48 protein-coding genes (2 of these 48 only partly in view) are annotated in these 57,142 nt (G+C 67.7%); 24 read left to right on the top strand and 24 right to left on the bottom strand.

Translation table 11 applies throughout. The features are described 5' to 3' along the window. Positions 1 to 483 carry the 3' portion of a LysR family transcriptional regulator gene (locus tag KPB06_RS02070; protein ID WP_099318166.1) on the top strand. The gene continues 465 nt to the left of window position 1, outside the view, so the window shows 483 of its 948 coding nt (coding positions 466-948); its start codon lies off the left edge, out of view; the stop codon is at positions 481 to 483. 306 nt (positions 484 to 789) lie between these two features. On the opposite strand, the gene KPB06_RS02075 is transcribed toward KPB06_RS02070, so the two are convergent. The 4 genes from KPB06_RS02075 to hchA all read right to left on the bottom strand — a co-directional run bounded on the left by KPB06_RS02075 (position 790) and on the right by hchA (position 5,267). After that, positions 790 to 2,061, bottom strand: a complete 1,272-nt coding sequence (locus KPB06_RS02075; RefSeq protein WP_104013216.1) for an MFS transporter — start codon at positions 2,059 to 2,061, stop codon at positions 790 to 792. 382 nt (positions 2,062 to 2,443) lie between these two features. After that, on the bottom strand, positions 2,444 to 3,529 hold the full coding sequence (locus KPB06_RS02080; protein WP_104013215.1) for an ATP-binding protein: 1,086 nt from the start codon (positions 3,527 to 3,529) through the stop codon (positions 2,444 to 2,446). Then, positions 3,526 to 4,263, bottom strand: coding sequence for a response regulator (locus tag KPB06_RS02085; protein WP_099318167.1), 738 nt, complete (start codon positions 4,261 to 4,263; stop codon positions 3,526 to 3,528). Before KPB06_RS02085 ends, KPB06_RS02080 begins: the two co-directional genes overlap by 4 nt. Positions 4,264 to 4,385: 122 nt before the next feature. Next, positions 4,386 to 5,267: a glyoxalase III HchA gene (gene hchA, locus KPB06_RS02090; RefSeq protein ID WP_275905287.1), complete on the bottom strand. Its 882-nt coding sequence runs from the start codon at positions 5,265 to 5,267 to the stop codon at positions 4,386 to 4,388. A gap of 358 nt (positions 5,268 to 5,625) precedes the next feature. Here hchA and KPB06_RS02095 point away from each other — a divergent pair, with 358 nt between their 5' ends. Further along, complete coding sequence (locus KPB06_RS02095) at positions 5,626 to 7,293, top strand: fatty acid--CoA ligase (protein WP_275905288.1); 1,668 nt, start codon at positions 5,626 to 5,628, stop codon at positions 7,291 to 7,293. A 295-nt stretch (positions 7,294 to 7,588) separates the two neighbouring features. Next, positions 7,589 to 10,354: a winged helix-turn-helix domain-containing protein gene (locus KPB06_RS02100; protein ID WP_275905289.1), complete on the top strand. Its 2,766-nt coding sequence runs from the start codon at positions 7,589 to 7,591 to the stop codon at positions 10,352 to 10,354. Positions 10,355 to 10,378: 24 nt separating this feature from the next. Here KPB06_RS02100 and KPB06_RS02105 read toward each other — a convergent pair whose 3' ends face one another. Beyond that, positions 10,379 to 11,251 (bottom strand): LysR family transcriptional regulator, encoded by an 873-nt coding sequence (locus KPB06_RS02105; protein WP_275905290.1) that lies wholly within the window; start codon positions 11,249 to 11,251, stop codon positions 10,379 to 10,381. A 92-nt stretch (positions 11,252 to 11,343) separates the two neighbouring features. On the opposite strand from KPB06_RS02105, the gene KPB06_RS02110 reads away from it, so the two are divergent. The 3 genes from KPB06_RS02110 to KPB06_RS02120 all read left to right on the top strand — a co-directional run bounded on the left by KPB06_RS02110 (position 11,344) and on the right by KPB06_RS02120 (position 14,031). Then, positions 11,344 to 12,483 carry an NAD(P)H-quinone oxidoreductase gene (locus tag KPB06_RS02110; protein WP_185716540.1) on the top strand — a complete coding sequence of 380 codons (1,140 nt, stop codon included), beginning with the start codon at positions 11,344 to 11,346 and terminating at the stop codon, positions 12,481 to 12,483. Between the two features lie 138 nt (positions 12,484 to 12,621). Further along, on the top strand, positions 12,622 to 13,605 hold the full coding sequence (locus tag KPB06_RS02115; protein WP_275905291.1) for a LysR family transcriptional regulator: 984 nt from the start codon (positions 12,622 to 12,624) through the stop codon (positions 13,603 to 13,605). Between the two features lie 48 nt (positions 13,606 to 13,653). Further along, the gene (locus KPB06_RS02120) at positions 13,654 to 14,031 is read left to right on the top strand and encodes a BON domain-containing protein (RefSeq protein WP_099318171.1); all 378 of its coding nucleotides are present in this window, start codon (positions 13,654 to 13,656) and stop codon (positions 14,029 to 14,031) included. Positions 14,032 to 14,158: 127 nt separating this feature from the next. On the opposite strand, the gene KPB06_RS02125 is transcribed toward KPB06_RS02120, so the two are convergent. After that, complete coding sequence (locus KPB06_RS02125; RefSeq protein ID WP_006483086.1) at positions 14,159 to 14,314, bottom strand: DUF3309 family protein; 156 nt, start codon at positions 14,312 to 14,314, stop codon at positions 14,159 to 14,161. Positions 14,315 to 14,517: 203 nt separating this feature from the next. Between KPB06_RS02125 and KPB06_RS02130 the strand changes: the two genes are divergently transcribed. From KPB06_RS02130 to KPB06_RS02155, 6 genes are all read left to right on the top strand, one after another. Next, positions 14,518 to 15,192, top strand: coding sequence for a histidine phosphatase family protein (locus tag KPB06_RS02130; protein WP_059645178.1), 675 nt, complete (start codon positions 14,518 to 14,520; stop codon positions 15,190 to 15,192). Between the two features lie 19 nt (positions 15,193 to 15,211). Continuing rightward, a complete protein-coding gene (locus tag KPB06_RS02135; protein WP_089465896.1) occupies positions 15,212 to 16,243 on the top strand; it encodes a phosphotransferase in 1,032 nt (343 codons plus the stop codon). Positions 16,244 to 16,321: 78 nt separating this feature from the next. Then, the gene (locus KPB06_RS02140; protein ID WP_275905292.1) at positions 16,322 to 17,086 is read left to right on the top strand and encodes an SDR family oxidoreductase; all 765 of its coding nucleotides are present in this window, start codon (positions 16,322 to 16,324) and stop codon (positions 17,084 to 17,086) included. A 7-nt stretch (positions 17,087 to 17,093) separates the two neighbouring features. Next, on the top strand, positions 17,094 to 17,852 hold the full coding sequence (locus KPB06_RS02145) for an SDR family NAD(P)-dependent oxidoreductase (protein WP_275905293.1): 759 nt from the start codon (positions 17,094 to 17,096) through the stop codon (positions 17,850 to 17,852). 39 nt (positions 17,853 to 17,891) lie between these two features. Further along, the gene (locus KPB06_RS02150; protein ID WP_275905294.1) at positions 17,892 to 19,136 is read left to right on the top strand and encodes an acyl-CoA dehydrogenase family protein; all 1,245 of its coding nucleotides are present in this window, start codon (positions 17,892 to 17,894) and stop codon (positions 19,134 to 19,136) included. A gap of 61 nt (positions 19,137 to 19,197) precedes the next feature. Continuing rightward, entirely contained in the window at positions 19,198 to 20,103 is a 906-nt protein-coding gene (locus KPB06_RS02155; protein ID WP_275905295.1) for a LysR family transcriptional regulator, read from the top strand. 35 nt (positions 20,104 to 20,138) lie between these two features. Here the strand turns inward: KPB06_RS02155 and KPB06_RS02160 are convergent, their stop codons facing one another. Together KPB06_RS02160 and KPB06_RS02165 are read right to left on the bottom strand one after the other, a co-directional pair. Further along, positions 20,139 to 21,266, bottom strand: a complete 1,128-nt coding sequence (locus KPB06_RS02160) for a J domain-containing protein (protein ID WP_275905296.1) — start codon at positions 21,264 to 21,266, stop codon at positions 20,139 to 20,141. Between the two features lie 134 nt (positions 21,267 to 21,400). Then, positions 21,401 to 23,785, bottom strand: coding sequence for a DNA polymerase II (locus tag KPB06_RS02165; protein ID WP_104013207.1), 2,385 nt, complete (start codon positions 23,783 to 23,785; stop codon positions 21,401 to 21,403). Between the two features lie 140 nt (positions 23,786 to 23,925). Between KPB06_RS02165 and KPB06_RS02170 the strand changes: the two genes are divergently transcribed. Further along, positions 23,926 to 24,510: a TetR/AcrR family transcriptional regulator gene (locus KPB06_RS02170; RefSeq protein WP_104013206.1), complete on the top strand. Its 585-nt coding sequence runs from the start codon at positions 23,926 to 23,928 to the stop codon at positions 24,508 to 24,510. Positions 24,511 to 24,600: 90 nt separating this feature from the next. After that, entirely contained in the window at positions 24,601 to 25,341 is a 741-nt protein-coding gene (locus tag KPB06_RS02175; RefSeq protein ID WP_180278277.1) for a 3-oxoacyl-ACP reductase family protein, read from the top strand. An 83-nt stretch (positions 25,342 to 25,424) separates the two neighbouring features. Here the strand turns inward: KPB06_RS02175 and kdgT are convergent, their stop codons facing one another. Further along, complete coding sequence (gene kdgT / locus KPB06_RS02180) at positions 25,425 to 26,444, bottom strand: 2-keto-3-deoxygluconate transporter (RefSeq protein WP_059574750.1); 1,020 nt, start codon at positions 26,442 to 26,444, stop codon at positions 25,425 to 25,427. A 209-nt stretch (positions 26,445 to 26,653) separates the two neighbouring features. On the opposite strand from kdgT, the gene KPB06_RS02185 reads away from it, so the two are divergent. Then, positions 26,654 to 27,025, top strand: a complete 372-nt coding sequence (locus tag KPB06_RS02185; protein ID WP_060968589.1) for an SH3 domain-containing protein — start codon at positions 26,654 to 26,656, stop codon at positions 27,023 to 27,025. A gap of 18 nt (positions 27,026 to 27,043) precedes the next feature. Here the strand turns inward: KPB06_RS02185 and KPB06_RS02190 are convergent, their stop codons facing one another. Further along, the gene (locus KPB06_RS02190; RefSeq protein WP_275905297.1) at positions 27,044 to 28,648 is read right to left on the bottom strand and encodes an EAL domain-containing protein; all 1,605 of its coding nucleotides are present in this window, start codon (positions 28,646 to 28,648) and stop codon (positions 27,044 to 27,046) included. 426 nt (positions 28,649 to 29,074) lie between these two features. Here KPB06_RS02190 and KPB06_RS02195 point away from each other — a divergent pair, with 426 nt between their 5' ends. After that, a complete protein-coding gene (locus KPB06_RS02195) occupies positions 29,075 to 29,371 on the top strand; it encodes a hypothetical protein (protein WP_059574748.1) in 297 nt (98 codons plus the stop codon). 22 nt (positions 29,372 to 29,393) lie between these two features. Here KPB06_RS02195 and KPB06_RS02200 read toward each other — a convergent pair whose 3' ends face one another. Further along, positions 29,394 to 29,699 carry a hypothetical protein gene (locus tag KPB06_RS02200; protein WP_124862280.1) on the bottom strand — a complete coding sequence of 102 codons (306 nt, stop codon included), beginning with the start codon at positions 29,697 to 29,699 and terminating at the stop codon, positions 29,394 to 29,396. Positions 29,700 to 29,971: 272 nt separating this feature from the next. On the opposite strand from KPB06_RS02200, the gene KPB06_RS02205 reads away from it, so the two are divergent. Next, the gene (locus KPB06_RS02205; protein WP_275905298.1) at positions 29,972 to 30,508 is read left to right on the top strand and encodes a YcxB family protein; all 537 of its coding nucleotides are present in this window, start codon (positions 29,972 to 29,974) and stop codon (positions 30,506 to 30,508) included. Positions 30,509 to 30,597: 89 nt separating this feature from the next. On the opposite strand, the gene KPB06_RS02210 is transcribed toward KPB06_RS02205, so the two are convergent. From KPB06_RS02210 to KPB06_RS02220, 3 genes are all read right to left on the bottom strand, one after another. After that, complete coding sequence (locus tag KPB06_RS02210) at positions 30,598 to 32,223, bottom strand: histidine-type phosphatase (RefSeq protein WP_275905299.1); 1,626 nt, start codon at positions 32,221 to 32,223, stop codon at positions 30,598 to 30,600. A 179-nt stretch (positions 32,224 to 32,402) separates the two neighbouring features. Further along, positions 32,403 to 32,837, bottom strand: coding sequence for an HAD family hydrolase (locus KPB06_RS02215; RefSeq protein WP_275905300.1), 435 nt, complete (start codon positions 32,835 to 32,837; stop codon positions 32,403 to 32,405). Positions 32,838 to 33,161: 324 nt separating this feature from the next. Next, entirely contained in the window at positions 33,162 to 34,520 is a 1,359-nt protein-coding gene (locus tag KPB06_RS02220; protein ID WP_275905301.1) for an NAD(P)/FAD-dependent oxidoreductase, read from the bottom strand. A 100-nt stretch (positions 34,521 to 34,620) separates the two neighbouring features. Between KPB06_RS02220 and KPB06_RS02225 the strand changes: the two genes are divergently transcribed. Next, positions 34,621 to 35,574 carry a LysR family transcriptional regulator gene (locus KPB06_RS02225; protein ID WP_059574736.1) on the top strand — a complete coding sequence of 318 codons (954 nt, stop codon included), beginning with the start codon at positions 34,621 to 34,623 and terminating at the stop codon, positions 35,572 to 35,574. Between the two features lie 20 nt (positions 35,575 to 35,594). Here the strand turns inward: KPB06_RS02225 and KPB06_RS02230 are convergent, their stop codons facing one another. Continuing rightward, positions 35,595 to 35,789, bottom strand: a complete 195-nt coding sequence (locus KPB06_RS02230; RefSeq protein WP_275905302.1) for a hypothetical protein — start codon at positions 35,787 to 35,789, stop codon at positions 35,595 to 35,597. Between the two features lie 194 nt (positions 35,790 to 35,983). Here KPB06_RS02230 and KPB06_RS02235 point away from each other — a divergent pair, with 194 nt between their 5' ends. Both KPB06_RS02235 and KPB06_RS02240 read left to right on the top strand, forming a co-directional pair. Continuing rightward, positions 35,984 to 36,910, top strand: a complete 927-nt coding sequence (locus KPB06_RS02235) for an AraC family transcriptional regulator (RefSeq protein WP_275905524.1) — start codon at positions 35,984 to 35,986, stop codon at positions 36,908 to 36,910. Between the two features lie 252 nt (positions 36,911 to 37,162). Next, a complete protein-coding gene (locus KPB06_RS02240) occupies positions 37,163 to 38,050 on the top strand; it encodes an NAD(P)H-binding protein (RefSeq protein WP_275905303.1) in 888 nt (295 codons plus the stop codon). Positions 38,051 to 38,075: 25 nt separating this feature from the next. Here the strand turns inward: KPB06_RS02240 and KPB06_RS02245 are convergent, their stop codons facing one another. Beyond that, on the bottom strand, positions 38,076 to 39,278 hold the full coding sequence (locus tag KPB06_RS02245) for a benzoate/H(+) symporter BenE family transporter (protein WP_275905304.1): 1,203 nt from the start codon (positions 39,276 to 39,278) through the stop codon (positions 38,076 to 38,078). Between the two features lie 173 nt (positions 39,279 to 39,451). Beyond that, the gene (locus KPB06_RS02250; protein ID WP_275905305.1) at positions 39,452 to 40,477 is read right to left on the bottom strand and encodes a fatty acid desaturase; all 1,026 of its coding nucleotides are present in this window, start codon (positions 40,475 to 40,477) and stop codon (positions 39,452 to 39,454) included. A 241-nt stretch (positions 40,478 to 40,718) separates the two neighbouring features. Between KPB06_RS02250 and KPB06_RS02255 the strand changes: the two genes are divergently transcribed. Beyond that, on the top strand, positions 40,719 to 41,543 hold the full coding sequence (locus KPB06_RS02255; protein ID WP_275905306.1) for a phosphate/phosphite/phosphonate ABC transporter substrate-binding protein: 825 nt from the start codon (positions 40,719 to 40,721) through the stop codon (positions 41,541 to 41,543). Positions 41,544 to 41,593: 50 nt separating this feature from the next. On the opposite strand, the gene dbpA is transcribed toward KPB06_RS02255, so the two are convergent. From dbpA to KPB06_RS02275, 4 genes are all read right to left on the bottom strand, one after another. Next, positions 41,594 to 42,991, bottom strand: coding sequence for an ATP-dependent RNA helicase DbpA (gene dbpA / locus KPB06_RS02260; RefSeq protein WP_059574722.1), 1,398 nt, complete (start codon positions 42,989 to 42,991; stop codon positions 41,594 to 41,596). Beyond that, positions 42,988 to 43,185, bottom strand: coding sequence for a hypothetical protein (locus tag KPB06_RS02265; RefSeq protein WP_006483193.1), 198 nt, complete (start codon positions 43,183 to 43,185; stop codon positions 42,988 to 42,990). Before KPB06_RS02265 ends, dbpA begins: the two co-directional genes overlap by 4 nt. Before the next feature lie 299 nt (positions 43,186 to 43,484). Further along, positions 43,485 to 45,170, bottom strand: coding sequence for a malate dehydrogenase (quinone) (mqo, locus tag KPB06_RS02270; RefSeq protein WP_226093842.1), 1,686 nt, complete (start codon positions 45,168 to 45,170; stop codon positions 43,485 to 43,487). Positions 45,171 to 45,939: 769 nt separating this feature from the next. Further along, on the bottom strand, positions 45,940 to 46,809 hold the full coding sequence (locus KPB06_RS02275) for a mechanosensitive ion channel family protein (protein WP_059645234.1): 870 nt from the start codon (positions 46,807 to 46,809) through the stop codon (positions 45,940 to 45,942). Between the two features lie 297 nt (positions 46,810 to 47,106). Between KPB06_RS02275 and KPB06_RS02280 the strand changes: the two genes are divergently transcribed. Together KPB06_RS02280 and KPB06_RS02285 are read left to right on the top strand one after the other, a co-directional pair. Further along, the gene (locus KPB06_RS02280; protein ID WP_275905307.1) at positions 47,107 to 48,480 is read left to right on the top strand and encodes a M23 family metallopeptidase; all 1,374 of its coding nucleotides are present in this window, start codon (positions 47,107 to 47,109) and stop codon (positions 48,478 to 48,480) included. Between the two features lie 496 nt (positions 48,481 to 48,976). After that, a complete protein-coding gene (locus KPB06_RS02285) occupies positions 48,977 to 52,276 on the top strand; it encodes an autotransporter outer membrane beta-barrel domain-containing protein (RefSeq protein WP_059574715.1) in 3,300 nt (1,099 codons plus the stop codon). A 163-nt stretch (positions 52,277 to 52,439) separates the two neighbouring features. Here KPB06_RS02285 and KPB06_RS02290 read toward each other — a convergent pair whose 3' ends face one another. The 3 genes from KPB06_RS02290 to KPB06_RS02300 form a co-directional block, all read right to left on the bottom strand. Then, complete coding sequence (locus tag KPB06_RS02290; RefSeq protein ID WP_059574713.1) at positions 52,440 to 53,174, bottom strand: fucose-binding lectin II; 735 nt, start codon at positions 53,172 to 53,174, stop codon at positions 52,440 to 52,442. 162 nt (positions 53,175 to 53,336) lie between these two features. Beyond that, positions 53,337 to 54,158: a fucose-binding lectin II gene (locus KPB06_RS02295; protein ID WP_059574711.1), complete on the bottom strand. Its 822-nt coding sequence runs from the start codon at positions 54,156 to 54,158 to the stop codon at positions 53,337 to 53,339. 113 nt (positions 54,159 to 54,271) lie between these two features. Continuing rightward, complete coding sequence (locus tag KPB06_RS02300) at positions 54,272 to 54,661, bottom strand: fucose-binding lectin II (RefSeq protein WP_059574709.1); 390 nt, start codon at positions 54,659 to 54,661, stop codon at positions 54,272 to 54,274. Between the two features lie 918 nt (positions 54,662 to 55,579). Between KPB06_RS02300 and leuA the strand changes: the two genes are divergently transcribed. Next, positions 55,580 to 57,142, top strand: the 5' portion of a protein-coding gene (gene leuA, locus KPB06_RS02305) for a 2-isopropylmalate synthase (RefSeq protein WP_059574803.1). 147 nt of this gene lie beyond the right edge of the window; 1,563 of the gene's 1,710 nt are visible here — the first part of the coding sequence; the start codon lies at positions 55,580 to 55,582; its stop codon lies beyond the right edge, outside the window.

Here is a 57,142-nt window from a genome sequence, read left to right on the forward strand (position 1 = left end):
GTGCTCGAAGTGGTGATCGGGCGCCACGTCGGGACCGATTGCGACTTCCGCGTGGTCGACGACGAGGCGCTCGCGATCATCGCGGGCCGCGACCATCCGCTCGCGGGCGCGGGGCCCGTGGAATTCGACGCGCTGCTCGATTACGCGTGGATACTGCAGCCGGCCGGCAGCCCGGCGCGCGAGGTCGTCGAGCGCGAATTCCGCGCGCGTCACCAGCCGATGCCGCGCGGGCTCGTCGAAACGGGGTCGATCCTGACCACGATGAACCTCGTCGATCGTTCGTCGATGCTCGGCGTGATTCCGCTGACGGTCGCGCAGCGCAACGCGGCGCACGGGCTCGTCGCGATCATCGATTACACGCTCGAACAGAAGCTGCCGTCGTACGGCAGCCTCGTGCGGCGCGACCGGCCGCTGAGCATTCCCGCGCAGCAGTTTCTCGCGCTGTTTCACCGGGACGGGGCAGAGGATGACGGCGCCGCGTAATGGCGCGGCTTGCCAGCCGAGGCGACCGAGTCAGCCGCGCCAGCCGCGTCGGCCGAGCAAGCCGCGCAGACCGAATCAGCCGAATCAGCCGAATCAGCCGAATCAGCCGAGCAGGCCGATCAAGCCGATCAAGCCGATCAAGCCGATCAAGCCGATCAAGCCGAGCAGGCCGATCAAGCCGCGCTGGCCGACCCAGCCGACCCAGCCGACCCAGCCGACCCAGCCGACCCACCATCGCGGAACGCAGTGAAGCGTGACGGCGACGCCAGCAAGACGACCGCGGCAGGCGAACCAGGGCGAACGGATTCAGTGCGCCGACGGCGCCGCCGGCGCGTCCGCGAGCGCCGGTATCGATTCGGACAGCGCGCGGTCCGGGCGAATCCGCAGCGCGGCGACGATGCCGATCAGCAGCATCGCGACCGAGCCGATGAACGGCACCATCCAGCTGCCCGTGCGATCGACGAGATAGCCGAACAGGATCGGCGACAGGATTCCCGAGATCGCGGAGCCGGCGTTCATCATCCCGCTCGCGATGCCGGCGTGCGTCGGCGCGATGTCGCTCGGCACGGCCCAGATCGGTCCGATCGTCAGTTCGAGGCACAGGAACGACCCTGACAGGCACAGCGCGACACCGGCCGTCGAGTGCACGAACGCGAGCGGCAGCAGGCAGACGAGCGCGCCGACGAAGCTCGTGACGATCACGCTTTGCCGCGACATCGCGAGATTGCCGGTCTTCCGATAGATCCGGTCGCACATCCAGCCGCCGAGCGTGTCGCCGACGACGCCCGCGAAGAACACGCCGGACGCGAACAACGCGGTCGATTTCAGGTTCAAGCCCTGGCCGTTCAGGAAGAGGGTCGGCAACCACGTGAAGAACAGCCAAGCGGTCCAGCCGTAGCAGAAGTAGACGAAGATGGTTGGCGCCATGCGCCGGAACAGCGGCCCCCACGGCGTCGGGCCGGACGGTGCGGCACGGCGCGCTGCGCGCCTGCGGCCGTCGTCGTCGCCCACCGGATGCTCGCGGAAGCCGACGATCCACCACGCGAGCCAGACGAGCGTGACCGCACCGATCACGAAGAACGCGGCGCGCCACGACAGCCATGTCATCAGCGCGGCGACGATCGGCGGCGTGACCGCGTTGCCGAGCCGCGAGAAGGAGTGCGTGAAGCCCTGCACGACGCCGCGCCGCTCGCGCGGGAACCAGTGCGTGATCGCGCGGGCCTGGGCCGGCAGCGTCGCGCCTTCGCCGACGCCGAGCAGCAGGCGCGCGGCGAACAGCAGCGTGAGGCTGTGCACGAGCCCGGTCGTGAACGTGGAGACCACCCAGATCAGCCCGCAGCCGATCAGCGTGATGCGGGCGCCGAACCGGTCGGCGATCCAGCCGCCGCCGATCTGGCAGATCGCATACGAATACGCGAATGCGGAGAACGCGATGCCGAGCTCGGTATTCGACAGCCCGAGTTCGGCCTTGATCGCGCCGGCGGCGGTCGCGAGATTGACGCGATCGACGTACAGGATGAATGAAAGCGCGCACAGCAGCCACAGTGTGTGGCGCCGTTGACGGTGGTCGTTGGGCATCTGTCTCACTCCATGTTCGTGCGCGGCGTTGCAATGACGCTGCGTTCACGGGCCGGCCCAGCATCGCGCGGCGGCGGAGACACTGTCCAATGAATCTTTGGGATCAATCGATAACCCCAGGTGTTCATTTCCGTTTCAGCCGCGCGGCTTCGGCGCGGTACGGACGCCGGCGATCGCGCGAGGGAGGAACGGAGGGATTGCGCTACGTGGCCGTCGGCACGCGGCTGACATTCGACCGTGCCGGCGCCGCGCGCGCGGGGGCGCGCGGCGCGCGGCCGGGAAGCGGGGCGGTGCCCGTGATGGCGTACACGGCGCCGGGTTCAGCCCGCCGCTCGAACAGATCGGGCGCGAACCGCGTGCGTGAGCGGGGAACGGCGTCGTGCTACGCCGGGAAGCGCGCGCTGTCGGGCGCCGGCACGAGATCGTCGGGCCACTGCACCTCGAACCGCGTGCCGCCCGCGCCGGTCGGCACGCACAGCGCTTCGCCGCGGTGCGCGCGCGCGATCGCCGCGACGACGGCGAGCCCGAGGCCCGTGCCGCCGGGTTGCGTCTCGTCGACGCGCCGGAATGCCTGGAACACGTGCGGCGCGAACTCGGCCGGGATGCCCGGGCCGTCGTCCTCGACGCGCAGCCGGCACATCCCGTTCTCGATACGCGTCTGGATCCGGATCGCGCCGGGCACCGCGTGGCGGCGTGCGTTTTCCAGCAACGCGAGCAGCGCCTGGCGGATGCGGACCGGATCGCAGCACATGCGCCGCGGGTCGAGATCGAATTCCGGATGCTGGCCGGCGGCCTGCAGCGCGTGCGCGAACGCGTCGACCACGGCGCGCACCTCGGCGGCGAGGTCGGTGTCGCGGATCTCGATGCTCAGGTGGCCGCTGTCGGCGAGGCTGACCACGCGCAGATCCTCGATCAGCCGCGTCAGCCCTTCGACCTGCGCGAGCAGGCTGCGGTACAGCGCGTCGCTCGGCGTGAACACGCCTTCGGCGAGGCCCTGCAGCCGCCCGCGCAGCACGGTCACGGGCGTGCGCAGTTCGTGCGCGATCGCCGCGTTCCAGAAGGTTTGCTCGGCGGTCACGCGCTGCAGCTCGCTCGCGAGCGCGTTGAAGTTGTCGGCGAGCAGCGCCGCTTCCTTCAGCGAACGGTCGCCGGCGACGGCGCGCGCCCCGAGATCGCCGCGCGCGACGCGGCGGATGCTGTCCGTCACCGAATTCAGCGGCACGAGGATGCGGCGCGACAGGTTGATCGCGACGACGACCGCGATCAACAGGCCGACCAGCGTGGTCGAGATGATCCACACCCACTCCGGCCCGCTCGGCAGCCAGCTCACCGTCTGGAACGACTGGGGCGAGTACTGGTACAGCAGGTAGTAGAACGCGTAGGCCGTCACGACGATCAGCACCGTGACGCCGAAGGCGATCGCGCCCATCGTCAGCGCGATCTGGCGGCTCAGGCCGTCGAGTCTCACTCGCCGCTCCACAGTTTGTAGCCGACGCCGCGCACGCTTGCCGGCACGCCCGCGACGCCGAGATCGTCGAGTTTCTTGCGCAGCTTGCTCACGTGGCTGTCGACCGTGCGCTCCAGCGCATCGCCTTCCGGCAGGCAGGTGGCCATCAGCTCGGCGCGGCTGAACACGCGGCGCGGCGCGCGCGCGAGCTGCGCGAGCAGCTTGAATTCGGTGAGCGTCAGCACGAGCGTGCGGCGCGTGCCGTCGATTTCGACCGTCGCTTCGTGGTGCGCGAGATCGATCTCGAACGGCGCCGCGCGCAGCACGCGCTGTTCGTCCTGGCGCGCGCCGCCCATCGACCGGCGCAGCACGGCCTGCGCGCGCGCGACGACTTCGGCGGGGTTGAACGGCTTGACCACGTAGTCGTCGGCGCCGATGCGCAGCCCGGTCAGCTTGTCGATGTCCTGGTCGAGCGCGGTCAGCATGATGACCGGCGTGTCGCCGCGATGGCGAATCTCGGCGAGCACCTTCCAGCCGTCGACGTGCGGCATCTGCACGTCGAGCAGCACGAGGTCGGGCTTCAGCGACAGGTGGAGTTCGAGTGCGCGGCGGCCGTCGGCGGCGTGCACGGTGCGCAGGCCGTTGCGCGCGAAATAGGCGATCAGGATCTCGGCGATCTCGGGTTCGTCCTCGGCGATGAGGACGAGCGCTTGCGCGCCTTGGCCGGCGCCGGCAGATGAAGAAAATTCGGGCATGGCCACTCGTTCGGATCCATCGGGGTTCCATTGGATCGCCATACTACCGTACGGCCAGGTCGATCGATTGGAGACGGGCGGCCACGCCCCGGCGAGACGCCGCCCCAGGCGGCGGCAAACCGTCAGTGCCCGACTTCCTTCAGCAGCGCGGCGGCCGCGAGCTTGCCGACGCCGTTCGACGCGAGCGGGCTGTCGCCCGTGATCAGTTTGCGGTCCTGATGGCAGCGTCCGGTCATGTCCTTGTTCAGCACGCGCGCGCCGAGCTTTTCGAGGCTTTGCGCGACGAGCCACGGCAGCGGGCCCGGCATGTAGCCGATGTCGAGGTTCGGCCCGGTGTCGAGCGCATCCGGAAACACGCACATCTCGTAGTCCTTGAACGGGTAGTCGCGCGGATCTTCGTCGACGGCGGCCGACAGCAGGCATGCGGGCCCGTGACACAGCGTGACGATGTGCCGGTCGTGGTCGAGCGCCCAGCGCAGCGTACGCTTGACGTCCTTGCTGTGCGGAATGCCGGCGAGCACGCCATGGCCGCCGGGAATGAACACCGCGATGTACGGCGAATCGGCGCCGGGATGCTGTTCGAGCACGTCGGACAGCTTGAGCGGCGTCTTCAGCTTCGGCAGGTACTTGCGGTAGGTGCTCTGCGCGGCTTCGTCGTCCCGCGGCATCGCCCAGAGTTCGAGCTTGGCCGGATTGCCGGACAGCGTCGCGATGTCGATCTCGAAGCCGGCCTTGTCCATGTGGTGCATCGGCAGCAGCATCTCGACCGGATGATTGCCGGTCGAGAACATCTTGCCGTTCGTCATCAGGACGTAGCGCTCGTCGGTCGCGATCATCAGAACTTTCCACTTGCCGCCGGTGTACGGATTCGGATAATCCGCGCCGTCGAAGTCCGTCTTCGACGACGTGTACTGCGACAGCGAATACGGCGACGGGAAATACGCATTGTTCTCCGCCGGGTCGGGTGCGGGCGTGCGGCTCATCTGCGTCGTGTCGGAAGTCATGGCTGCTCCTTGCTGGGGAGATGGGGTAGGTGGCGGGCGCGAGCCGGTGGCCGCATGCGCGAGCCGCAGAGGGCGATCCCGCATCGGCGGCGCGGCGTTCCGGTCATGTCCGGTCGGGTGAACGGGTACCCCACGGGAAGGATACGCGCTGCGATGCATCCTACAGCGGCGTGTTGCGGCGAGCGCCTCCCCGAACGGGTGGGTATCGCGTGCCAATCGCCGTGTTACGTGCACGGGCGGCCGGCGGCCGGTTTCGACAAGGGCTGGCTCCCCCCGGACAGGGGGGACGCGAAAGCCGGGCGGTCCGGTATCGTGGCCGCACGCTCGACGACCCGACCGGTCGCCCATGGAGACACTCATGAATTCGTCGTACCCGTACCCGCAAGCCGAACCGGCGCCGTCCGCCCACGCATATCCGCTGCTGATCAAGCAGTTGCTTCACGCGCCGCTGGCGACGCGGCCCGAGCAGGAGATCGTGTACGGCGACCGCGTCCGGCACGACTACTGGGCGTTCCGGCATCGCATCGGGCAGCTCGCGAGCGGGCTGTCGTCGATCGGCGTCGGCGCGGGCGACGTCGTCGCCGTGCTGGATTGGGACAGCCATCGCTACCTCGAGTGCTACCACGCGATTCCGATGATGGGCGCGGTGCTGATGACGGCCAATGTCCGGCTGTCGCCCGACCAGTTGCTGTATACGCTCGACCATTCGGGCGCACGCGTGGTGCTGGTTCACCGCGATTTCCTGCCGTTGCTGGCGGGCATGCGCGACCGGCTCGACTCGGTGCGGCACGTCGTGCTGATCGCCGACGGCGACGACATCGACCTGCCTGACGGCTTCGCCGACGAATACGAGCGGCTCGTCGCGGCCGGTTCGCCCGATTTCGCGTTCCCCGATTTCGACGAGCACACCCGCGCGACGACGTTCTACACGACGGGCACCACCGGCCTGCCGAAGGCCGTCGCGTTCACGCATCGCCAGCTCGTGCTGCATACGCTCGCGGGCATGGCGGCGTTGTCGAGCGCGCGCGATCGCGGCCGCGTGCATCGCGACGACGTCTACATGCCGATCACGCCGATGTTCCACGTGCACGCATGGGGGATGCCTTACATCGCGACCGCGCTCGGGCTCAAGCAGGTCTATCCGGGCCGTTATTCGCCGGACGGACTGGTCGCGCTGATCGCGCGCGAAGCGGTAACGTTCTCGCATTGCGTGCCGACGCTGCTCGCGATGATTCTCGACAGCCCGGCGTCGGCGGCGGCCGACCTGTCGGCGTGGAAGGTGATCGTCGGCGGCTCGCCGCTGTCCGACGGGCTCGCGCGGGCAGCGCTCGCGCGCGGGATCGAGGTCTACACCGGATACGGGATGTCGGAAACCTGCCCGCTGATGACGATCGCGCAGATCGACCCGCCGCGGGCGGGCGGCGGCGCGTCGGCCGACGACGACATCGCGCGCCGGACGAAGGCGGGCTTGCCGTTGCCGCTCGTCGACCTGCGCATCGTCGACGCGCAGTGTCGCGACGTGCCGCACGACGGCCGGTCGGCGGGCGAGGTCGTCGTGCGGATGCCGTGGGCGACGCCCGGCTATCTCGGCGACGCGCAGGCGTCGGCCGCGCTGTGGGCGGGCGGCTACCTGCATACGAACGACATCGGCGTGATCGATCCCGACGGCCGGCTGCAGATCACCGACCGGATCAAGGACGTGATCAAGACGGGCGGCGAATGGGTGTCGTCGCTCGAACTCGAGGACATCCTGTCGCGCCACCCGGCCGTGCGGGAGGCAGCGGTGATCGGCGTGAAGGATGCGCGCTGGGGCGAGCGTCCGCTCGCGCTGGTCGTCCTGACCGACGAGCAGGTCGGCCGCGTCGGGCCGGACGAGCTGAAAGCGCATGTGAAGCAGGTGGCCGACCGCGGGCTGATCTCGCGCTATGCGGTGCCGGAACGGCTGCTGATCGTCGACGCGATCGAGAAGACGAGCGTCGGGAAGATCGACAAGCGCGCGCTGCGCGAGCGCTACCAGCCCGATTGAGCGGCGCGTCCGGCCGCCGCCGGCGCCGGCCGCTCGGGACGAGGCGACTTCCTCGCCTCCAGATACCCCCCGAATGGGGGGCTGAACAGCGCGCGCCGGTTCGAGAACAATGCGGGTCCCATGTCGCGGCCGATATGCGCTGCGTGCGCACACGCCGGTACGGACATCACCTACTTTTGACGGCCGGCGCCGAATCGTTATGCTGTTTGCGGCGCACGGCGAGACTGGGCCCGGTCGACGGCTTCGCTCGCGGTGCCGGCGGACACGCGATCAGCGCGAGGAGAACAGGAGCAGCATGGCGCCGACGGACAGCAGACAACCGGCCCGCCCGCCGGACACCGATGCGATCGAAGTGCTGGTGCGCACGAAGCTGGCGCCGGCGTCGGCCCGCGGGATCGTGGCGCGCATCGCGCGGCTCGGGCGGCTCGGGCGTGGCCTCGACCGTCGGCTGACGCTCGTGAGCGCGCCGGCCGGTTACGGCAAGACCACGCTGCTGGCGGAGTGGCGCCAGGCACTGGTGGCGTCGGGCGTGAAAGTCGCGTGGGTGAGTCTCGACCAGGACGACGACAACGCGTCGATCTTCGCGTCATACGTGGTCGCCGCGATCGTCGACGCGACCGGCGGCGTCGGCGCCCGCGCGCGGCAGTTGTTGCGCGATCGCGCGCTGATTCCGCTGAAGACCGTATTCGACGAACTGCTCAACGAACTGGACAGCGCGGGCGTCGACCTGTTCCTGATGCTCGACGACTTCGATCGCCTCGCGTCGCCGGTCATCCACGACGCGATGTTCGATCTGCTGCGCTACGCGCCGTCGAACCTGCATGTCGTGCTGTCGTGCCGCTCGGTGCCCGCGTTGCCGCTCAGCTATTTCGAGTCGCGCGACGAGCTGGTGCGGGTGGACGAGAACGACCTGCGCTTCGACGACGCGGAGACGCGCGCATTCTTCGAGCGGGTGGCCGGCAAGCCGCTCAATGCGGAAAACGTCGGGCGCCTTCGCGCGGCGACCGAAGGCTGGGTGTCGGGCCTGCAGCTGGCGGCCCTGGCGCTGCACGACGACAGCGACGCGGCGCGCGTGGCCGAACAGGTCGGCCGCGCGCGTGCCGGCATCGCCGCGTACATGAACGAGAACGTGATGAAGCAGGTGCCGGACGCGATCCGCCACTTCCTGCTGCATACGGCGGTGCTCGACCGGATGACGCCGGCGCTGTGCGATGCGCTGACCGGTCGCGACGATGCGCTCGACTGCCTCGAATGGCTGAGCGCGCACAACCTCTTCATCCGGTCGATCGACGGCGACCGCCAGCGCTACCGTTATCACGCGCTGTTCCTGCACTACCTGCGGGAGGAACTGGCGCTGCGGGAGCCCGGCGCGGTGGCCGCGCTGCATCGCCGCGCGAGCGCGTGGTACGCGGCCGAGCGGCAATGGCCGGACGCGGTCAGGCACGCGCTCGCGGCCGGCGACTTCGACGCGGCCGCCGGCTGGGTCGAGGCGTGCGCGATGAAGCTCATCGCGTCGAGCGACGTGCGTACCGTGCTCGACTGGGTGTCGCGCCTGCCCGCGCAGGCGCTGACGGGCCGCCTGCGGCTGCGGATCGCGCATACGTGGGCGCTCGCGCTGTCGATGCAGATCGTCGATGCGCGGCGCGCGCTGGAAGCGCTGGAAGCCGACATCGAGATCGGGCGGCTCGATACCGATGCCGTCACGGCGACCGAACTGCTGGCCGTGCGCGCGCTGATCGCCGGGCTGTCGGATCGCAGCATCGAATCGCTGCAGCTCGGCGAGCGCGTGCTGGCGGCCGCACCGCCGGCCGGTTCCTGGGTCGAGCAGATCGGGCAGACGACGCTGATCTTCGGGCTGGGCTACGCGGGCCGCCTCGGCGACGTGCTGGATCTCGGCGCGCGCGCGGAGCACGCGGCGTCGGGGCACGAGCCGCTTTACGCGAACGTGTACCGCCAGAACATGGCGGGCCTGGCCGAGTTCGTCGCCGGGCGGCTGCACGACGCGTCGAAGACGTTCGAGACGGCACTGCGGGCCGCCGAACGCTCGGCGGGGCGCCTGTCGGCGGCGACGGCGCTGTCGGCCGGCTACCTGTCGGCGATCTATTACGAATGGAACGACTGGGCGAAGGTGCGCGACGCCCAGGCCGACCGCTTCGACATCGCGATGCAGGCTTGTTCGCTCGGGCCGTTGCTGAGGTTCATGCAGACTGCCGCGCTGCTGCAATTCCGGTCGGGGAACGACGCGCGTGCGCACGACATACTCGACGAAGCCGATCACATCGCATGCAGCCGGCAATGGCTGCGGTTGCGCGTCGCATGCATGGCGACCGGCATCCGGCTGCATCTCGCCGCCGGCCAGCCGACGCAGGCCCATCGTGTGGGGCGCGCGCTGGCGTCGCTGGTGTCGCCCGTGCCGCCTGACGAAGCGTCGAGCCACGTCGAGACGTGGCAGATGGCGCAATCCGCGCAGGCAAGGCTGCTGCTTGCCGATGCGCGCGCGAACGAAGCCGCGCGGTGCATGGCGACCGTGCATGCGGTGCTGGCCGCGCGCGGATTCGACTGGTTCGCGGCGCAGGCCGCCGTGTTGCATGCGATCGCGCTCGATCAGGCGGGCGACGAAAGCGCGGCGCTCGCGGCGTTGGCGCGTGCGCTCGAATACGGCCAAGGCAACGGGCTCGTCCGAACCTTCGTCGACGAAGGGGCGGCGGCCGAGCGTCTGCTGGCGCGCGTACAGAAGCGTGCCGACCGCTTTCCGGCAGTCGGCGCGTGGTATCTGCGCGATCTGGCCCGTGCGTTCGACGCGCAGCGGGCATCGAGCGGGGCACCGGCCGCGCGGCAGGGTGCGCCCGGCAACCTCAGCGCCCGTGAAGTCGAGATTCTCGACTACGTCGCGCGCGGCCTGTCGAACAAGGAAATCGCCCGCGCGCTGCGCGTCGCGCCGGAGACGATCAAGTGGCACCTGAAGAACATCTTCGAGAAGCTCAACGTGACGTCGCGCATCCAGGCGGTGCGCAGCGGGCTGGCGCTCGATGCGTCACGGGTGCGACGCGACGACGAATGACCGGCTGACGCGGCGCCGCCCGCGTCAGCCGTGCGCGGCGAACGCGGCCACGATCTCGTCGATCGCCGCGCGGATCCGTGCGGTGTGGCGCAGGTCGCGGTGCGTGACGAGCCAGACCTCGTACGGCGACTCCCGCACGCGGTCCGGCCAGATGCGTGCGAGCCCGTCGCGCTCCCCCATGTGGACGGGAATCTCGCCGACGCCGAGGTCCGCGCGCAGCGCCGCGCGCAGCATCAGGTTCGAGTTCGTGCGCGTGACGATGCGCCCGCCGTCGATCGGTTCGCCGGCGAGGGTCGGCTTGCGGCTGGCGTCGACGTACGGCTGGTAGACGGCGAGGTCGTGGCCCGCGAACGCGCGGCCGCGCTCGGGTTCGCCGTGCCGGTGCAGATAGTCGGGCGACGCGAACAGGCCCATGTCCCAGCGTGCGAGCCGGCGCGCGACCAGATCGGGGTTCTCGGGCCGCACCGTGCGGATCGCGATATCGGCTTCGCGTTTCGCGAGATTCAGGATGTGGGTCGACGTGTTCAGCGCGACGGAGACGTCGGGATGTTTCGCGTGCAGCCGCGCGATCGACGGCATCACGAACTCGATCGCGAGCGCGTCGGTCGTCGTGATCTTCACCTCGCCGGCGAGCCGCCGGTCGACGCCCTGCGTCAGTCGCACCAGCTCGTGCGCGTGCTGCTCCATCGCCTCGGCGGCGCGCAGCGCCAGTTCGCCGACCGGCGTGGGCAGATAGCCTTTCGACGAGCGCAGGAACAGCGTCGCGCCGAGCATGTGCTCGAGCGTCGCGAGCCGCCGCCCGACCGTCGCCTGATCGACGCCGAGCGTGCGCGCCGCGCGGCGCAGCGTGCGCTCGCGATGGATCGCAAGAAAGACGCGCGCGTCGTCCCAGTTCATCGTGTGTCCCGACTGATGCATTTTTGCATTCCCCGACCGGTAATTCGCTGCGTGCCCGCACGCGGCATCGCCCATAGACTGGCTTCACTTACATGGCGATGCCGCGATTCGGGGATGGCCCGCGAATCGGCCGCGCATCGACGAACGTTGAGGATCATATCGTGACTGATGACGCGAACGCCCTTCCCACTCACATGACGGCGATCGAAATCGTGCGTCCCGGCGGCCCCGACGTGCTCGTGCCCGCGACCCGCGCCGTACCGGCGCCTGGCCCCGGCGACGTGCTGATCCGGATTCACGCGGCCGGCGTCAACGGCCCCGACGTATTCCAGCGCAAGGGGCTGTACGATCCGCCGCCTGGCGCGTCCGACATTCCCGGCCTCGAGATCGCCGGCGAGGTCGTCGCGATCGGGCGCGACGTCACGCGGTTCGCCGTCGGCGATCGTGTCTGCGCGCTGATTCCCGGCGGCGGCTACGCGGAGTACGCGGTGGCGAACGAGAGCAACACGCTCGCGATTCCCGACGGCCTCGGGATGGCCGAGGCGGCGGCGCTGCCGGAAACCTTCATGACGGTGTGGCTGAATCTGTTTCAGCGCGGCGGGTTCAAAGCCGGCGAAAGCGTGCTGATCCACGGCGGCGCGTCGGGCATCGGCACGACGGCGACGATGCTGGCGAAGGCGTTCGGCGCATCGGCGATCGTCACGACCGTCGGGTCGGACGCGCAGCGCGACGCGAGCATGCGGCTCGGCGCGGATCTCGCGATCGACTATCGCAGCGAGGATTTCGTCGACGCGGTCGCGCGCTTCACGGGCGGCAAGGGTGTCGACGTGGTCGTCGACATCATCGCGGGCGACTACGTCGCGCGTAATTTCGCGGCGGCCGCGATGAACGGGCGCATCGTGCAGATCGGCGTGATCAATGGCCCCGCGAAGGAGCTCGACCTGTTTCCGATGCTGACGAAGCGGCTCACGCACATCGGCTCGACGCTGCGCTCGCGCACCTACGCGGAGAAGGCGCAGATCATTCGCGAGCTCGAGGAGGCCGTGTGGCCGCTGATCCGGCAAGGCACGGTCAAGCCGCAGGTCTATCGGCTGTTCGATCTGCGCGACGCGCGCGCGGCGCACGAGCTGATGGATTCGGGGCGGCATATCGGCAAGATCGTGCTGGCGACGCCGGCCGCGGATCGTTCGATTCGGGCGGCCGTCGATGCAAACGCCAAGCATTCCACATGATCGGCCGACGCTTCAGCCCCCCGGTCGGGGGGCTGAAGCCGCGGCGCGGATGGCCCGACAATCGGCGACATCGAATGCGCCGCCGCGCTCCGCCGGCGTGTCGCGTGGATGCAGCACCGGACCGGACGATCAATCGAAATGGACATGCTCGAAAACATGCGGACATTCGTGCGCGTCGTGCAGGCCGGCAGCTTCACCGCCGTCGCGAAACAGGCCGATATGGCGACCGCGCAGGTGTCGCGGGCCGTCGCGAGCCTGGAGGCGTATGCGCAGATTCGGCTGCTGAACCGGACCACTCGAAAAATCGCGCTGACCGACAGCGGGCGCCGCTATTTCGAGCGCCTGCAATCGATCCTGGGCGAGGTCGACCAGGCGAATGCCGAGGCCCGGAACGCGCTGATCCGCCCGTACGGACGCTTGCGCGTGCACACGATGCCGGGGCTCGGACAGAGCCACGTGACCGCGTCGGCGGTCGCCTATCGGGCGCGTTTTCCCGAAGTCGCCATCGAGATGACCTATTCGCAACGGACGCCCAATCTCGTCGAGGAAGGCTACGACGTCTCGGTCGTGACGGCCGCGAGCCTGCCCGACTCCGCCTGCATCGCGCATTCATGCGGCACGTCTTTCAGCGTGCTGGTCGCGTCGCCGGCCTACCTCGCCCGCTACGGCGCGCCGTCCGTGCCCGCCGACCTGGCGCGCCATACCTGCCTGCGCCTCGACACGCCGGCGGAAGCGAACGACGAATGGCTGCTGCACGGCCCCGGCGGCCAGACCGCGTCGCATGCGGTAACGGCCGCGCCGTTTCACGCGAATGCGCCGGAAGCGCTGTCGATCGCGCTGTGTGCGGGACTCGGCATCGGCTCGCTCGCGATCTATTCGGCGATCGACGACCTGCGCAGCGGGCGGCTCGTGCGCGTGCTGCCGGACTACCGGCTGACGATGCTCGACGTGTACGCGATGTATGCGTCGCGCCGCTTCGTGGACGCGAAGGTCCGCACTTTCATCGACCATCTGCGTGCGACGTTGTCGCCCGCGCTGAAAGCCGACGTGCGTGCGCTTGACGCGCTCACGGCGCCGCACGGGCGCGACCGCGCCCGTGGGTTGTCCGGTGTCACGGCCTGACGGCCGGCCCATTCGTCGTACCCGTTCGTTCCTGTCCAGGAGAATCCGATGAAGTCCCGTTTTGCAATCGTCGTTGCAGGTTTCGTTGCGTTGTCGCCGCTGGCCGGTCATGCGCAGTCCGCCACGGCCGCCGCACCCGCCGAGCAGGCGGCGTCGGCGCCCGCGTCGCCACGCGCGGCAAAGAAGGCCGAACGCGCGGCCGACCGTGCATTCGCGAAGAAGGTTCGCCAGGCGATCGTCAGAGCGCCCGGCGTCGGCCATGCGCAAGTCACCGTGTTCGCGAACGCGAAGACGGGCGACGTGACGCTGGCCGGGCAGATCACCGACGAGTCCCAGGATCGGGCCGCAGTGGATGCGGCCCGCCGGGTACCGGGCGTGACGTCGGTGAAGAGCAGGCTCCAGTTGCGTCTGGAGGGCGGCCAGTAACGGGCCGCGTCGACGGCATCGGGTGCATGTCTTCGCGGGCTTCGTCGTGTAAAGAATCCACGGCGAAGGCTGCGGAAGGCACGCACCCGTGCCGGCTGTGACGCGTCCCCTCGCCGGTGCCGGAGCGTCAGATCCGACCGAGCAGCACCAGTATCACGACAATGACGACGATCAGCCCGACGGTCCCCGATGGCCAGTAGCCCCAGCTTCGGCTATGCGGCCATGCAGGAAATGCTCCGATGAGCAGCAGAATCAGAACGATGATGAGGATCGTACCGAGCATCGCATCCCTCCTGGATTTATTCGACACGGTGTGGGCTGACGCAATTCGCGTGCCGCGACGCGGTGGCCGATGAAAGGCGGCGGGAGGGCGTCGTTTGAATGTTCTGAATTCACACGATGAATACCCGATGATTCAAAAAATAAATTTCAAAAATGCCCGCCCGGTCGCTATGCTGGGCCTTCGGTTTTCCTCGGGCGAGTGCAATGGCTGAACTCTTTCTGGTACGGCACGGACAGGCGTCGTTCGGCACCGACGACTACGACCGGCTTTCCGCGGCGGGCGACCAGCAGGGCGCCTGGCTCGGCGAATACTTCGCGCGGCAGGGCCTGACGTTCGACCGCGTGGTCTGCGGCACGATGAACCGTCATGCGCAGACGGTCGCCGCGATCCTGCGCGGGATGGGCCGCGAAGGCGTCGCGGTCGACCGCCATCCGGGCCTGAACGAATACGATTTCCACGGCCTGTTCGCGGCAGCCGCCAGCGACTACCCGGAGATCGCGCGGCTCGCGGCCGGCTCGATGAAGGAGCACTTTCGCGCGCTGCGGCAGGTGCTGCAACTGTGGACCGAGGACAAGCTAGGCGATGCGGCGCCCGAAACCTGGGCTCATTTCCAGCAGCGAGTGGCCGCCGCGCGCGCGGCGATCCGCGCAGGCGGCGGCCGGCGCGTGCTGGCGGTGAGCTCCGGCGGCCCGATCGCGGTGACCGTGCAGCAGGTGCTCGCGGCGCCGCCGTCGAGCGCGATCGCGCTGAACCTGCAGATCCGCAACAGCAGTCTTTCGCAGTTTTTCTTCAACGCCGACGCGTTCCACCTCGCGTCGTTCAACGGTATCCCGCATCTGGAGGATCCCGAACGACACGCGCTGCGCACCTACGGCTGACCCACGAACGATCGCGACGATGACGAACCCTTCCCAGCAACTCGACGTAGCCCGCCTCACGCGCTATCTGGAAACGCACGTGCCGGGCTTCGAAGGCCCGGTCGACACGGAGAAGTTTGCCGGCGGCCAGTCGAATCCGACTTTCCTGCTGAGCGCGAAGAGCGGCCGCTACGTGCTGCGCCGCCAGCCGCCGGGCGAACTGCTGAAATCCGCGCACGCGGTCGACCGCGAATTCCGCGTGCTCACCGCACTGTCGGGCACCGCGGTGCCGGTCGCGCGTCCGTATCACCTGTGCGAAGACCGCGACGTGATCGGCAGCCTGTTCTACGTGATGAGTTTCGAGGATGGCCGGATCTTCTGGGATCCCGCGCTGCCGGAACTGCCGAAGGCAGAGCGCGCGACCTGCTACGACGCGCTCTTGCAGACGATGGCCGCGCTGCACGACGTCGACGTCGAAGCGGTGGGCCTCGCCGATTACGGCCGCCCCGGCAACTACTTCGAGCGGCAGATCGGCGTGTGGACGAAGCAGTATCGCGCGGCCGAAACGGGGCGCCTCGACGCGATGGAGACGCTGATCGACTGGCTGCCGAAAGCGTGCCCCGAGGACACGGGCCGGCCGGCGCTCGTGCACGGCGATTTCCGGATCGACAACCTGATGTTCGCGCGCGACGGCTATCGCGTGCAGGCCGTGCTCGACTGGGAACTGTCGACGCTCGGCAATCCGCTCGCCGATCTCGCGTATTTCTGCATGTGCCTGCGGCTGCCGTCCGGCGGGCAGGTACGCGGGCTCGCGGGCCAGGATCGCGTGGCGCTCGGGATTCCCGACGAAGCGGCGATTGTCGCGCGCTACTGCGAACTGCGCGGCATCGCGCCGATCCGCGACTGGCATTTCTACCTCGCCTTCAGTTTCTTCCGGCTCGCGGCGATCGCGCAGGGCGTGAAGGCGCGCGCGCTGCAGGGCAACGCATCGAGCGAGCAGGCGCTGCGCGTCGGCGAAATGGCCGGCCGGCTCGCCGAGCTGGCCGTCGGCGTGATCGACGCGCATCGCTGACGTCGCCGCGAAGCGTCGCGATTGCGACGCTCGTCGAGCGGCGACACGACAACACAATCAATGGAGGAGCACAGCAACATGGCAACGAACCTGTTCGACCTGACGGGCAAGATCGCACTGGTGACGGGCGCGAGCCGCGGCATCGGCGAGGAAATCGCGAAGCTGCTCGCGGAGCAGGGCGCGCACGTGATCGTGTCGAGCCGCAAGCTCGACGACTGCCAGGCGGTTGCGGACGCAATCATCGCGGCGGGCGGTCGCGCCGAAGCGCTGCCGTGCCACGTCGGGCGGCTGGAGGACATCGCCGCGACGTTCGAGCACATCCGCGGCAAGCACGGCCGTCTCGACATCCTCGTGAACAACGCGGCAGCGAACCCGTATTTCGGGCACATCCTCGATACCGATCTCGCCGCGTACGAGAAGACCGTCGACGTGAACATCCGCGGCTACTTCTTCATGTCGGTCGAAGCCGGCAAGCTGATGAAGACGCACGGCGGCGGCGCGATCGTCAACACCGCGTCGGTGAATGCGTTGCAGCCGGGCGACCGGCAAGGCATCTACTCGATCACGAAGGCGGCCGTCGTCAACATGACGAAGGCGTTCGCGAAGGAATGCGGGCCGCTCGGCATCCGCGTGAATGCGCTGCTGCCGGGCCTCACGAAGACGAAGTTCGCGGGCGCGCTGTTCGCCGACAAGGACATCTACGAGACCTGGAAGGCGAAGATTCCGCTGCGCCGCCACGCGGAGCCGCGCGAAATGGCCGGCACCGTGCTGTATCTCGTGTCGGACGCGGCGAGCTATACGAACGGCGAATGCATCGTCGTCGACGGCGGCCTGACGATCTGAGCGCGCGATGAGACTCGACAGCTACGCGGGCCAGGCTGTGATGATCACCGGCGCCGCGAGCGGCTTCGGCGCGCTGCTCGCGAGCGAACTCGCCGCGATGGGCGCGCGGCTCGCGCTCGGCGACCTGAACGGCGAAGCGCTCGAACGCGTGGCCGCGCCGCTGCGCGCGGGCGGCGCCGACGTGATCGCGCAGCGCTGCGACGTGCGCATCGAAACGGACGTCGCGTCGCTGGTGCATGAAGCCGTCGCGCGCTTCGGGCGGCTCGACGTCGGCATCAACAACGCGGGTATCGCACCGCCGATGAAGGCGCTGATCGACACCGACGAAGCCGACCTCGACCAGAGCTTCGCGGTGAACGCGAAGGGCGTGTTCTTCGGGATGAAGCACCAGATCCGCCAGATGCTCGCGCAGCGCGAAGGCGTGATCCTGAACGTCGCGTCGATGGCCGGCCTCGGTGGCGCGCCGAAGCTGGCCGCGTACGCGGCGTCGAAACATGCGGTGGTCGGGCTCACGAAGACGGCCGCGCTCGAATACGCGCGCCACGGCATCCGCGTGAACGCGGTGTGTCCGTTCTACAGCACGACGCCGATGGTCACGGACAGCGACATCGGCGAGCGCCAGGATTTCCTCGCGCAGGGCTCGCCGATGAAGCGGCTCGGCCGGCCCGACGAAATCGTCGCGACGATGCTGACGCTGTGCGCGAAGGAAAACACTTATCTGACCGGGCAGGCCGTCGCCGTCGACGGCGGCGTCTCGGCCGTCTGAACCGGACGAACGGAAACACGCAATCTCGAGGAGTCGATCATGGACTTTGGCTACACCCCGAAAGTGGAAGCGCTGCGCGAACGCGTGCGGGCATTCATGGACGCGCACATCGTGCCGCGCATCCGTCAGTGGAACGACGAAGTGCATGCGGGCCAGTATCCCGTGTCGTTCATGGAGGAGCTGAAGGAACGCGCGAAAGCGGAAGGGCTGTGGAACCTCTTCCTGCCGCATTTGAAGGACGACGAGCCCGGCACGGGCCTGACGAACCTCGAATACGCGCCGCTCGCCGAGGTCATGGGGCGCGTGAGCTGGGCGTCGGAAGTGTTCAACTGCAACGCGCCGGATACCGGCAACATGGAGCTGCTGCACATGTTCGCGACGCCCGAGCAACGCGAACAGTGGCTGCTGCCGCTGCTGCGCGGGGAAATCCGTTCGGCGTTCGCGATGACGGAGCCCGACGTCGCGTCGTCGGATGCGACCAACATCACGACCCGCATCGAGCGCGTGGGCGACGAGTACGTGATCAACGGCCGCAAGTGGTTCATCACGAACGCCGCGCATCCGAACTGCAAGATCTTCATCGTGATGGGCAAGACCGATCCCGATGCGGAATCGCACCAGCAGCAGAGCATGATCCTCGTGCCGCGCGACACGCCGGGCGTGACGGTCGTGCGCAACATCACGGTGGTCAATCACTACGCGCCCGAGGGGCACTGCGAGATCACGTTCGACAACGTCCGCGTGCCGGCGCGCAACTTGCTCGGCGAGGAAGGCAGCGGCTTCGCGCTCGCGCAGGCGCGCCTCGGGCCGGGTCGTATCCACCACTGCATGCGTTCGATCGGCGCGGCCGAGCTGGCGCTGGAGCTGATGGTCGACCGCGCGCAGTCGCGCGTCGCGTTCGGCAAGCCGCTGAACCGGCACGGCACCGTCGGCGAATGGATCGCGCGTTCGCGCATCGAGATCGACCAGGCGCGCCTGCTGGTGCTGAAGGCCGCGTGGATGATCGACAAGGTCGGCGCGAAGGCGGCGCGCAAGGAAATCTCGATGATCAAGGCGCTCGTGCCGACCGTCTACACGGACGTGTGCGACCGCGCGATGCAGGTATTCGGCGCGGCGGGCCTGAGCCCCGATACGCCGCTGGCCGACCTGTGGACCTGGGGCCGCGCGCTGCGCTTCGCCGACGGCCCGGACGAGGTGCACCTGCAGGCGATCGCGCGGATGGAGATCAAGGACGGCGAACCCGGTGCGACCGCGCCGTACCTGACGCCGCCGCCGCGCGGGTGAGCGGCGCGACGTGGACGAACGAATGGCGCCCGCCGTAAGATCTCGGCAAGGAGATTCGGCGATGCGTCTTTCGAAGATTGATCTGAACCTGTTCGTCGTATTCGAGGCGATCTACAACAAGCGCAACCTGACGCGCGCGGCCGAGGTGCTGAACCTCACGCAGCCGGCCGTCAGCAACGCGCTGGCGCGACTGCGCAAGACGCTGAACGATCCGCTGTTCGTCAGCACGCCGGCCGGGATGATGCCGACGCCGATGGCCGAGAACATCGTCGGCCGCGTACGCGAGGCGCTGCAACTGCTCGATTCGAGCGCGCACGAAGGCGACGTGTTCGATCCGGCTACTTCGGAGCGCGTGTTCCGGCTCAGCATGAGCGACCTGACCGAAGCGCTGCTGCTGCCGGCGCTCGGCGAGCTGCTGCAGGCGCATGCGCCCGGCATGCACGTGCGCAGCTATACGATGGACCGCCGCGAAGTCGCGACCGCGCTCGCGAACGGCTCGGTCGACATCGCGATCGACGCGCCGCTGATCGGCGATCCGCATCTGCACCAGGCGCTGCTCGTGCAGGACCGCTACGCGTGCATGATCCGCGACGATCATCCGTTCAAGGGCGACACGCTGACCATGGACGACTACCTGTCGATGGGGCACATCCACGTGTCGAGCCGCCGCAAGGGTAGCGGGCACGTCGACGCGGAACTGACGCGGCTCGGGCTGCGCCGCAACATCCAGATGCGCGTGCAGCACTACATGGTCGCGCCGCTGATCGCGATGCGCGGCGATCTCGCGTTGACCGCGCCGTTGCGGCTCTTGCAACGCTATCCGGCGCGGATTCTCGAACTGCCGTTCGAGATGCCGGGGCTCGACTACTTCTGCTACTGGCATCGCAGCGCCGACCAGGATCAGGGGAGCCGGTGGCTGCGCGAGCAGTTGATGACGCTGATGGGCGGGATCGGCGACGGGCGGTGACGCGTGGCGTGCGTTCGCCGATACCTCAGTGCCGCTCAATACGAATCGTCGTCGAAGCGCGACGATGCCGGCCGACGCTTCATGTCCTTCAACCAGCCCCGGACCTGTTCCGGATCCTCGAACTCGCGCAGCGCGACGCTCAGATCCTGGTTGCTGCGCTGCATGCCGGCAATGTCGCGCGCGAGCATGCGCAGCACGGTATCGGGCGCGACCTTGGTGGACGACGCGATGCCGTAGGTCCGCCGGAAGTCGTTCTCGACGTGCACGATCTCCTGGTCGAGCTCGCGCAGTTGTTCCTCGAGGATACCGTTGTAGCGCGTGAGTCGCGCTTCGCCGAGGCCGTCGATCGCGCGCCGGTCGATCTGTTCGATCTCCAGCTGCAACTCGAGCAGTTGCAGCAGGTTGCCCTTCTCGTACGCGCGGTTGACCCGCTGCATCAGCACGGTCTTGCGTTGCTGCTCCTGCGGATCGGTTTCGCGATCGGGATGCAGCGCGCTCGCGAGCTTGCGATAGATCTCGCGGATCGACTTGCTCGACTCGGCCCGCTCGGCTTCGATCCGGGCCTTCGCGGCCGATTGCTTCGGTGCTTTCTTGCGCTTCGCGCGCTGGGCCTCGCGGGCCGCGTGAGCGGCCATGTCGCGCTCGAACTGCGCGTCTAGTTCGGCCTGCATGCGTTCCGCGAGTTCGTCGGGTGACAGCGCGTCGAGATCGTCCAGCGGTTGCGATTGCGGTTCGGCTTCCCGTGCCGGTTTCGCCGGCTCGGGATCGGCCGCGGCGGCGCCGACGTTTCCGGACGCGGCATGCCGGTTATAGATGATCTTCAGCGCCGGGTCGTCACTCACGTTCAGCAAATCATTCGCCATGTCGGCGATCAACTCGGACAGCATGCGCTGCTCGGCCTTGCTCAGGCCCTTCTGCAGAAACGCGTCGTCGAGCAGATGAATCAGCCGGATGCGCAGCGCCGTCGCTTCCTGTTCGAGCGGCAACAGCCCGTCCACGAACTTCTTCTGGAATGCCGGCATCACGGCTTCCCACGCGCCGAGCCGCTCGCGCCGCTTTTCGATCTGCTTGACGAGCGTATTGAACGTTTGCTGGGCTTTCGACAGGCTGGCTGTCTCGTGGCCGGGCGCGATGGCGACCGCGGCACCGCGACGTGCGGTCATGATGAGTGTCCTCCGGCCGCGGCGGGACGCGCGGCAGGCCGGTATTTTAGCCGGATGCCTGCGGGGCGGCGCGCAATGGGCGCTTCCCGGCGGGCCGCCGCGGCGTTCTCGTGTTCGCGCCGGATCGTGGGCCGTCAATCGCCGAACAACTGCCCCTGCCCCGAGATCACGCGTTCGAAATCGTCGCGCAGGAACGGCAGGATCGCATCGGCGACGGGCTGAAGCTGGCGGCTCAGGTAGAACGCGTAGTCGATCGGCGAGCGCATCGTCTCGAGCGGCTCGGGGCCGGCCGTCGTCATCACGTAGCTGATCCACCCGCCGCGCTGATACTGCAGCGGCCGGCCCCGCGCATGATTGAACTCGTCGGCGATGCGCGCCGCGCGCACGTGCGGCGGCACGTTGCGCTCGTATTCGCGCAGCGGCCGGCGCACGCGCTTGCGGTAGACGAGCTGATCGTCGAATTCGCCGGCCAGCGTGCGCCGCACGTAGTCGCGAATGAAATCCTGATACGGCTCGCGCCTGAACACGCGCCGGTACAGCTCGCGCTGGAATTGCTGCGCGAGCGGCGTCCAGTCGGTGCGCACCGTTTCGAGCCCCTTGAACACGAGGTCCTCGCCGCCGTCGGCGGTCGCCGCGAGCCCCGCATAGCGCTTCTTGCTGCCTTCTTCCGCGCCGCGCACGGTCGGCATCAGGAAGCGGCGGTAATGCCGTTCGTATTGCAGTTCCAGCGCGCTGTCGAGCCCGAACTGCTCGCGCAGGTGGGTATGCCACCAGCGATTCACGTGTTCGACCAGCGCGCGGCCCTTGGCGCCGGCTTCGTCGTCGTCGTGCGCGCGGCCGAGCCATACGAACGTCGAATCGGTATCGCCGTAAATCACTTCGTATCCCTGACCTTCGATCAGTTTGCGCGTGCGATGCATGATCTCGTGGCCGCGCATCGTGATCGACGACGCGAGGCGCGGGTCGAAGAAGCGGCAACCCGTCGAGCCGAGCACGCCGTAAAACGAATTCATGATGATCTTCAGTGCCTGCGACAGCGGCGCGTTGCGCTGCCGCTTCGCGTCGTCGCGGCCTTCCCACACGCGGCGCACGATGTCGGGCAGGCAGTGCGCGGTGCGCGAGAAACGCGCCCCGAGAAAACCGGGCACCGATGCGTCGTCGCCGGGATGCGCGAGCCCTTCGATCAGGCCGACGGGATCGATCAGGAACGTGCGGATGATCGACGGATAGAGGCTCTTGTAGTCGAACACGAGCACCGAGTCGTACAGCCCGGGCCGCGAATCCATCACGAAGCCGCCGGGGCTGTTCTGCCCCGTCACGTCGCCGAGGTTCGGCGCGACATAGCCGAGCCGGTGCATGCGCGGCAGGTACAGGTGCGTGAACGCCGCGACCGAGCCGCCGGTGCGATCGGCAGCCAGCCCCGTGACGCTCGCGCGTTCCAGCGCGAAGGACAGCAGGTCGGCCTTGTCGAAGATGCGCGTGACGAGCTCGCAATCCTTCAGGTTGTAGCGCGCGAGCGCGGGCTTGTCGTGATCGAAGCGGCGCTGGATCTCGTCCATCCGCTGGTACGGGTTGTCGATCGACTTGCCTTCGCCGAGCAGCGCTTGCGACACGTATTCGAGGCTGAACGACGGGAAGGTCCACGTCGCGGATTTCAGCATGTCGATGCCGTCGAGGATCAGCCGGCCGGCCGCGCCCGCGAAGAAGTGGTCGGGCTGCTGGCCGTGCGCGCGCCAGTCGAGCACGCTGCCGCCGCGCCCGAGCTTCAGCGGGATGCCGTACTGCTCGGAATGGGCATGCAGGATGCGCAGGTCGAACTGCACGAGGTTCCAGCCGATCACCGCATCGGGATCGTGCTCGTCGAACCAGTCGTTCAGCCGCGCAAGCATCGCGGGCCGGCTGTCGCAGTAGTCGAGGTCGAAGTCGAGGGGGCCTGCGTCGCTGCTTGCATCGCCGTTCGGCGGGCCGAGCATGTAGACCTGGCGCTGCCCGCAGCCTTCGAGCGCGATCGAGTACAACTCGCCGTGGATGCTGGTTTCGATGTCGAGCGACACGCAGCGCAGCGTGGGGCGGTAACCGGTGGCGGGCTTCAGCTCGCCGCCGGTCAGCGTGCCGTCGCGGCCGGGCTGGCCGCGAAACGCCACGCACGCGGTGATGAAGCGCTCCATCGCATAGCGGTCGGGCGGCTGCACGTCGGCTTCGTACACATCGACGCCGGCGGCGGCCAGACGCTTCTGGAGTCCCGACAGATGACGGTAGCGCTTGCAATAGAGGCCGACGACCGGGCGCTGCCGGAAATCGCGCAGCGCGAGCGGACGCAGCTCGGCGTCGCGCTCGCCGGCCAGCGTGCGTTCCGCGAGCGCCTGCTGCTCGGCCGGGATGAACGCGACGGCTTCCTGCGGGCGCAACCGCACGCGGCGCGGGCCGTGTCCGGTTGCCAGCCAGAACTCGATCTCGATGCCGGATGCGGTGTCCCGCCAATGGCGGGTAAGGATGAAGCCCTGCTCGAACGCCGTCAAAACGCTTGCTCGTCGTGGATGCCCAGGCGGCGGATTTTAGCGCTTGGGCGGCGGATATGCCGACGTCACCGCGGACAAAAAAAGGGGCGGAGCGACGTCGAATTATTGACTGATGTGTCCATAACGCCTATTCTGCCGCCATGGTGAGACCACGTGAATTCGATCGGGACGAGGTGCTGGAGCGCGCGCTGCGCGTGTTCTGGGAAAAGGGCTACGCCGCGACGTCCACTGACGACCTGCTGAGCGCAATGCAGATCGGCAGGCAGAGCCTCTATAACGCGTTCGGTGACAAGCGCAAGCTGTACGTCGAAGCGCTTGAACGTTATCAGTCGGAGAGCGTGTCGGGCCACATCGCGCGCCTGACGGCGCCGGCGTCCGCGCTCGCGGGCATCGAGGCGTTGCTGCTCGGCGTGATCGCCGTCAACGCGGCCGAACGTGTGCTCGGTTGCATGGGGGTCAATGCGATCTGCGAATTCGGCGCGGCCGATCCCGAACTGGTCGGCTTGCGTGAGAAGGCCGGTGCGATGCTACATCGGCAGGTCGTCGCCCGCATTCGTGAAGGGCAGGATGTGGGCGAGATCGCCCCTGCGCTCGATGCGCGCGAGGCCGCGAACTTCGTCCTGACGACGATGTACGGGATCCAGCTCGGTGCGCGCGCCGGCGCGAAGCCGCAGGCGTTGCGCGCCACCGCCGGCTTTGCGGCCGACCGGCTCAGGGCGCACTGATATCGATGCAGGCAGGGCAACGCGCCGGCATGAGAGCCGGCGCTTTTTTGTGGGAAGTTATTGACTGATCAGTCCATTAAGGAGCGAAGCATGACAGGCAATTCCGAGGGTATGCACAAGGCGGCGATCGTGTTTGGCGGCTCGCGTGGGATCGGCGCGGCCATCGCGCGGCGGCTTGCGGCCGACGGCGCGAATGTCGCGTTCACCTATGTCTCGGCGCCGGAGCGCGCGCACGAGACCGCGGCCGCGATCGAGGCGCGCGGGCGAGCCGCGCTGGCGATCCGTGCCGACAGCGCGGATGCGGACGCAATCCGGCAGGCCGTCGCACAAGCAGTCGAACGTTTCGGGCGGCTCGACGTCGTCGTGGTCAACGCGGGCATCCTGAAGCTGGGAGACGTGGCCGACGTGAGCGTCGACGATCTCGACCGGATGCTCGCGGTCAACGTGAGAGGCGTATTCCTGGCCATCCAGGCCGGCGCTGCGCATCTCGCGCGCGGCGGCCGCATCGTCACGATCGGCAGCAATACGGCCGTGCGCAGCGGACATCCGGGTTCGAGCGTCTATTCGATGACGAAGGCCGCGGTGGCCGTGATGGTCAAGGGCATCGCCGTCGATCTCGCACCGCGCGGCATTACGGTCAACAACGTGCAGCCGGGGCCTGTCGAGACCGACATGACGGCCGATCATCTCGACCAGATCCGTCCGTTGATTCCGCTGCAGCGCGCCGGCAGTGGGGACGAGATCGCATCGCTGGTGGCGTGGCTCGCCGGTTCGGAATCGGGCTACATGACGGGTTCGAGCCTGACGATCGACGGCGGGATGGCGCTGTAGCTCGAAGAAGCACGCGAAACCGTTGCGCGACGCGCCGTTGGGTGCGCATTGAATTGGCCGGTTCGAGCGCGAACCGGCCCCGCTCAAACATGCCCCTCATGCTCGATCGCCCCACCATTCCCGACTGGCGCCGCGACCCTCACCGGCACGCCTGCCGCCCGCGCTGCCCGCTTCGCCCACATCGCCGTCAGAATCGGCACGAGAATCGCCGTCACGAGGCACGCGGTCGCGACGATCGCCGTCGCCGCCGGCACCATCGGCTTGAACTTCGGAATCATCTCGCCGATGATCGCCGGGTTCGCGACCGCGGCGCCGGCCGTCGACGACGCGGCCAGCCCGGCCGTCCCGTTACCGCCGCCGATCACCTTGTCCGCCAGCATCAGCGGCACGCCCGTCACGACGATCACCGCGAGCCCGAGCGCGATGCCCGGCAGCCCGCTCTTCGCGATCACGTTCAAGTCGATGCCGTTGCCGAGCGCGAAACCGAAAAACGGGATCAGCGGATGCACGCAGCGCCCGAACAATTCGCGCAACGCCACATCGAGGTTGCCGAGCGTGAAGCCGATCAGGAACGGCAGCACCGCGCCGACGAAGAGCCGCGTCTCGAACACCGCGACCCCCGCCGCGCCGAGAATCAGCATGCTGACGAGTGGCCCCGATTCGATCGACATCAGCACGAACGCGCCAGCCTCTTCCTTGCTGCCGTACTGCTGCATCACGGCCGCGTAGAGGCCGCCGTTGGTCATGTCCATCGAGGTCGTGATCGCGAGCAGCGACAGGCCCGCGAACAGGCCGGTGCGGATGCCGTCGTCGGGGATGAACCGCGCGGCGATCACCGTCGCGAGCCACGCGACCACGATCTTCGTCGCGAGCAGCGTGCCCGATTTGCGCAGCACGACGCCCGCTGCGCGCAGGTTGATCGTCGCGCCCATGCAGAAGAACCACACGGCGAGGATCGGCACCGTGCCGGCGATCAGGCCGTTGGTGAACGAGCCGAAGTACTTGCCGGCGTTCGGCGCGAATGTATGCACGCACGCGCCGAGCAGCATCGGGACCAGCATGAGCCCGCCCGGAATGCGGTCGATGGCCTGTTTCAGCTTCACGTCTCCTCCGTGGACGTCGATGCGTCCCGTTGTCGAATGATGTCTGTTGACTGACTATAGGACATGTTTCGGCATGGTGGTCCGTTTTTGTGAATGTCGACGGCGGTCGTATCATCCGGAAGCGACGACGGTCGCGCGGGATCGAGCGTGTGCCGGCCGCGAACCGGCAAAACGAAAAAACGAGACGGCGCAAAGAACGAATGAAACAGATGAAAATGACGATGCGCATGGGCATCGCGATGCTGGTGCTCGGCGCGGGCCTGGGCGCGAACGGCGCGCACGCAACGAGCACGGTGGACTGCGGGAAGCTCGATGCGGCCACGAGCGGCCCGGACGACAACTTCCGGCCACCGGCGTCCGGCACGGTCGTCGGTACGGGGCGCGCGTATTTCCATTCGGCGCCCGACGCGCGGTGCGTCACGAAGCGGACTTTCATCGTCCCCGGCGATTCGGTGACGGTCTACAAGTCGCACGGGCGCTGGTACGACATCATGTACGTGAACGGCAAGACCGGCGACGACTTCGAAGGATGGGTCGAGCAGGACCGTGTGCGCCTCGGCGGTCAGTACGGCGCGCAGTAGCCGCCGGCCGCGGCGGCGCTACGCGGTCGCCCATGCGAAATCGCGCTCGAGGTTTTCCGCGCGCTGCGGCCGCTGATACAGGTACCCCTGCGCGTACTGGATCCCGACCGCATGCAGCGCGCGATGCTGCGCCTCGGTCTCCACGCCTTCCGCGATGATCTTCAGGCCGTAGTGATGCGCGACGGCCGCGATTCCCTCGATCAGCCTCGCGCTGCCGCCGTCCAGTTGCGACACGAACTGTCGATCGATCTTCACGTAGTCGAACGGAAAGCGCGACAGCATGTCGAGATTGCTGTGATGCGTGCCGAAATCGTCGATCGCGAACTTCGCGCCTTTCGACCGCAGCGCATGGAAGATCTCGGTGGTGCGCGCGTTCTTCTCGAGCAGGATGCGCTCGGTGACTTCGAGCACCAGCGTGAAGCCGGGCGGCAGCGCGCGAATCGCGTCCTCGACGACGGCCACGAACCGCGCGCGCTCGAGATCCTGCGGCGCGACGTTTACCGCGATGCGCACCGGCGCGGACGGCGTCAGCGCGGTCAGTTCGGATACGGCCGTGCGCAGCACGAATTCGGTGATCTTCGGCAACATGGGGCTCGATTCCACCTGCGGGATGAACGCGGCCGGGCTGATGGCCCCCCACTTCGGATGCTGCCAGCGCAACAGCGCCTCGACGCCGACCGTCCTGCGCGTCTGCACGTCGACGATCGGCTGGTACACCACATGGAACTCGTTGCGCCTGAGTGCGTGGCGCACGGCTTTCAGCAGCAGCCGCCGCGGCGCCATCGCGAGCAGGTAGGCGGCCATCACGAGGCTGTCGGCCAGCAGCACGATCGTCGCGCAGATCAGCCGGTAGTGGCGCTGGACCTGTGACGCGTAGCGCGCCGATGCGACGACCGACACCGTGAACGGCCAGCGCCGCGAGGCCATCGTGCTGCCGCCCGCGGGGCCTGCATCCGTTTCCGGCGCGAACGCACCGTGCTGATCGAGACGCCCCGAGCCCGCGATCGACAGCGTGGCCGTTTCCGCTTCGTTGCCGGCGCCGCGCGCGAGCGCGTCGGCCACGTAGTCGCCTTCGATCAGGTACAGGACGCCCGCGCCGCGCGCGGTGGCGCGGAACGCGGACAGCACCGGAACGCCATGCTGGAACGGCGTCTGACGCAGCAGCGTGACGATCGTCGATCCCGGTTCGGGTTCGCGCGCGTACGCGGCGAGCGGCAGGTCGATCGAGCCGAGCGCCGACGAGCATGTGACGCGACCGTCGCTCACCAGTGCGACGGCACGCAGATAGCGCAGGCGAGTGCTCACTTCGGCAAGTGACCGGAACACCGTCGCGCACGGCCGTCCGACGAGCGCGGTCAACTCGTCCGCGTGTCGGAGGCGCACGCCGTCCAGAATGCGATCCACGGAGGCCACGATGTCGTTTGCCACGACACGCTCGTGCGCGGTGACGGCATCGCGCGCATAGCGGTCGGCCAGCATGATCGCAAGCACGGGCACGAGCACGCAGATGATCACGGCGGCGAAAAAGACGCCGCGCGGCCACGCGCCGCTGCGCTGGAAAAGGGGCTTCGAGCCGGGCGTGAGCGCCCACAGTCGTGCGATTGCCTTTGATGTTGTACGCATGGCGTGGCAAGTCGAACTGGTCGATGCGCGAACGGCGCGCATGCCGCATGCCTGATGCCGGCCATGCGGCTTCGCGCGCCGGTTTCGGGACGCCGATCGATTTGGCCGTCGCGACGGCATCGGGTGAGCCTGTCGCGATCGGCCATTCATCTGGCAGCATTGCTCAATAACATGCGCGCATCAAGCATGTATATCGACGCAGCGTACCGAAAAAAGCCCCGGCCGCACAGTGTGTGCGGCCGGGACAAAAGACACCGTCTCTTGGCACGAGGATGGTGCGCGGCCAGTATAAGATGCGGCGCGCCATTACGAAATATTATTGTCTAAAAATTGGCGCGGTTTTGTGATTGTGTCTCAAAAAGAAACATTTCAATGTGACGCCGTGGCCGGCAGTCTGCCGCCAGCGCGTCAAACCGGAGCGTTGTGATGGAAGAAAATGCCGCACCCACGGTCGTCGTGACCGATGGCGCCGCCGTGGCGGACGGCGGTTCGCTGTGGATCCGGATTTCTGTGGACGGAGAGACCCGCGACTATTCGCTCGATCGCGCACTCGCGTCGCGCGGTACGCCGAGCTACGACAGCATCCGCGGCGCGCACGGCGTGCTGTCGAACGACGAACGACGCGAATTGCGGCGGTTGCTGGCGCGCATCGCCGACCCAGCGATGTGGCGCGGCATCGTCGGCACGTTCATCGAGGTGCTGGAGCGGCCCGACGAGCCATGAACGAGGCGGGGCCGGCCGGGATTCAGAAATCGTCGCGCATCTTGTGGAGCAGGCCGCTCGGTGACTGATGCGTGTCCACGGCGGTGAGAACGTCGGTCAGGAACCACGGCAGGTTCAGCTGCGTGTCGGAATCGCCGACGCAGACGCGGATCGGCGGCGCGCTGGAGAGAGAACGGGCGCCTTGTGCGGCATCCCGCGACGGTACGCAATTCTTCGCGTATGCGTGAGCCGAAGCCGGCGCGACGGCTCCGGAGGGCGTACCGGCGATGGCCGACAGGCTGATGGCGGCAAACAGGGTCAGGGCAGCGGCGAGGGCGACGCGTTTCATGGGGATTCTCCGACGATGCTCGTTCGACCGTGCGAGCCGATGCGAGTTCGCCCCGACAGGATCGCTCAGCCGCCCGCGCCGGCCGCCGGCTGCGCCCCGCGTGGACGTCATTCACGCAGGTATATTGTCGCCGTGCATCGACCGGCAGGCGATATCGCGCGGCTTCGTTTGCACGTCATCGTGCGCGTGCACTGCCGGCCGTCTGGATCGCGCAGCCCGCGGTGACGCATCCACAGCAAATCCAGGAACCAGACAACATTCCGAGCCCGCCCATGCCCACGAGCGATACCGAAGTCGTTTTTCAAATAACCCCGGATGATCTCGTCCACGCATACCGCCTGAATCTTTGGCGCAGGTACAACGGGAAAGCCCTGCTCAAGTCGTTTGCGACTCTTGCGATCGTGTACGTCGTGCTGCTGGTCGGCGGTGTCCGGGTAGCAAGCGGACATTTTCCGGAATGGCGCCATGTCTGGATGGCCGCGGGAATCGCGGCTGTCGTGGCGATCGGCGTGCCCGTTCTGAATCACCTGATCATGCCGCGCGCAGGCCGCAAGATTTACGACCAGCAAAGGGCGCTTCATCAGCGTTACACGGTCATTTTCGAAGGCGACCGCTTCGTTGTCGAAACGCCGACTTCGCGCGACGAAATTCGCTATGCGGATCTCATTCACTGGAGCGAGGATCGTCAGATGATCCTGCTTTATCAGTCATCGGTGATGTTCCGCGTGGTACCGAAGCGCGTGCTGGACGATGGACAACTGGCATTCCTGCGCCAGGCGCTGCTTCAGAACGGCGTGCGCAAGGTCTAGCGGGACGCGGCGTGTGTAGCGAAGTCCGGACGGTCCGCGCCGTCCGGGTTTCAACGTGCGGTTCCGGCCAGAAGGCCCCGCGCATCACGTCACTGATAGCCGTAACACTGCTTCAGCGCCGCGTAGTCGTAGAAGTGGCTGCCCGGCGCGATCTTCGCGCCGTCGCACGCGGCCTGGAAATCCGTCTCGCGCTCGTTGTACAGCATCTTCACGATGAGCCGCGACCCGTTGCGATAGACGTCCCACTGCATGTTCGCGGCCATCGGCGATACCTGATCGCCGCGCCACGGGTTGTTCGCATACGTGTACGTCTGCGACTGAGGCGTCGGCACGAACACGTTCTTCAGGTTCATGATCGACGCGAACGGAATCACGACCTCCGCATGCGTGAAGCGCAGCTTCGCGGCGTGCGTCAGGTCGCCGCGCGCGATCGCGTCGACCTCGGCGAAGAAATCGTCCTGCAGCCCCTTCGCCATCCGGTACGTTACGGGGTTTGCTTCCTGGATGCCGGGGCCCTTCTGGTAGTAGTCCTCGGCATCCTGCAGGTACGCGAGATACTGCGCCTGCTCGGCACCGATGTACTTCTCCATCGTGACGCCGCCGGTTTCAGCGGTCATCGCAGGCGCAACCTGCAGCAGGTTGTACAGCACGTTCACTGCGTCGACGGCCGTCGCGATCTTCGTCTTGCCGTCGCCCTTCAGCGTGTTGGTGAACTTGCCGTCGGTCGACGTGAACGCATAGGTGCCGGTATTCGCGAACGTGTAGCCGTCGGCGCCGAGCTTCGCGATGAAGGCGGGCGACACGAGCGCGGACAGCACCGTTTGCGCGACGTCGGCCGCTTGCGGCGCGGCCTTGATCGCCTTCAGCTTCGCGGCCACCGTCGCGTCGTTTGCATAGGCCTGGTACGCTTGGCTCGCCTGATAGGTCGCGTAGTACGGATCGCTCGCGTCGGTCACGAGATCGGTGGCCGGTTTCAACGCGTGGAAATACAGCAGGAAACGATTGGTGCCGGCCGGCTGCGCGACCGGCGCGCTCGCCGGATAGCCGGACGGCGCGGCCGGCAGCGTGATGGCCGACGCCAGTGCCGGCTGCGCGGCAACGAGCGCCGCCGAGAAATACGTCGAACTGTCGACCGCGCGATCCTGGCCCGAGTTGACCACCACCACCTGCCGGTTGCCGGCGGCGAACAGCGCGGGCAGCCGCTGCGCGAGACGCGCGGCGAGTTGCTGATGTTCGCGGATGCCGGCTTGCGTGAGGTTGCCGTACCCGGGTGTCGAGATGCCCTGCACGCCGTAGCCGAGCAGCGCATTGGCCTTCATCATCGCGTATGTGTCGGCCTTGAGCTGCGCGCCGAGCGCGGTCAGCGCGCCGTCGGCCTCGGCCTTGAGCAGCATCGCGTAGATCGCGCCGTCGTACTTGAAGCCCGACAGCCCGCGCGAGCCGTGACGGGCGACGAGTTCGGTATAGACGGGCGCGTAGCCGGCCGGCGGCGCTTCGTACGTCGCGGCGTCCTGTTGCGGACGGTACGGCGTCTTCGTCTGGTAGTAGGTCGCGGGTGCCGGGGCCGGCGTGGGCTGCGGCTGCGGCTGCGGGGCCGGCGCCGTGCCGTTGTTGTCGGCCGACGTGGCAGGCGCTGTCGAGTCATTCCCGCCGCAAGCGGCGAGCAACAGGCAGGCAATCGTGAGGGCGGCGGCGGTGCGGGTCGGGCGTGTCATCGTGGCGGGCAACGGATCGGACGATGCGCATGCGCGTCGTCCGTTTCCGGGGATGTGATCGAACCCCGAAGTGTCGCAAGCGACTTTGACAGCAGAATGTCAGGATGCGGGTGGGCACGCGCCCGATTGCCGCCGGAGCGACGATGACGGCCGGCCGCGGCCGGCTCGTGTGCCGGCGTTCAGTGCAGCTCGGCCGATGCGATCGAGCGCACCGTATCGGTGATGCTCACGCAGCGCGACAGCCCGAAATGCTCGGCCTCGCGGCGTTCCCGCTCGCTGCTCGCGATCCCGACCGCGCGCTCCGGCGGCACGCCGAGCGCTTGCAGCGCGACATCGAACGGATGCTGATTCGATCCGGACTCCTGTCGATTGGCGTCCGTGACGACGACCGAGAAGCGGTCGAGGTTCGCGCGGCCGAACTGGCCTTCGAACATGTCGCTGAGCCGCGCGGCCGGCAGCGTCGTGACGAGACCGAGTCGATAGCCTTCTTCCGATGCCCGGTCGAGCCACTGGATGATCGCGTCGCGCTGGTTGCGCGATTCGCGCGAATCCGGTGTTGCTTCGATCTGCGCGAATGCTGCGTCGAGACGGGTGACGATGGCTTCGATGACCACGGTGATTCCTTTTCAGAAACGTGATGATCCGTTCGCCGACGGGAATGCCTCACACCTTAGCGTCGATCCGGAAAACGCGACCAATTAATATTTTTAGCCGACTCATACGATCCGACTAATGAATGGGGCGGCCAGCCACAGCGGGCGCGGGATGCGTGTCGCGCGGCATGTCCCGCCGGAATGGCGTCGTATCGGCGGCCTTCAACGTGATGCACCAGTGTGGCGCGCATTGCGGACGAATCACGCATATGCATAGGGAAATACGGCATATCGGGCGATGGCCACGCGATATGCCGTGTTGCGATGCCGTGTGTGAGTCGTTGCTCAGTGCAACTTGATCGACGGCTGGTGACGGCTTTGCAGCCAGTGGCTCAGCGACTGGAACAGCGCGCGCTTCATGCCCACCACGTTGAACAGGTGCTTGCGATACAGGAACTTGTACAGCCCGATCGCCGCCAGCCCGTCGACGATCAGCGAGCGCGAGCGCACGCCGATGCCCGCCTGGTACACGGCGCCCGCGTGCCCGAGCGACACGACGGTGCCCGCATCGCGGAACGTGAAGCCGGCTACCGGCTTGCCGGCGACGCGGCGCGCGAATGCATTGACCAGATACACGGCCTGCTGGTGCGCGACCTGCGCGCGCGGCGGCAGGAACCCGCCCGCACCGGTCGACGGGCACGCGGCGCAGTCGCCGAACGCGTACACGTGCGGATCGTCGGGCGTCTGCAGCGTGTCGGTCACGATCACCTGGTTCGACCGGTTGAGCGCGATGTCGCCGATGTCCCGCAGCATCGCGGGCCCGGCGACCCCGGCCGCCCAGATCGTGATGTCGCTCGCGAGGCGTTCGCCGGTCGCGGTCGTCACGGCATCCGCGCCGACTTCCGCCACGCGCGTATCGGTCAGCACGTCGACGTTCAGCGCGCGAAGCTGCGCGTGCATCTTGCCGGACAACCGTTCGTCGAGCGCCGGCAGGATGCGCGGGCCGCCTTCGATCAGCCGGATGTGCACGTCGCGCGCGGACACCAGCGCCTTGAAGCGGTACGTCGTCAGTTGCTGGATCGCGTGCCGCAGCGCGGCGGCCAGCTCGACGCCGGTCGCGCCCGCGCCGATCACGTTGATGGAGATCGGCGCCGCGCGCCGCGCGGGCTGCTGCTCGGCCAGATGGTTCGCCTTCGTGCACGCAGCGAGGAACTTGCGGCGGAAATCCTCGGCCTGGTCGAGGTTTTCGAGCGGCAGCGCATGACGCTCGGCGCCCGGCACGTTGAAGAAGTTCGTCACGCTGCCGACCGCCAGCACGAGATCGTCATAGTCGAGCGTCCGCTGCGGCAGGACCTCCGTGCCGTCCGCATCCTGCACGGCTGCGATCGTCGCCGTGCGTGCCGCGCGGTCGACCCGCTGCAGCGCGCCCTGCACGAAGCGAAAGCCGTGGCGCTTCGCCTGCGCCGCGTATTCGATCGTGTGGGAAGCCGGATCGCGATGGCCCGACGCGGCTTCATGCAACAGCGGCTTCCAGAAGTGCGTCGGATAGCGGTCGACGAGCACGACTTCGGCTTGCCCGCGGCGTCCGACCGTATCGCCGAGACGCGTGGCGAGCTGCAGGCCGCCGGCGCCGCCGCCGACGATCACGATGCGCGGCAGGCGCGGTGCGCGGTCCGTTGCAAGGTTGGGCGTGGTGTTGTCCATGGTGGGCTCCCGCTGAATGGCGATTCGCATGACATTGCTCAAGAACCGACGATATAGTTTCGTACCCAGTCGAACAATTTAATGTTTATAAGCGACTCATATGTATTCACTTATAGGAAAGACCGCGACGTTCCGGCAGTTGAAGGCGCTGGACATGATCGCGCGGCTCGGCAGCGTGTCGCGCGCGGCCGAGGAGCTGAACCTGACGCAGCCGGCCGTGTCGCTGCAGGTTCGCCTGCTCGAGGAGGCCGTGGGCGCCGCGTTGCTGCAGCGGGTCGGGCGTGGCGTGCAATTGACCGCAGCGGGCGAGATCGTGGCGCGCTACGCGCGCGAGATCCTGCATCTGTGGAGCGAGGCCGGCGACGAAGTGGCCGCGCTGACGGGCGATCTCGGCGGTACGCTGCGGATCGGCGCGATCACGACGGCCGAATACCTGATCCCGCCGTTGCTCGTCAAGTTCACCGCGACGCGCCCGCACGTGAAGACGTATTTCAAGGTCGGCAACCGCGACGACATCATCCGCATGCTCGCGACGCATGAAATCGATCTCGCGGTGATGGGCAGCGCGCCGAAGGAGCTGCGTACGCACGCGGTCGAATTCGCGAAGCATCCGATGGTGTTCGTCGCGGCGCCCGGCCATCCGCTGATGCAGCGCAAGCGCGTCGCGCTGAAGGATCTCGAATCCGCGCACCTGCTCGTGCGCGAACGCGGCGCGGGCACGCGCTCGACCGTCGAGAGCCTGTTCAAGAACGCGGGCTACCGCTTTCATGTGGGCTCCGAACTGTCGAGCAACGAGGCGATCAAGCAGATGGCCGAAGCGGGGCTCGGCGTCGCGTTCCTGTCGTTGCATGCGTGCGCGCTCGAATTGCGCACGGGGCTGCTCGGGCAACTGCCGTTTCCCGGCAACCCGATCGAGCGCGAATGGTATGTGGTGACGCTCGCCGACCGGCGGATCTCGCAGGTGACGGGGCTGTTCCGCGACTTCCTGATCAAGCAGGGCGCGCCGGTGATCGACGGGGCGTCGGCCGCGCCGCACGAGCGGCGGCGCAAGTAGGCGGGGTGTCGACCGGCCGGTCAGACGAGCGCGAAGTCGTCGTTGCTGTCGGGAATCGACGCGAGCAGCCGTTCGAGCCCGTACCAGCCGACCACGCGCAGGCACCACGCGGCGATGGCGGTGCGGCGGTGGCGGGAGCCGGAGGCGGATGAAGCGCGAGCGGTGGAAGGCGAGGGCGCGATGAACGCCGCGCGTAGCGGGCAGTCATGGGGCATGACGGGGCTCCGTAGGTGTCGGATGAGGCGATCGTAGGCTTCGCGGCGCCAGCCGGCGCGCACGCAAGGATCGTCCCGAGCAGAAACGGATGATCTTTTTTCTGCTCGACTCGGCGGCGGCCACGCAGGGCCGGCGCGCCGGCCCGAAACGCGTCACAATGTGCGTTCGGCACCCGATCTGGTGGAGACCCTCAATGAGCGATCCGATTCTTGCCGCGCCGGCGGACAACGGCGTTCCGGTCAGCCTGCGCTCCAGCCGCGGGCGGGGCTGGCGCGGCTTCGGCGCGTCGCTGCTGCAAATCCGTGCCGGCACGTACCGGATTCCGGCGGCCGAGCATCACCGGATCGGCGTGCATATCGGCGCGCCGGTGCGCGCCGACTGCGTGTGCGACGGCGAGCGCGTGTCGCGCATCCAGGCGCACGGCGACGTCGACGTGATTCCGGCCGGCTTGCCCGGCCAGTGGACCGACAGCGCCGACTGCCGGATCCTGCACATCGCGCTCGGCGATACGTTCGTGCGGCGCACGGTCGAACAGCTCGAACTGAAGCCGTCGCACGCGCAGATTCGCCGGCGGCTGCAGGTGCGCGACCCTCGGCTGCAGCACATCGCGTGGGCGATGGCCGCCGAACTCGAAGCGGAAGACGCATCGGATCCGCTGTACGCGGAAAGCCTGTGCACAGCGCTCGTCGCGCGGCTGGTCGACGGCCAGCCGGCGTTTCGCGAACGTCGGCGCACGCTGGCGCCGAAGGCGGCGGCGCGCGTGATCGACTATGTCGAGGCGAATCTCGACCGGCGCATGACGCTGGCCGAGCTCGCGGCGCTGGTGTCGATCAGCGTGCCGCATTTCAAGGTGCTGTTCCGTGAAACGCTGGGGATGCCCGTGCACCAGTACGTCGTGCGGCGCCGGGTGGAGCGCGCGAAGGCGCTGCTGCTCGAAGGCCGGCTCAGCATCAGTCAGATCGCGCTGGAGGCGGGCTTTGCGCATCAGAGCCACATGGCGAACTGGATGAACCGCGTGCTCGGTGCGACGCCGACGGAGATTGCGCGGTCGGGTATGCGCGGTGGGTTGCGGCTGGCTTATGACGGGGAGAAGGGGGCGCCCGGCATGACGGAGCGATGACTTCGCACCGGGTATGAGTTGCCGCATCGGATCCCGGAGTGACCGTCCAACAGGCTGTTGGACGATTGCCGCGTGCGCCCCCGTCCGGGGGCAGACCGTACGATTCGAAGCGACAAGGGAAGCCGCGAACGACTCGCATTGCAGCCGCAACCCGATCCATCATCGTTTCCTGCGCTGTTCATCTCTTCCTGCTCGCCGTCCGCGCCGAGCGGCCCGACAATCACGTCACCTTCATCCCCCCAGGAGCGAACCGTGTTCGTGATCTTCGGCGCATCCGGCAACGTCGGCCTGTCGACCGTGACGACCTTGCGCCACGCAGGCCATTCCGTGCGCGCGGTGCTGCGCGACGCAAGTCATCGTGAACGTTTCGCGCAGCTCGGCTGCGATGTCGCGATCGCGGACCTGACCGACGCGCACGCGATCGCCGCGGCGATCGACGGCGCGCGGGCCGTGCAGATACTGTGCCCGGTGCCGACGGCCGACGCCGATCCGGCCGCGACGATGACGCGGACGATCGATGTGGCGGCCGCCGCGCTCGCCGCGAACCCGCCGCCCGCGCTGCTCGCGTTGTCGGACTATGGCGCGGAGCTCGAAGGCAATACGGGTATCACGCGCCTGTTCCATGACTTCGAGGAACGGTTGAAGACGATCCCCACGCAGTTGACGCTGCTGCGCTCGGCCGAGCATCTGCAGAACTGGGCGCGCGCGCTGCCGGTCGCGCTCGGCACCGGCGTGCTGCCGAGCTTCCACCATCCGGTCGGCAAGGTGTTTCCGACGGTCTGGGCGCCCGATGTCGGCGTCGTTGCGGCGCGGCTGCTGCGCGATGCGCCGGAGGGCGGACGCGGGCCGCGCATCGTCAGCGTCGAAGGGCCGCGGCGCGTGAGCGTGGCCGCGATCGCGGATACGTTGGGCGCGGCGGCGGGCCGCGCGATCGTCGCGCACGAACTGCCGCGCGACACGTGGAGCGCGACGCTGCTGCGCGCCGGGCTCAGCGAACGCCATGCACAGCTGATCGTCGATCTGTACGACGTGCATAACGCGGGGCGGATCGATGTCGAGGCCGATGTGTCCGAGCGGGCCTACGGTACGACGACGCTGGCCGATGCGTTCGCGCAACTGGTGCGCCAGCCGGCGCGGTAAGGGAAGTGGCCGCGCAGGGGGCGCATCATGCAGGCTGCCGCACCCTGTTCAACACCACATACGCCGCCGACCCGATCACGATCCCCCAGAACGCGGACCCGAGCCCGAGCCACGTCATCCCCGACGCGGTTGCGAGGAAGGTGATCACCGACGCCTCGCGATGATCGTCGTCCTCGAAAATCCCGTGCACGTTCGCGCTGATCGCGCCGATCAACGCGAGCCCGGCCAGAATCGCGACGAACGCCTTCGGCAGCGCGAAGAACAGCGTGACGATCGTCCCCGCGAAGAGTCCGCCGATCAGATAGATCACGCCGTTCGCGATGCCCGCGATATAGCGCCGGTCCGGATCTTCGTGCGCGTCCTTGCCGGTGCACAGCGCCGCGGTGATCGCCGCGAGCACGATCGTGATTCCGCCAAAGCATGCGACGACCAGCGACATCACGCTGGTCGCCGTGATGATCGGCCGTGCGCTGGTGTGATAGCCCGAAACACGAAGGATCGTCATTCCCGGCAGGAACTGGCCCGTGAGGCTGACGACGACGAGCGGCAGCGCGAGGCTGAGCGTCGTGCCGAGCGTCCATTCGGGGGCGATGAAGATCGGCCGCGCGAGGCTCGGCGACACGTTGCCGAGATGCGTCATCCCGAGCAGCGTCGCGAGTGCGGCGCCGGCGAGCAGCACGAGCACGATGCTGTAGCGCGGCAGCAGGCGCCTGAAGATCACGTAGGCCGCGATCATCCCGAAACCGAGCAGCGGCTGCGCGGTCGCCGCGGAGAACGCATGCATGCCGAACGGCAGCAGGATGCCGGCCATCATGCCGCAGGCGATGCCGCGCGGGATGTGGCGCACGAGCCGGTCGAAATAGCCGGTGATGCCGATGACGAGGATGATCAGCGCGGCCGTGATGTACGCGCCGACGGCCTGGTTGAGCGTCAGTTGCGGAAACAGGCCGACGAGCAGCGCGGTGCCGGGCGCCGACCATGCGGTGACGACCGGCACCTTTAGCTTCCAGCTCGCGAACAGGCCCGATGCACCGGCGCCGATCGAGATCGCCCAGACCCATGACGACACCATGTCGTTGGACGCATGCGCGGCCTGCGACGCCTGGAAGAAGATCGCGAGCGGGCCCGCGTACGAAATCAGGACCGCGAGAAAGCCCGCGGTGATCGCGGAAACGGACCAGTCGTTGCCGATCGCGCGGATCGCGCCGGGTGGGGAGTTCGGTTGCATCGTCGTCGGGGAAATGCGGCGCGCGGCCGTGCGGCGGAGCCGGCGCGAATGATCGTCGGAAGCGCCGGATGAGCGGCCATTCTGGGCATTGCCGACGCAATTGGCAATTCACGGGCGACGAGCCGCGCTGTCGGCTTTTCGTAAGGATGGGCGCCGAAACGCGCGGGCCGACATCACGTACTGATCTGCAGCACCCTGTCGACCACCGCCACCTTGATCCCGCTGCCCGTCGACAGCGATGCCGTGCCCTCGTCGAACGGATGCACGGGCGAATCGGTCGGCGTCCACGCATGGCGCGCGAGCAGCGCGCGATATCCACCGCGGATCACGAAGCCGCCGCATTTCTTCGCATACGCGTCGCGCCGCATCCGGTACGCACGCGGCAGGTCGTACCACGGCAGCTTCGGCAGGTCGTGATGGACGAGATGATAGTTGTTGTTCAGGTACAGCAGCCGCATCGCGAAGCCGGCTTCGTTGATCGTGATGCGCGCCTTCGGATGCGGCGCGGCGCGATGCTCGTACAGCGAGCGGATCATCGCGAGCGACAGCGCGGGCCACGTGACGGCCAGCAGGTAGTACCACCACGGCACGCCGATCGCCCAGTGCAGCCACGCGAGCAGCGCGGCCACGCAGGCGACGTGAGCCAACCACATCGGCAGATAACGGAAGTCGCCGCGCCGGAACGCGGCGAACGCATCGCGCAGCGTCGTGGCGATGGCGAGCGGCGGCCCGACGACGAGGCGTCCGAGGAAAGTCTTGCGCGCGACCGTCAGCGCCCGGCGCCAGCGCGGCAGCCGCGCCCAGCGTTCACGCGTCACGTAGTTCGTTTCGGGATCGACGCCCGGCACGGTCAGGTCTTCGTCGCGATGATGCTCGAGATGCGTGTCGCGATACAGCGTGTACGGATACCAGATCGTCAGAGGCGGATAGCCGAGCAACTTGTTCACCAAGGCGGAACGTGTCGGATGGCCATGCAGCAGCTCGTGCTGCAGCGACAGGTGCCACGCGCCGAGCAGAATCAGCGGCGGCGTCGCGGCGGCGCGCGACAGGTGCCCGTCGCGCACGAGCAGCAGCACGGCGAGCCAGCCGCCGTAGATCACGACGACGAGCAGCCAGGTCGGCCACTCGGTGCGGGCGGTGAAACGGGCGTGGAGCGCGGCGATCGCGCGCGCGTGGTCGACGTCGAAGTATTCGGCCATGGCGTTGAGGCGGATGGATCGGGCAGTGCGGGGAACGAGCGATGGAACCGGGGCGCTCGGCCCGGGTGCGCTGGTGTCTCGCGGATCACGGTCGGCCGGCCCGGCATCGCACGGTGGCGGCGCCGGCAGGCCTTCGAACGGTACCGGGGCGGCACGGCCACGCCAACCAATCGATTCGCATTTGCTTATCGTGTCGCGGCCCATAAGCTTCCTGACCGCGGCCGATGCGTAGAATGCCCGCATGAACGCCTGGATTGCAGTCCTGCCGATGTACAACGTGACGCCGCGCCACGCCGCCCTGTGGCGCGCGCTGCTGCGTGACGCGCTCGATGCGTTCGCGAACGCGGGCGGGCCTGCCGACGTCGCGCTGCCCGACGCGCCGTTCGACGACCTGCAGGCATTGTGGCGGCGCGACGATCTGCTGCTGTCGCAGACCTGCGGCTATCCGTACCGGATGCTCGGCTTGCGCGACGTCGTGCGATTGGTTGCGACCCCCGTTTTCGATGCGGACGGCTGCGACGGGGCGCGCTACCGCAGCGTGCTGGTCGTGTCGGCGCGCGTGCATGCGGGCGGTGCGACGACGCTCGCCGCATGCCGCGGGTTGCGGGCAGCCTTCAACGGCGAGGATTCGCACAGCGGGATGAATGCATTCCGGCACGCGGTCGCGCCGCATGCGCACGACGGGCGGTTCTTCGGCTCGGTCACGCCGTTCGGTTCGCACCTGAACGTGCTGCGCGCGCTGGCGTCGGGAGAAGCCGATTGCGCGGCGATCGACTGCGTGACGTTCGCGTATGTGCGCGACGCGCTGCCCGGGCTGCTGGAGGATATTCGCGTGATCGGCACGACCGCACCCGCGCCGGGATTGCCGTTCGTCGCATCGCGGGCGCTGGCGGATACGCAGATCGGCGCGTTGCGGGATGCGCTCGATCGCGCGGTGGCCGCCGATGCGGAGCGGGCGCGCGTGCTGCGGCTGAGGGGATTCGACCGGCTGTCGCCGGCCGACTACGACACGATTGCGCGGTTCGAGCGGGAAGCCGCCGCGCACGGCTATCCCGAACTCGGGTGACGTACGGGGCGGCGCGCGGCGGTGCTGCGACCGCCCGCGCCGCGGCCCGCTTACTCGTCGTCCATCAACCGGACCTTGACCCGCTTGCCCTTGATCTTCCCCGCATTGAGCTTGCGCAGTGCGTCGCGCGCGACGCCGCGCTCGATCGCGACATAGGTCGAGAACTCGGTCACGTTGATTTTGCCGATCTGCTTGCCGTCGAACCCGGCGTCGCCGGTCAGCGCGCCGAGCACGTCGCCCGGACGGATCTTGTCCTTGCGACCGCCGAGGATCTGCAGCGTTTCCATCGGCGGCAGCAGCACGCTGTCGTCCGCCGGCTTCAGTTCGGCGAGCGGATGCCATTCGACCTCGCGCTTCTGCGCCTGTTCGATCGCGCCGACGCGGCCCATCTCGTCCATGCTCGCGAGGCTCAGCGCCCAGCCGTCCTGATCCGCGCGACCCGTGCGGCCGATCCGGTGCACGTGCACTTCGGGGTCGGGCGTCACGTCGACGTTGATCACCGCTTCGAGCTGCGCGATGTCGAGCCCACGCGCGGCGACGTCGGTCGCGACCAGCACCGAGCAACTGCGGTTCGCGAACTGGATCAGCACCTGGTCGCGCTCGCGCTGGTCGAGCTCGCCGTGCAGCGCGAGCGCGTGGAAGCCCTGCGCGTGCAGCACGTCGAGCAGGTCGCGGCACTGCTGCTTGGTGTTGCAGAACGCGATCGTGCTCACCGGCCGGTAGTGATTCAGCAGCTGGCCGACCGCATGCAGCCGCTCGTCCTCGGTCACTTCATAGAAGCGCTGGCGGATCTTGCTGTCGTCGTGGCGTTCCGCGAGCTTGACTTCCTTCGGATTGCGCAGGAACTGCTGGCTCAGCTTCGCGATGCCGTCCGGATAGGTCGCGGAGAACAGCAGCGTCTGGCGCGTCGTCGGGCACATGCGCGCGACCTTCGCGATGTCGTCGAAGAAGCCCATGTCGAGCATCCGGTCGGCTTCGTCGAGCACCAGCGTGTTCAGCGCATCGAGCTTCAGGTTGCCGCGATCGAGGTGATCCATGATGCGGCCCGGCGTGCCGACGACGATATGCGCGCCGTGCTCCAGGCTCTGCGCCTGCGGACGCATCGGCGTGCCGCCGCACAGCGTCAGCACCTTCACGTTCTCCTCGGCGCGCGCGAGGCGGCGCACTTCCTGCGCGACCTGGTCGGCGAGCTCGCGGGTCGGGCACAGGATCATCGCCTGCACGTCGAAGCGGCGCGCGTCGAGACGCGCGAGCAGCGCGAGCGAGAACGCGGCGGTCTTGCCGCTGCCCGTCTTCGCCTGCGCGATCAGGTCCTGGCCGGCCAGCGCGATCGGCAGGCTCGCGGCCTGGATCGGCGTCATGTCGACATAGCCGAGCTGCGCGAGATTCGCGAGCGTGGCGGGCGTCAGCGGCAGCGCGCTGAACGGCGTGGCGGTCGGTTGGGTCAAGACAGGTCTCCGAGGTAGGGGCGGCCTTCCATCTGCTCGTAGACGACGTTGCCTTCGTCGTCCTCGAAGCGTTCGAGATAGTTGCGGGCGCCGCACAGCGGGCAGCGGAACAGCAGCCCCTGGCCTTCGTCCTTGATGACGACGTCGGACTGCTCCCACTGCGTGCCGCAGCTCTGGTTTCGGCAGGTAAACACGGTCTTTCTCCAGCTGAATTCGGTTGATGGCGCGCCCGGCCGGGCGCGGCCACGGCGGGCGGCGCCCGCGCGGCTCGGGCGCGGGCCGCACCGGCGGTCGCTCGGGTTGTGTCGATGCGGGTGATGGATCGGGCGGCGACGGGGTCGCGCGTGCCGCAATTCTAGCGGAAGCCGGTGCCTGCGCCCGGCGCGCGCCAGGAAAAACGGCCGCCCCGGAGAGGGCGGCCGTGTCGGGCGGCGTAATGCGCGCCGCGGGTGCCGCGCAGGCTCTGCGCGGGTTATGCGCGGCGTCGCGCGCGTTACAGCGCCATGTCGGCCGACGCCTTCGCCGGGCGGGCCGGCGCGGTGCCGGTCGCCTGCGACGGCGCGCCGAGGTCGATCTTCGGCGGCGGCGACAGCTGCAGTACGTCGCTCGTGTAGGTCCATTCCTCGACGACCTTCGCCGGGCTGTCGTTCAGCTTCGTGCCGTAGCTCGGCACGATCTGGCGGATCTTCTGCTGCCACTCGGGCGTCGCGACCTTGTCCTTGAACACCTTCTTCAGCAGATTCAGCATGATCGGCGCGGCGGTCGACGCGCCCGGCGACGCACCGAGCAGGCCCGCGATGCTGCCGTCCTGCGATGCGACGATCTCGGTGCCGAGCTTCAGCACGCCGCCCTTGACCGGGTCGCGCTTGATGATCTGCACGCGCTGGCCGGCCTGCCACAGGCGCCAGTCTTCCTTCTTCGCGTTCGGGAAGTACTCCTTCAGCGCGTTGAAGCGATCGTCGTCGGACAGCATCAGCTGGCCGGCGAGGTACTGCACCAGCGGGAATTCGTCGACGCCCACGCGCATCATCGGCGCGACGTTGTGCAGGTTGGTGCTCTTCGCGAGGTCGAAGTACGAGCCGTTCTTCAGGAACTTGGTCGAGAACGTCGCGAACGGCCCGAACAGGATGATCTTCTTGCCGTCGATGATCCGCGTGTCGAGGTGCGGCACCGACATCGGCGGCGAGCCGACCGATGCCTTGCCGTACGCCTTCGCGAGGTGCTGCTTCACGACCTCGGGGTTGTCGGTCACGAGGAACGAGCCGCCGACCGGGAATGCGCCGTAGTCCTTCGCCTCGGGGATGCCCGACGCCTGCAGCAGGTGCAGCGCGCCGCCGCCCGCGCCGATGAACACGAACTTCGCGTCGACCGATTGCGGCGGCTCATCCGAGTGCAGCTTGACCCACGACACGTGCCACGTGCCGTCGGCGTTGCGCGAGATCTCGCGCACTTCGCTCGACAGCGACAGCGTGAAGTTCGGCTGCGTCTTCAGGTAGCCGACGAACTGCCGCGTGATCTCGCCGAAGTTCACGTCGGTGCCGATCGGCGTCCACGTCGCCGCGACCTTCTGCGAACGGTCGCGGCCTTCCATCATCAGCGGCACCCACTGCTTGATCTGGTCGTAGTCTTCCGAATACTGCATCCCGCGGAACAGCGGGCTCGCCTGCAGCGCTTCGTAGCGCTTCTTCAGGAAGCGGACGTTGTCGTCGCCCCACACGAAGCTCATGTGCGGCGTCGAGTTGATGAACGCGCGCGGGTTCTTCAGCACGCCCTGCTTCACCTGCCACGCCCAGAACTGGCGCGAGATCTGGAACGACTCGTTGATCTCGATCGCCTTCGAGATGTCGATCTTGCCGTCCGCCTTCTCCGGTGTGTAGTTCAGCTCGGCGAGCGCCGAGTGGCCGGTGCCGGCGTTGTTCCAGCCGTTCGAGCTTTCCAGCGCGACGCCGTCGAGGCGCTCGACCATCGTCATCGACCAGTCCGGCTGGAGTTCGTGCAGCCAGACGCCGAGCGTCGAGCTCATGATGCCGCCGCCCACCAGCAGGACGTCGACCTTCTTCGTGTCGGCGGCGTGCGCGGACGATGTCGCGACGCACAGCGCGAGCGCCGACAGTATTACCCGTAACGTTTTGATCACAGCAGAGATCCCTTTTTCAACTTGAATGCATCGGTTTGCCATGCCGCCCGGCGCGGTTCCGTGGCGCTGAAATGCGGGTCCGGAGATCCGGACCGCGAATCCGGAATTCCGGATCGGCGCCGCGCGCCGTTGCATTTGCGCACGGAAGCCATTCGGAAGGACACCTTCGGATCGGCTTCCCGCGGGCAGGCAAGCGCCTGCGTCGCGACGGTGCGCCACGCGCCGGGGCCCTGACGGCAAGCCCGAGCGGACGGCGCTTCAGACTGCGTTGAAAGAGGCCGCGCGCGACGTGTTTTGCGGGGGCGGGGTGGCAAGGGGCGCGTAATATAACCGAACTCGGACACTGTGTCGCAGACGCCGAATATCCTTGTTTTCGTGGGGTTTTTTGTGCGTCCGGGTTTCCGGAATGACGGTGCGCGACGCGGGAAAATCGAGGGGGATCGGCGGGGTCGAATGCGTGCGACGGGTATGCCATGCACCAGGCCGGAACGTCATCGGATCGCGGCGTTGCACCGCGACCCGTTTACTCGCATCACATCACTTCATTTCGCTCCGCCGTTCCGGCAGTACTGTTCACAAGCCTCGACTGGATCGACGACACGCCGGCCCGCTTCGTCGGCACGCGCTCGACGAACCCGCGACGGCGCCGGTCGCAATGCTGGCCAGAGTCTATCGCGGCATGACGGGGGAAACGAGCTTCACGCCGCCGGGCGACCGGAAGCACGGCGCGATGTCGGAGTTCACGTAAAGGAGCGGCAGGAAGGCGCTGCTCGACATCGTCAGGATGTAACGTCGCGGGCGGCGCGCTGCCTTACGACACGCGCATGCGCGCGCCGTCCGCGCGGCGTTCCGCGTCGTGCACGATGTGCAGTTCGCGCGTGCGGATCGGCAGCGCGCAGTCCGCATCGGCGAGCGTCTTGCGGACCTGGCGCGCGAGGCGCCAGCGCATCGCCCAGAACTTGTCGGTGTGCGTCCACACGCGCATGTTCGCGACGGCCGTGCTGTCGTCGAAGCGCATCACCATCACGTCCGGCGCGGGATCCTGCAGCACGTCGGGGTCGGCCGCGGCCAGCGCGTGCAGCGCATCGAGCGCGCGATCGATATCGTCATGCACGGACACTTCCACTTCGAGATCGAGGCGGCGCGTCGGGTTGCGCGTGTAGTTGCGGATCGAGCTGCCCCACAGCGCGCTGTTCGGCACGTACTCGCAGATGCCGTCCGGCTTCGTGAGGCGCGTCATGAAGAGCCCGACCTCTTCGACGGTGCCCGCGACGCCCGTGCCGCCGTCGATGTAGTCGCCGACCTTGAACGGCCGCAGCAGCAGAAGCATGATGCCGGCCGCGATGTTCTGCATCGTGCCCTGCAGCGCGAGCCCGATCGCCAGGCCAGCCGCGCCAAGCACCGCGACGATGCTCGCGGTTTCGATGCCGAGCTGCGACAGCGCGCCGACGATCGCGACGATGCGGATGCCCCACACGGCGACGTCGCACAGGATCGGCCGCAACGTGTCGTCGACGCGCTCCTTGTTCGAGAGCAGCCGGTTCAGCCAGTTGCCGACGCGTTTGGACAGCCACCAGCCGGCGACGAGCAGCGCCAGGCCGGCGGCCAGCTTGATGGAGAGCGTGGACAATGCATTCCACAGGAACGTCCAGCGTTCCGGATGAAGATGTTCGAGAAACATGACGGGATTCCGGTGTTGAAGACAGATCGTTCGGCGCGTGGCTGTGCTCACCCGCCGGCAGCGTTCGACTGTACACGGCGCCGGGTGGTTCGCGCGAATGAAGGGGTCGAATACGAGCCGCGGCGAAATTGCGATTTCGTCCGTGTACGAAGCGTATGTCCATCCAAATAGGACAAGGCCTATTTGGTCATTTTGCGTGCGTCGATACACTCGCTTCCAGGTTGCCGGATCGTGACGGTCGTTCTTCCGCGATACCCGGCTTTTCCCGATTTTTCATCGATAGCGAGTGACGACGTCATGCGGTTGAACCTGCGTTTCCGTCTCGCACGCGAACAAGGTCAATCCGCCCGGCGCGGTGTCCCGTGTTTCCCGATTAGCCGTGCGCTGTTGCGCAGCGCCGTCGTGACGGCCTGCATGGCGGGTACGCACGGCATGGTGGCACAGGCGACTCACACCGCGGCGCCCGTTGCGCCCGTGACGGCTGCAACGCCCGACCTTGTCGACGTGCCTTTTTTCAATCCCGCCCGGACGACGTGGGGCGGCTTGCGCGCATCGGCGGCGGTGCCGCTCGACGTCGCGTACGCCGCGCATGCGTCGGGCCTGTCGGCGGGCGCCGATCGCGACGATCTCGCCGTTCGATTCGGCGCGTGCGTGGCTTACCGCGTGCTGTGCGATTCGGCGCGCGACGCGGTCGAACGCGGCTATGCGTCGCGGTTCGATTACGGTCTGGCGTCGGCGTTGCCCGCGATGGACGCGCAGCCGGCGGCCGAGCGGGGCGCCGTCGATCTGGCATCGGCCGAGCCGTTCACGCTCGCGGAGCCGGATCGCGGCACGCGCGCCGGTGCGATCGTCGGCAATCTGCGCGCGTCGCTGGCGCGCGCCGATCTGCCGGCCGGCGTCGCCGCGCAGATCACCCGCATGCTGGCCGGGCGCATCGATCCGAAGCAGCGCGCCGCGGCCGGCGATACCTTCCGCGTCGCCTTCGAACGCGACGACAGCGCCGGGCGGCCTGGCCGCATGCGCGTGACGGCGCTCGACGTCCGTTTTCGCGGCCAGCGCGTCGCGGGCGTGTGGTTCGCGCCGAAGGCGGGCGCGCCGGGCGCCTATTACGACTTCGACGGCATGCCGCTCGCCGGCGCGCGGTTTGCGATGCCGGTCAACGCGAAGCGCATCAGCTCGCGCTTCGGCACACGCGTGCATCCGGTCACCGGCGTGCGCCATGTGCATTCGGGCGTCGATCTGGCTGCGCCGGCAGGCCGCGCCGTTCATGCGTCGGAGCGCGGCGTCGTGACGTTCATCGGCACCGAGCCGCGCGGCTACGGCAAATACGTGGTGATTCGGCATGACGGCGGCTACGCGTCGTACTACGCGCACCTGTCGGCGTTCGAGCCGACGCTGCGAACCGGCGCGCGCGTCATGCGCGGCCAGCGTGTCGGCGCGGTCGGCAGCACGGGGACCGCGACCGGCCCGCATCTGCACTTCGAGGTGCGCCGGCATGCCCGCCTCGTCGATCCGATCGAACTCGTTCACGCGGCCAAGGCGGCGAGGCTGAAGGGCGCGCAACGTATGGCGTTCAACCGCGTGGCGCGCGATGCGCGCACGCACCTCGCGTCGGCCACGTTCGCGCAACCGGTCGCGATGTCGAAGGCCGTCCCGGCGCAGGCCGGTTGATCGTTCGCCGGATGCCGGCCGCGGTGGTCGGCATCGTATCGGTGGGGCGCATTTTTCGTCGACGCGCGGATATCCGGCAATGCGCCCGTGTTTGAACGGCGCGCGATCGTGCGAAGCAACATCGTCAAATGGCGCGCAATAGTCCGCGCCTTCCGTCATTCATCGAATCGCGTCAAATTTTCCGATTGATTCGGATTGCATCACGTTCGATGAGTATGGCTAAGCGAGTGTCGGTAAATTAAACCGATTTTTCGTCTCGCCAAGCCGCCCACGCCCGGCTGCGGTTTCGCATGCTGCACGGCGGCAATTCCACTCCATTTATTTCCCGATGCGAAATGATTCGCGGCGTGATTGCCGGTATCACGCATTCTGATCTTGCGATTGTTTCAAGACAGGTGCTATAACCCGTTCCACGCACCGATTTGCAGCAATAACGTCACCAATAAATGCGAGCGGAAAAATGAAAAGAAAGGCGTGGAATCTGGGTTTGGGCGGAATGGCGATCCTGAGCGGCGCGGTGCCGGTCAGTGCGTATGCGGCGTGCTCGGCTACCGCGCCGGGCAGCGGAACGACGGTCACGTGTACCGGCGCGAACGCACCGTCGGTCGTGGCCACGGGCGGCAGCACCAACGTGACGATCAACCTCGATTCGACCGTGACGGGCGGCTACGTGCTGACGTCCGCGCCGACCCCGTTCTCCGTCGACACATCAAGCACGATCACCAACAACGGCAACCTGTCGATGTCGGGCAACGGCACGGGCGTCGCGAACCGCGGCGCGGTGCTGCTCGGCGTGAACAACGGCAACACGCTCACCAACGGCGCGACCGGCGTGATTTCGACGTCGGGCACCTACAACGACGGGATGGCCGCGAACGGCAACGACAACACGCTCGTCAACAACGGCACGATCACGACCACCGGCAACAACGCGTACGGGATGACGGCCGCATGGGGGCAAAGCAATCCCGGCGCGTCGGGCAATCGGATCGTCAACACGGGCACCGTGACGACGTCCGGCAACAACGCGCGTGCGGCGTCGCTGCTCGGGGGCAACGGCACGATCACCAACAGCGGCACGCTGACGTCGAATGGCCGCGATGCGCCGGCCGTCTACATGCAGGGCAACAACGACACGCTGGTCAACAGCGGCACGATCCAGACGACGGGCACCGCGACGAGCGGCGGCAGCGTCGACGCGGTCGTGTCGAACACGCTCGGCGGCTCGTTCACCGCGACGATCACGAACCAGGCCGGCGGCAGGATCATCAGCAACAACGGGATCGGCGTGCGCTCGACCAACGGCGCGACGACGATCACCAACGCGGGGCTGATCCAGGGCGGTGGCGGCACCGCGATCCAGGGCGGCAACGGCAACGTGACGCTGATCCTGCAGACGGGCTCGCAGATCGTCGGCACGGCCAACGGCGGCGCGGGCGCCAACACCGTGACGTTGCAAGGCACGGGCACCGCATCGAACGCGTTCGCGAATTTCCAGAGCCTGACGATGGCCGGCACCGACTGGACGTGGGCCGGCACCGGTACGTTCTCGACGGCGCTCGTGCGAAGCGGCACGCTGAACCTCACGGGCACGCTCGGCACGACGACGGCATCGGTCGTCGCGACCGTCGACGCGGGCGCGACGCTACAGGCGAATGCGTCGAACCTGCCGCTGTCCGTCACCGACAACGGGCTCGTGCGCTTCCAGCAGGACGGCGCTGGCGCGTACACGGGCACGATCGGCGGTTCGGGCGCGGTGGAGAAAACCGGTGCGGGCACGCTGACGATGGCGCCTTCATCGGCCGGCGGCAACACCTATTCGGGCGGCACGACGATCACGCAGGGCACGCTGTCGGTGGCCGCGGACACTGCGCTCGGCGCGGCGTCGGGCGGGCTCGCGTTCAATGGCGGCACGCTGCAACTCGGCAGCGCGTTCAACGTCGCTTCGAGCCGGGCGGTATCGGTCACGGCGAACAATGGCACGATCGATACGCAGGGCTTCAACTCGACGCTGACGCAGGGCGTCACGGGTGCGGGCTCGCTGACGAAGCTCGGCAGCGGCACGCTGACGATGAACGGCACGAACGGCTACACGGGCGGCACGAACGTCAATGCGGGCACCGTGATCGTCGGTGACGCGACGAGCGCGTCGGCGACGCTGGGCGGCGGCGGGCCGGTGATCGTGGCGGCGGGCGCCGCGCTCGGCGGCTACGGCAGCGTGACGGGCAACATGACGAACAACGGCACGCTGTCGGTCGCGAACGCGCTGGCGAGCCTGGGCGGCGGCGCGACCGGCAGTTTCCGGATCAACGGCAACCTGACCAACGCGGGGCTCGTGCAGCTCGGCGGCAGCGGCGTGGGCAACACGCTGACGGTCGCGGGCAACTACGTCGGCCAGAACGCGACGCTCGCGCTCAACACGACGCTTGCCGGCGATGGCGCGCCGTCGGACAAACTCGTCGTCAGCGGCGGCACGGCGAGCGGCGCGAGCACGCTGAAGGTGACGAACGTCGGCGGCGCGGGCGCGCAGACGACGGGCGACGGCATCCAGGTCGTGCAGGCCGCGAACGGCGCGACGACGAGCGCGGGCGCGTTCTCGTTGTCCGGCGGGACGGTCAGCGCGGGCGCCTATACGTATTTCCTCGCGAAGGGCGGTGCATCGACCGGCACGGGCGACAACTGGTACCTGCGCAACACGGTGCCGCCGAAGCCGCAATCGCCCGTCGCTCATCCCGGCCAGCCGACGCCGCCCGCCGAGCCGCCGATCACGGCCGCCGAAGGCACGCCGGAATCGATCGTCGAAGCGGTCGACCATGCGGGCACCGGCGGCAATCCGGAACCGATCTACCGCCCGGAAGTGCCGCTGTACGCGGAAGCGCCGGCCATCGCGCGCCAGCTCGGCTTGCTGCAGATCGACACGTTCCATGACCGGCAGGGCGAGCAGGGCTTGCTGGCCGAAAACGGTTCGGTGCCCGCGTCGTGGGCCCGCGTATGGGGCGGCCACGGCAACATCAAGCAGAAGGGCGACGCGACGCCGTCGTTCGACGGCGCCGTATGGGGGATGCAGGTGGGCCAGGATCTTTACGCCGATACGACCGCCAGCGGGCATCGCAATCACTACGGCTTCTTCGTCGGCTTCTCGCGCGCGGTCGGCGACGTGAACGGCTTCGCGCTCGCGCAGCCCGATCTGAGCGTGGGCTCGCTGCAGGTCAATGCGTACAACCTCGGCGGCTACTGGACGCACATCGGCCCGGGCGGCTGGTACACGGACGCCGTGCTGATGGGCAGCGCGCTGACCGTGCGCTCGCATTCGAACGACAACGTGAACGGCTCGACGAACGGCAACGCGTTCACCGGCTCCATCGAAGCCGGGCTGCCGATCGCGCTCGGCAACGGACTGACGCTCGAGCCGCAGGCGCAGCTCGTGTGGCAATGGCTGTCGCTCGATCGCTTCGACGACGGCGTGTCGAGCGTCGCGTGGAACAACGGCAACACATTCCTCGGCCGGATCGGCGCGCGGCTGCAATACGCGTTCGACGCGAGCGGCGTGAACTGGAAGCCGTACCTGCGCGTGAACGTGCTGCGCGCATTTGGCGCCGACGACAAGACGACGTTCGGCGGCTCGACGGCGATCGGCACGCAGATCGGGCAGACGGCCGGGCAGATCGGCGCGGGGCTCGTCGCACAGCTGACGAAGCGCGGCAGCGTGTATGCGACGGTCAGCTATTTGACGAATCTCGGCGGCGAGCATCAGCGCACGATCACCGGGAATGCGGGCGTGCGGTGGGCGTGGTGACGGCGAGGCGCGGCGATCGAGATAGCGCAAGGCGGCACGGTTTCGCGAAACGGCTCGGCTGATAACCAACAACTTCAAGAACCGGGACGGGGCAGGCCCGTCCCTGGAACGTTTCCCATCGCCACGCCGGGCGGCGTGGCGACGCTCGTCGGGCTGACGCGACTCAGCCCAGCGGCCAGTTCAGGATCGCGATGCCGTCGTTGTAGTCGCCGTCGCCGCCATCTTCCGATCCGACCAGCCCGAAGTAGGTCTTCTTGAAGATGTCGACCTGACGCGAGCCGATCTTCGACGGTTTGCCGTTCGCCGTCACGACCACCCGCACCTTCCCCTTGCCCGAGTTCACGATCTGCGTGTTCAGGTTCGCGTCCTGCGTGCCGGCGCCCTGGAACGTCGCGGCCGGTTTCGGGTTGTCGTCGACGAAGACCTCGATCGTCTGCGGGGACGACGAATTGACCAGCGCGGTCACGCCGAACGCGATGTTCGGCGGCAGGTTGAAGACGCCGTCGCGTTCGCCGCCGCCGCTCGGCACGGGCTCCGGCTGCACGGGTTGCGGCGTCGCCTTCGAAAAGTAATTGACCACCGCGCCGACGCCGAACTTCGCCGCGGCGCCGGGCAGCACGCCCGGCGCGCCGGCCCACGTCACCGTGCACGCGACGACCTGGCCTGCCGCATCGGTTTTCACCTTGTTCTGCCAACTGCCGACGTCGAAGCTGTACGGGATCGTCGCGATATCGACGAACACGTCGTATTGCGGCAGTTTCTCGACGAGCTGCGCGGTCATGAACTGGCGCATCCGGTCGAGCACGGCCTGATCGCCGTTGGCCTGCACGGCGGTGGCGTCGTTGCCCGCGAGTTGCAGCAGTGCGTACAGGTCGTCGTGGGTAAAGGGTTGTGACATGTCGTCCTCGTCTCGATGGAAGGTCTCGCATCGCGCGGCCCGGTGAACGGATTTCACCGGGCCGCGCGCGGAGCAAAGCGTGGGACTGCAAATGACTGCCCGAACGATGCGCAATGCGTGGTCGTGCCCGTCGCCATTGCGATCGTTCGTGACGGCCGCCGATCAACCCAGCGGCCAGTTCAGGAACACGATGCCGTCGTTGTAATCGTCGTCGGCGCCGTCTTCCGATCCGACGATCCCGAAGTACGACTTCTTGAAAATGTCGACCTGTCGCGAGCCGAGCCGCGACGGCCTGCCGTTCGCCATCACGATCACGCGCACGCGCCCGTTGCCGGAATCGAGCACCTTCGTGCCGAGGTTCTGGTCGTGGACGCCGGCGCCCTTGAACGTCGCGGCGGGTTTCGGGTTGTCGTCGATGTAGATGTCGATCGTCTGGTCGTTCGCCGCGTTGGTGAGCGCGGTGACGCCGAACTTGATGTTCGGCGGCAGGTTGAACGTGCCGTCGCGCTCGCCGCCGCCGCCGACGGTGCCGGCCCCCGGGCCCCCGGTTTCGGCGCCCTGGTTGCCGCCGCCTTGCGACGACGGGGGAGCGGCTGTCTCCCCGATCGCGGAAAGGCTCGCGTACGAATCGATGTGCATCGCGCTGCCGCGCACGCTCTTCCACTGGCCCTTCACGAACGTGACGCCGTTGCCGACGTCGATCGTCGCGACGAGCGTGAACGGCATGCGGCCGGTTGCCTCCGGCACCTTCGACGAATAGGTGAAGCAGCCGTCCGCGACGGTGCCCTTGTTCGTCGCGATCGCGAAATAGATGCCGGGGAAGTTGTTGCCGGTCGCGTAAGGCGTCGGCACGTTGAGGATGACCTGCAGTTTCCCGTCGCGAATCCCGGCCTTCGCGATGTCGATGTAGAGGCCCGGGATGTCGACGTAAGTCTCCGATGTCGCGACGGGTGCGCTGACGATCGAAGCCGAAAGGAGCGGCATGAAAGTCTCCGATGATGAGGGGGGCTGGATCAGGCGGGGCCCGCCGAACGCGGCGCAACCCGCCGGCCGCCATGGAGGCCACCGGCGGGGACGGCCGTCGATCGTGCGTCAGGTCAGCCGATCGGCCACTGGAGCACGACGATGCCGTCGTTGTAGTCGCTGTCGTGGCCGTCTTCCGATACGACGATGCCGAAGTTGACCGTGAACGGCGAGCCGTCCGACTTCTTGCCGGTGATCGGCGCGAGGCGCGCGTCGGTGGCCGACGGCTTGCCGTTCACCGACACTTCGAAACGGATCTTGCCGTTGCCCGAATTCAGCGTGGCTTCACGCGGGCCGTCGCGCGTCGTCAGCTTGTGATACGCGGCGGGTTCCTTGCTGTCGCCGATAAACAGCTTGATGTGCTGTTGCTCGGCGGCATTCGCGAAGAAAATCGCGCGGAAATCGGTATTCGGTGGAATCGAAAACTCGCCGGCGCGGTTGGATGACGTTTGAGAATCGGCCATGCTTGCCTCCTGATAAGTATTGGATAAGGCGTGAACCTTGCCGCGCAAACGTTTGCCGTTTGAAACGCGACGTACAGAGCATGACGAAAAATAAATAAAAAAATATTCGAACGAGAATGGTTATTGTTCAGGAAATCGAAAAGGCAGGCTAATCGATTGAGTGAAATGTTTTTAATGAGCGCGATTTCGATATATTCGGGAAACTATATCGATGCGTATATCGTTTTCGTGAACGATGCGCGAGCGGGGAGGCGGCGGGGGAAGCAATCGCGCTTCGGAGCAGACGCTCGGCGTTCGCATATGGCAGCGTTTCGTTTCAACATCGGTATCTCTGTCGTGGCCGCGCCCACCGGCCACCGTCGAACGCCCACACCGAAGCGCGATTGCAAGGGAGGAGTGTGCGGCGACTGGCGAAGAGGCTGGACCGACTCACTCCGAACATGAATAGGACTTCACCGGTGCCGCACCCGTGAAGCATAGCCACGGAGGATGCCGGCGCCTATCGGACTGGACTGATTCTGCGCCCGGTTGACAGCCGTGGCTGCCCTGTGATTTGATGCCGGTCATGCACGCCGCCCAGTTCCTCTTCCCGCTACGACTACTAGCCCGCTTCTCCGGGCTGGGTCTGCGGCTGCGCGCTTTCCATCTGCTTCTTTCCTGAAGCGCCAGATTTTCCCCGCATCACCGACCTGGCCCCGGTTGTCGACCGGCGCCTGAGTTCGTCTTTCCTTCGTCGTCTCTCCGCTTCGTCCCGGTCGCTCAACCGTCAAGGCCGTCGTTTGCCGTACCGCTTTGCCGTTGTGCCGCTTTGTTACCGCTTTTCCTGCCGTTTTCACCGCTGCGCGGGCAGCCGGCGCCTGACGCCGATGGCCGCCGCGCCGCGCTTTACCGACGAACAGACCGAGGACCGACATCATGATGCTGAAGAACCCCGCGACGAAATACCGACCGTTCATGCCCGTCAACCTGCCCGACCGCACGTGGCCGTCGCGCACGATCACGCAGGCGCCGATCTGGATGAGCACCGACCTGCGCGACGGCAACCAGGCGCTGTTCGAGCCGATGGACGGCGCGCGCAAGATGCGGATGTTCAAGACGCTGGTGGCGATCGGCTTCAAGGAGATCGAGGTCGCGTTCCCGTCCGCGTCGGAAACCGATTTCAACTTCGTTCGCGAACTGATCGAAGGCGGCCACATTCCCGACGACGTGACGATCGAAGTGCTCACGCAGGCGCGCGACGACCTGATCGAGCGCACCTTCGCATCGCTGCGCGGCGCGAAGCGCGCGATCGTCCACCTGTACAACGCGACCGCGCCGGAATTCCGCAAGATCGTGTTCGGCCTCGACCGCGACGGCGTGAAGCAGCTCGCGGTGAACGCGGCGCGCACGATCAAGCGCTGCGCCGACGCGGCGACCGACACTCAATTCACGCTGCAGTACAGCCCGGAAACGTTTACGGCGACCGAACTCGATTTCGCGAAGGAAGTCTGCGATGCGGTGTTCGACGTATGGCAGCCGACGCCCGAGCGCAAGTCGATCGTGAACCTGCCGGCCACGGTGGAAATCGGCACGCCGAATTACTATGCGGACCAGATCGAATGGATGCACCGGAATCTCGCGCGCCGCGATTCGCTGATCCTGTCCGTGCACCCGCACAACGACCGCGGCACCGCGGTCGCGGCGGCCGAGCTCGCGGTGATGGCGGGCGCCGACCGGATCGAGGGCTGCCTGTTCGGCAACGGCGAACGCACGGGCAACGTCGATCTCGTGACGCTCGCGCTGAACCTGTACACGCAGGGCGTCGATCCGGGTCTCGATTTCTCGCGGATCAACGAAGTCGCGCGCACGGCCGAGGAATGTACGCAGTTGCCGATCCACCCGCGCCATCCGTACGTCGGCGATCTCGTGTTCACCGCGTTCTCCGGTTCGCACCAGGACGCGATCAAGAAGGGCTTCGCGGTACAGCGCGCCGACGCCGTATGGGAAATGCCGTACCTGCCGATCGATCCGAGCGACCTCGGCCGCACGTACGATTCGATCATTCGCGTGAACAGCCAGTCGGGCAAGGGCGGTATCGCGTATCTGCTCGAACAGGGTTACGGCGTTGCGCTGCCGCGCCGCATGCAGGTCGATTTCAGCGCGGCCGTGCAGCGCCTGACCGACGACAGCGGGCACGAGGTGACGAGCGCGCAGATCTGGTCGCTGTTCCAGCAGGAATACGTCGAAAGCGCCACGCCGCTGCGCTATGTCGGCCATGAGCTGACCGAGCGCGACGGCCGCGAGACGATCGTGCTGACCGCGGATGTGCACGGCGAGCGCCGTGTGCTGCGCGGCGAGGGCAACGGCCCGCTCGACGCGCTGATGCATGCGCTGCGCACGCCGCTGCGGATCCAGCATTACGAGGAACGCGCGCTGTCGCAGGGCGCCGATGCGAAGGCGATCGCGATCGCCGAGCTGGCCGGCACGGGCGTGCGCGGCAGC

The organism is Burkholderia semiarida, from assembly GCF_029268935.1.
GTDB lineage: Bacteria > Pseudomonadota > Gammaproteobacteria > Burkholderiales > Burkholderiaceae > Burkholderia > Burkholderia semiarida.

What these genes read in the sequence shown, in the direction of transcription:
- KPB06_RS02075 (WP_104013216.1), bottom strand. Translation starts at nt 2,061, where the DNA reads ATGCCCAACGACCACCGTCAACGGCGCCACACACTGTGGCTGCTGTGC.
- KPB06_RS02085 (WP_099318167.1), bottom strand. Translation starts at nt 4,263, where the DNA reads ATGCCCGAATTTTCTTCATCTGCCGGCGCCGGCCAAGGCGCGCAAGCG.
- hchA (WP_275905287.1), bottom strand. Translation starts at nt 5,267, where the DNA reads ATGACTTCCGACACGACGCAGATGAGCCGCACGCCCGCACCCGACCCG.
- KPB06_RS02095 (WP_275905288.1), top strand. Translation starts at nt 5,626, where the DNA reads ATGAATTCGTCGTACCCGTACCCGCAAGCCGAACCGGCGCCGTCCGCC.
- KPB06_RS02100 (WP_275905289.1), top strand. Translation starts at nt 7,589, where the DNA reads ATGGCGCCGACGGACAGCAGACAACCGGCCCGCCCGCCGGACACCGAT.
- KPB06_RS02105 (WP_275905290.1), bottom strand. Translation starts at nt 11,251, where the DNA reads ATGAACTGGGACGACGCGCGCGTCTTTCTTGCGATCCATCGCGAGCGC.
- KPB06_RS02110 (WP_185716540.1), top strand. Translation starts at nt 11,344, where the DNA reads ATGGCGATGCCGCGATTCGGGGATGGCCCGCGAATCGGCCGCGCATCG.
- KPB06_RS02115 (WP_275905291.1), top strand. Translation starts at nt 12,622, where the DNA reads ATGGACATGCTCGAAAACATGCGGACATTCGTGCGCGTCGTGCAGGCC.
- KPB06_RS02120 (WP_099318171.1), top strand. Translation starts at nt 13,654, where the DNA reads ATGAAGTCCCGTTTTGCAATCGTCGTTGCAGGTTTCGTTGCGTTGTCG.
- KPB06_RS02125 (WP_006483086.1), bottom strand. Translation starts at nt 14,314, where the DNA reads ATGCTCGGTACGATCCTCATCATCGTTCTGATTCTGCTGCTCATCGGA.
- KPB06_RS02130 (WP_059645178.1), top strand. Translation starts at nt 14,518, where the DNA reads ATGGCTGAACTCTTTCTGGTACGGCACGGACAGGCGTCGTTCGGCACC.
- KPB06_RS02135 (WP_089465896.1), top strand. Translation starts at nt 15,212, where the DNA reads ATGACGAACCCTTCCCAGCAACTCGACGTAGCCCGCCTCACGCGCTAT.
- KPB06_RS02140 (WP_275905292.1), top strand. Translation starts at nt 16,322, where the DNA reads ATGGCAACGAACCTGTTCGACCTGACGGGCAAGATCGCACTGGTGACG.
- KPB06_RS02145 (WP_275905293.1), top strand. Translation starts at nt 17,094, where the DNA reads ATGAGACTCGACAGCTACGCGGGCCAGGCTGTGATGATCACCGGCGCC.
- KPB06_RS02150 (WP_275905294.1), top strand. Translation starts at nt 17,892, where the DNA reads ATGGACTTTGGCTACACCCCGAAAGTGGAAGCGCTGCGCGAACGCGTG.
- KPB06_RS02155 (WP_275905295.1), top strand. Translation starts at nt 19,198, where the DNA reads ATGCGTCTTTCGAAGATTGATCTGAACCTGTTCGTCGTATTCGAGGCG.
- KPB06_RS02160 (WP_275905296.1), bottom strand. Translation starts at nt 21,266, where the DNA reads ATGACCGCACGTCGCGGTGCCGCGGTCGCCATCGCGCCCGGCCACGAG.
- KPB06_RS02170 (WP_104013206.1), top strand. Translation starts at nt 23,926, where the DNA reads ATGGTGAGACCACGTGAATTCGATCGGGACGAGGTGCTGGAGCGCGCG.
- KPB06_RS02175 (WP_180278277.1), top strand. Translation starts at nt 24,601, where the DNA reads ATGACAGGCAATTCCGAGGGTATGCACAAGGCGGCGATCGTGTTTGGC.
- KPB06_RS02185 (WP_060968589.1), top strand. Translation starts at nt 26,654, where the DNA reads ATGAAAATGACGATGCGCATGGGCATCGCGATGCTGGTGCTCGGCGCG.
- KPB06_RS02190 (WP_275905297.1), bottom strand. Translation starts at nt 28,648, where the DNA reads ATGCGTACAACATCAAAGGCAATCGCACGACTGTGGGCGCTCACGCCC.
- KPB06_RS02195 (WP_059574748.1), top strand. Translation starts at nt 29,075, where the DNA reads ATGGAAGAAAATGCCGCACCCACGGTCGTCGTGACCGATGGCGCCGCC.
- KPB06_RS02200 (WP_124862280.1), bottom strand. Translation starts at nt 29,699, where the DNA reads ATGAAACGCGTCGCCCTCGCCGCTGCCCTGACCCTGTTTGCCGCCATC.
- KPB06_RS02205 (WP_275905298.1), top strand. Translation starts at nt 29,972, where the DNA reads ATGCCCACGAGCGATACCGAAGTCGTTTTTCAAATAACCCCGGATGAT.
- KPB06_RS02210 (WP_275905299.1), bottom strand. Translation starts at nt 32,223, where the DNA reads ATGACACGCCCGACCCGCACCGCCGCCGCCCTCACGATTGCCTGCCTG.
- KPB06_RS02220 (WP_275905301.1), bottom strand. Translation starts at nt 34,520, where the DNA reads ATGGACAACACCACGCCCAACCTTGCAACGGACCGCGCACCGCGCCTG.
- KPB06_RS02225 (WP_059574736.1), top strand. Translation starts at nt 34,621, where the DNA reads ATGTATTCACTTATAGGAAAGACCGCGACGTTCCGGCAGTTGAAGGCG.
- KPB06_RS02230 (WP_275905302.1), bottom strand. Translation starts at nt 35,789, where the DNA reads ATGCCCCATGACTGCCCGCTACGCGCGGCGTTCATCGCGCCCTCGCCT.
- KPB06_RS02235 (WP_275905524.1), top strand. Translation starts at nt 35,984, where the DNA reads ATGAGCGATCCGATTCTTGCCGCGCCGGCGGACAACGGCGTTCCGGTC.
- KPB06_RS02245 (WP_275905304.1), bottom strand. Translation starts at nt 39,278, where the DNA reads ATGCAACCGAACTCCCCACCCGGCGCGATCCGCGCGATCGGCAACGAC.
- KPB06_RS02250 (WP_275905305.1), bottom strand. Translation starts at nt 40,477, where the DNA reads ATGGCCGAATACTTCGACGTCGACCACGCGCGCGCGATCGCCGCGCTC.
- KPB06_RS02255 (WP_275905306.1), top strand. Translation starts at nt 40,719, where the DNA reads ATGAACGCCTGGATTGCAGTCCTGCCGATGTACAACGTGACGCCGCGC.
- mqo (WP_226093842.1), bottom strand. Translation starts at nt 45,170, where the DNA reads ATGGCAAACCGATGCATTCAAGTTGAAAAAGGGATCTCTGCTGTGATC.
- KPB06_RS02275 (WP_059645234.1), bottom strand. Translation starts at nt 46,809, where the DNA reads ATGTTTCTCGAACATCTTCATCCGGAACGCTGGACGTTCCTGTGGAAT.
- KPB06_RS02280 (WP_275905307.1), top strand. Translation starts at nt 47,107, where the DNA reads ATGCGGTTGAACCTGCGTTTCCGTCTCGCACGCGAACAAGGTCAATCC.
- KPB06_RS02285 (WP_059574715.1), top strand. Translation starts at nt 48,977, where the DNA reads ATGGCGATCCTGAGCGGCGCGGTGCCGGTCAGTGCGTATGCGGCGTGC.
- KPB06_RS02290 (WP_059574713.1), bottom strand. Translation starts at nt 53,174, where the DNA reads ATGTCACAACCCTTTACCCACGACGACCTGTACGCACTGCTGCAACTC.
- KPB06_RS02295 (WP_059574711.1), bottom strand. Translation starts at nt 54,158, where the DNA reads ATGCCGCTCCTTTCGGCTTCGATCGTCAGCGCACCCGTCGCGACATCG.
- KPB06_RS02300 (WP_059574709.1), bottom strand. Translation starts at nt 54,661, where the DNA reads ATGGCCGATTCTCAAACGTCATCCAACCGCGCCGGCGAGTTTTCGATT.